Consider the following 44013-nt stretch of genomic DNA (forward strand, 5'->3'; position numbering starts at 1 on the left):
GGCCCCGCCCCTGAGCACTGGCCGACCCCGCCGAGCAGGGCACCTCACCCAGACCTCATCGCGAATCGGGCATCACGGCGCGAACCGCACTCTCAGAGCCCGTACGGTGAGTGCCGGTCCATCGCCACCACCTTCCCCTCCCGTGCGTGCAGCACCAGGAACTCGCCGGGCAGCAGCAGTTCGTCCGCCGTACGGTCCGGAACCGCGAAGCCGGGGAACAGGTCCGGCAGCACCGGGCGGTGCGTGCACAGCAGTGACGGGCTGGTCCGGGACAGTGCGCTGCGGAGCACCCGGGCCGGGTCCTGGCTGCCGACGGCAGTCTGGGACAGGCTCGGGTCCATGTGCACCGGCAGTCCGTGTGCCTGGGCGAACGGAATCACACTGTCCACACAGCGTCGCGACGGCGAGGACAGAACCCGCAACTGGCCGTAGCAGTCGAGGAGTTCGGCCACCAGGCCGGCATGGATGTGACCCGCGTCCGACAGTGTGCGCTCGTCCTCAGGTCCGTGGTGCGCATCGCGCGGGGCGGCGGCGCAGTGCCGCAGGATGATCACGGGAACGGTGTCCACCTGTCCGGCGGTCATCCCGTCGAGCAGGTGGACATCCCGTTCGTACGAAAGGAGCGCGACGGCCTCGGCGGGCGGCGCCCACCACAACTCGTCGACCTCGCGGCCGGGAGTGAACCGGCCGTCGCCCAGTTGCGCCGCCCAGTAGCGGACGATCTTCAACCGGTGGCCCTTCGGGTAGGACTGCACGCCCACACTCGGCCCGAAGCGCAGGTCGAAACCGGTCTCTTCGCGCACTTCGCGCCGCGCGCCGAGCAGCGCGTGTTCGCCGATGTTCAGCTTGCCCTTGGGGAAACTCCAGTCGTCGTACCGGGGCCGGTGCACTATGCACACCTCAAGTTTCCCCGTAGGTCCGTAACGCCACGGCACCGCGCCCGCCGCCCGGATCGGCTCCTCGACCGGGGGCAGGACCTTGTCTAGTTTGGTCGGCACGGGCGTCACCTCGTTCGGATCAAGGGGACAACCAGCCCCGGACTTTGCGCTTGCCCAGTCCCGGCCACAAGCCGGCGAAGTGCTGACGCTGTGCGATTACGGAATACCGTTGCTGCGCGTGCAGTTCGGCCAGGACGAACGCGGCCGGGCCACCGATCCGCGGGGTGCCGCCGACCTCCCGTGCCACTTCGGCGGCGATCGCCGCGTCCTGGTGCAGGCCCAGGACCTGGGTGGCTTTCTTCATCCGCTCGGCCAGCCGCCGGGCGTCCTTCGAATGCGGTGCGTAAAGCTCGGCGGCATACCTGACCCGTTTGGCGTGGATCCGGGCCCGGTGCCACGTCCGGTCGTCGGTTCCGTCGTACGGAATCGCCTGCGCGAACGGCTCGGTGGCTTCTTGCAACGGCAACCGCCCCACGGCTTTGTCGAATCTGCGAACCGTACGGCCGATCATTCTCGGCACCACGACAGACGCGGGGCCGGTGGCCTCCGGGGTCAGGACCAGACCCAGTCGGGGCCTCAGCAGCCACACCTTCAATTCGGCGAACTCCGCAGAATCCAAAGCAGCCAGGGCGTTGCTGTGTCCTTCGCGCAGGTTCATCCGCAGCTGCCGTTCGACGGCCGTACGGGCCCGCGCCGTCCCCGGGCCGCGGTCCGGCAGCTCGGCAAGACCGGAAATCAGGCGTTCCAACAGGACTTCGCTGTCCCGCTCCCCGGCGAGCGCTCCGGCGAGCCACTTGAGCCGGGCCGGGAGGTCGTCCGCCGGTCCCGGTGCGAGCAGCGGCCCACAGGCGCGCAGTGTGCTGCGGATCCGGCGCGCGGCCACCCGCATCTGGTGCACTGCGTCCGGCTCACCGCTCCGCACCAGGGGCTCCAGGTCGAGCAGGGTGGCCGCCTGCGCGGTGACGTGACGAAGGAGCAGATCGGCGGCGCTGTCCACAGCCTGTGGACGGACACTGCCGTTCTCCGCCCTGCCCTTCTTGCGGGGCTTCGTCTTCGCGGTGCCGGCGGATCGTGCGGAACGTATGGATGTGGTCGACTGCTCAGTCCGGCCCACGCCTCCGCCTCCGGATGTCGATGAGGTGCTCCTGGACATCGCACAGGGGTGTGCCCTCGGGCGTCGTGGCGTGCCGGGTCCAGACGCCGTCCGGCCCCAGGCGCCAGGAGGCCGTCTCATCGTCCATCCCCAGGTCCATGAACTGGGAGAGCTGTTCTCGGTGTTGCAGGCTGCGCAGCCGCACGGTCGCCTCCACGCGCCGATCCAGGTTTCGGTGCATCAGATCCGCGCTGCCGATCCAGGCCTCCGGTGATTGATCAGACGCAGCACCGCCGTTCGCGAACACCCACACCCGTGAGTGTTCCAGGAAGCGGCCCAGGATGCTGCGGACTCTGATGTTTTCCGACAGGCCCTTGACCCCGGGGCGGAGAGCGCAGATGCCGCGCACCCACAGGTCCACCGGCACCCCCGCCCGGGACGCCAGGTAGAGCGCGTCGATCACCCGCTCGTCGACGAGCGAGTTGGTCTTCAGCCTGATGAACGCGGGCAGTCCGCGTTCGAAGTTCGCGACCTCCCGCTCGATCCGCTCGATCAGGCCGCCGCGCAGTGAGTGCGGCGCGACGAGCAGTCGCCGGAAGGACTGCGCCCGGGAGTAGCCGGACAGCCGGTTGAAGAGGTTCGACAGGTCCTCGCCGACCTGGGGGTCGGCCGTCAGCAGGCCGAAGTCCTCGTACAGGCGCGCCGTCTTCGGGTTGTAGTTGCCGGTGCCGATATGGCAGTAGCGCCGCAGGGTGTCACCCTCCCGGCGGACGACCAGTGACAGTTTGCAGTGCGTTTTCAGACCCACGACACCGTGCACCACGTGGCACCCGGCGTGCTCCAGCTTGCGCGCCCACTCGATGTTTGCGTGCTCGTCGAAACGCGCCTTCAGTTCGACGAGGACCAGGACCTGCTTGCCGGACTCGGCCGCGTCGATCAGCGCGTCCACGATCGGTGAGTCACCCGAAGTCCGGTACAGCGTCTGCTTGATGGCCAGAACGTCCGGATCGGCGGCGGCCTGTTCGAGCATGGCCTGTACGGAAGTCGCGAAGGAGTCGTACGGGTGGTGGACCAGGATGTCCCGCTTGCTCATTGCCGCGAACACGTCGGCCGCCAGGGCTGATTCGACCTCGGCCAGGTCGCGGTGCGTTCCGGCGATGAACTTCCGGAACTTCAGCTCGGGCCGGTCGAGGTCGGCGATCGCGTGCAGGCCGGTCAGGTCCAGCGGTCCGGGCAGCGGATAGACCTCCTTCTCGCTGACGCCCAGCTCACGGACCAGCAGGTCGAGGACGTGCGGATCGATGGTCTCTTCGACCTCAAGGCGTACAGGCGGCCCGAAGCGACGGCGCATCAGCTCCCGCTCCAGCGCCTGCAACAGGTTCTCCGCGTCGTCCTCCTCGACCTCCAGGTCTTCGTTCCGGGTCACCCGGAAGGTGTGGTGGCCGAGGACCTCCATGCCCGGAAAGAGGTCGCTGAGGTGTTCCGCTATGACGTCCTCAAGGGGGACGAAGCGTTCCGGGGAGGCCTCCAGGAAACGCGGCAGCAGCGGCGGGACCTTCACCCGGGCGAAGTGCTCGTTGCCGCTGCGCGGGTTGCGCACGATGACGGCGAGGTTCAGGGAAAGACCCGAGATGTACGGGAACGGATGCGCGGGGTCGACGGCCAGCGGAGTCAGTACGGGGAAGATCCGTTCCCGGAAGAGCGTGTAGAGGGACTGGTGCTCGCCCTCGGTCAGTTCGTCCCAGCGCAGCAGGAAGATCTCTTCCGCGGCGAGTCCGGGCAGCACGTCCTCGTGGAAGCAGGCCGACTGGCGGGCCATGAGCGCGCGGCTACGCGACCAGATGCCGTCCAGGACCTCCCGCGGCTGGAGGCCGCTGACCGCCCGGACCGCGATCCCGGTGGCGATGCGGCGCTTGAGGCCGGCCACCCGGACCATGAAGAACTCGTCGAGGTTCGACGCGAAGATGGCCAGAAAACGCGCCCGCTCCAGGAGCGGCGTGGCCGGATCCTCCGCGAGAGTGAGCACCCGCTCGTTGAAGGCCAGCCAACTTGCCTCGCGGTCGAGGAAGCGGTCCGGTGGCAGGCCGGAGTCGTCGTAGCCGGGAAAAGCGGGATCGTCCGCGGCCACCAGGGTCCCGGCCCCGCCTTCGGAGCCGATCGGTCCTGCGGCGGTGACTACAGGAGCCACGGTCAGATGGCGGCGTGCCCTGGCGGCGAAGGCGTCGGCGGTCATGGTCGGCCATCCTTTCGCAGTCCGGTGTCCAGTCTGCAACGGGCAACTGAACGGTAGGCGACGGCCGCCGCAAAGGGCCGCCACTGGGCTGCTACTACCCGGGCGGCGGCCCGTCGAGGCGTCCCGCACTGGTCAGTCGCGCTTGTACATCACGTCCACCGTATGCACCCGGAAGCCCAAACGCTCGTACACCCGCACCGCCGCCGAGTTGTCGGCGTCCACGTACAGCAGAACCTCAGCCGGGGACTGCCCGTCCAGATGCAGGTCGGCCAGGTGCCGCAGACCCACTGCGGTCAGGATCCGGCCCAGACCGTAACCCTGCTCGTCCGGGTCGACACCCACCACGTAGACCTCACCGAGCAGGCCGGCCCGCTCGGTGGGCGGGTGGGTCTTGGTCCAGTGGAAGCCGACGAGCTTCCTGCCGCCGTCGGCTCCTGTCTTCTCCGCGAGGAAGAAGCCGTCCGGGTCGAACCACGGCTCGGCCATCCGCCGCTTGAGGTCGTCCAGCGCCCAGCCGCCCTGCTCCGGGTGGTGCGCGAAGGACTTGGCGTTCAACGCCAGCCAGGCGCTCTCATCCAGCCCCGGGGTGAAGGTCCGCAGCGTGACGCCCGCCGGCGGCACGATCTCCGGTACGGGCGCGGAGGTGGAACGGCGCATCTGCCACAACTCGCGGAACGCGGTGAAATCGAGTGTCCGGGCCAGCTTTGTGGCCGGGGGGAGCTTCCCGTGCGCCCACACCCGCAGGCGGCCCTGCGGATCCCCGTGCCCGGCTTCTTCCAGGAGGGTGTCGACCAGCCTGCGCCCGTATCCGCGCCCCCGTACATGCGGTGCGACCACAAGCTCCCCGGACGGTCCGTCCACCGGATCGGACAGGTCGATGTGGCCGTAGCCGACCAGTTCCCCGTCGGCGCGCAACAGCACCTCGCGTACGGCCGAAGCGCCGTGCCGCAGCTCAAGGCGGGTCTGTTCGGACAAGGGAGCGACATTGTCCGTCCGGGTCGCAGTCTGGGCCAGTTCAAGGACGGCGACGACGTCCTCCGCTGTGGCGCGTACCGTCGTCTCAATCTGCACATCTACATGCTGCATGCCCATACCGTACGGCGCACGGCCCGGCAGGGGTGATGCGAGGTCGCGGGTAATTGGCGCACGGGGGTGGCGCGGGAGTGCACGGGGCGGTGACCGGGACCTGGCGTCGCTGGATCGACCATCGACATATGTGTGCTATAGCATATGTTGATGGCTCTCAAACGGACGATGGTGTACGCCGATGCTGATGACCTGGCAACCATCAAGGAGGCGGCAAGACGCGCGGGTGTGTCCGAAGCGGAAATAATCCGTGAGGCTATCCACCTGGCAGCACTGGCCAAGCGACGCTGGAACGAGCCCCTCGCTTGGGTCCAGCAGTTTGACAGCGCAGAGAGTTCCCCTGAAGCGCTTTCCGCAGCCGCCGATGACATGCGGGCTGATCGGGTCCGTGCGTACGAGGAGACCAAGCGGCGGGGAGATGCAGAAAGTTGATCGTCGTCGTGGCGGACACTTGCGCCATCCTCGCTGCTGCGGACCGCTCACACCCTGACGGTCGTGCTGCGGCTGCGGCCCTGGAGCAGGCCGGCACCATCATCATTTCGCCGCTCGTCCTCGGCGAAGTCGACTATCTCGCGCGGAGGACCGACGTTCGTGCCCGTGGTCGGATCATCGATGGGATTATCGCGGACGCGCAACGTTCCCGTGTGATCATTCCCGAGATCACTCCTGAGGTCCTTGTCGATGCGCGTTCGGTGATCCGCCGCTATGCGGGACTCGACCTAAATCTCTCCGACGCGGTGAGTATCGCGCTGGCTGCGCAATACCGTACTGATGCCGTACTGACACTTGATTACCGAGACTTCCGGACGATTCAGCCGTTGACCTCGCACAAGGCGTTCCGCCTTCTGCCTGCTGATCTGTGACCGCCGCACTGTCGAGCAGGACGTCCTCCATGCCTCAGTCGACGGTCAGCGCGGCCAGGGCGCGGATGTGCCGGGGCGGCTATCTCAGGTAGCCCTTGATGAACGCGGTGTCGACTCCCACCAGACACTCTCCGGGAAGTCCGGGGACTCCCGCAGCAGTCGTGACGCGACCTCCTGCGCTTTCAACAGCGACTCGGAGAACTCCTCGCTCATCTGCCGATCTCCTTCGTTGCATTCGCGCGGCCCAGTACCTGTGTACACCTTCTTGAAGGTCACAACCGGGTAAGCCCCGCGCCCGGAGTGCGTTGCTGGCGGTAGCTTCGGGCCCACGACCGGGCCGTTCCCTTTGGTGGATGCTCGCAGAGCGGCAGCCTGGGGTACAAAGCCGTGACGCGGCCGCCGCAGTGGGGACCGTCCGAGCCGGAGCCGGACGACCAGCAGAACCCACAGAACCAGCAGCCGTACGTGCCGCCGCAGCAGCCGTTCCCGCAGCAGGCCCCGGCGTACATCCCGCCGCAGCAACCCGCGCCCCCCGTGCCGGTCCAGGCCCCCGTGCCGTCGCCAGGCTTCGGCCCCAACCGGCAGTTCGGCCCGCCGCGTGAGCGGACGGAGCGGGTGCGGCGGCAGCGCGGCCGGCTCGCCCTCGTCGCGGTGGTCTCGTCGATCGTGCTGCTCGGCGGTTCGCTCGGGCTGGCCTACGAGTTGAGCGTGAACGTCACCGACGCCCAACTCGGCAAGGCCAAGGAGCAGGGTCAGGCACTGTGGTCGCTCAAGGAGGGCCGCGACCTGCCCAAGGGTGTGCCGGCCAAGGACGTCGTGTCGTCGTTGTACGACTACGCGCCCACCGCGGCGTGGTTCGACGGGAACACCATCGTCCACCCGGAGGCCGGGCGGATCGCCGCGTACGACCTGGACACCGGACGCACGGTCTGGGAGTTCAAGCTTCCGGCAGGGATGCGGATGTGCGCTGCGGCCAGAGGCCAGGAGGGTTCAGTCGGCGTCTTCGCGTACGGTCCGGAGAAGAAGTGCTCGTCCCTGTCGGCGATCGACATGGCCGCCCGCAAGCAGCTGTGGACGGTCGACAAGCCGCAGGACGCGCGGGGCCAGGACAGCACAGGAAAGTCGGGGGAGGCCCCGCCCGCACTTGCGGTCAGCGGCGGCACGCTCCTCCCCGACTGGGCCGACGGTCAGGCGTACGGGGTGACAAGCGGTCAGAAGCTCTGGAACGCCAGGGACACCGGGTCTGACGACTGCTCAGGAATGACGTACGTCGGCGGTGTGAACCTTGTCGGCCACGGCGAATGCGGTGGCTCCCGGGACAGCAAGGACACCGGCGAACTCGCCGCGCTGAAGGAGTATCCGGCGGCGGTCGGCGCCCACGCCCTCGGAACACGGATCTATCTCCACAACGACCGACTGTTCCTGGTGGGCGGGGTCAACGCGGCGGGCATCAAGGGCGCCACGAGTTACCAGATCATCGCGCTGAAAGGACGCCCCGCCCGAAGTGGTCGAAGCCCACATGACCGCCCGTCGGCACCAGTCCTCCCAGCGCATCCCCGTCGAACACGCCATCGCCGCGCCGAAACACTGGCGGCAGCTCAAACGGTGGCACGGACGCCGCGAGACCCTCCCCGAGACCATCGACGCGATCTGCTCCCTGGTCTCCGACCGCGCCGCCGTGCGGTGATCACTCACCAGCCGACCCGCCATGCCAGGATGCCCCGACCCTAATTACGACCCAGGTCGTTAAGCGTTCTGCTTCTCCTCGACGGGCACTGAGCGGTCCGGCGCCACAAAGCGGTAGCCGACGTTGCGGACCGTGCCGATCAGCGAGTCGTGCTCGATGCCGAGCTTCGCGCGCAGGCGCCGGACGTGGACGTCGACCGTACGGGTGCCCCCGAAGTAGTCGTAGCCCCACACCTCCTGGAGCAGCTGGGCACGGGTGAAGACCCGGCCCGGGTGCTGCGCGAGGTACTTGATCAGCTCGAACTCCTTGAAGGTCAGGTCGAGGACCCGGCCCCTGAGCTTGGCGCTGTACGTGGCCTCGTCGATGCTCAGATCGCCGTTGCGGATCTCCGTCGGCTCGTCGGCGGTGCCGTGCGACGCCGCGAGGCGGCCGATCGACAGCCGGATCCGCGCTTCGACCTCGGCCGGGCCCGCGCTGTCGAGCAGGACGTCGTCCATGCCCCAGTCGGCGGTCAGCGCCGCCAGGCCGCCTTCGGTCGTCACGAGGATCAGCGGTGAGCTGAGGCCGGTCGTCCGCAGGACCCTGCACAGGCTGCGGACCTGAGGCAGGTCGCGTCGTCCGTCCACCAGGATCACATCCGCCGGCGCGGCGTCGATGAGCGCGGCGGCCTCCGCGGGGGCGACCCGGACCTGGTGCAGCAGCAGGCCGAGCGCCGGCAGGACTTCGGCGGATGGTTGGAGTGCGTTGGTGAGAAGCAACAGCGTGCTCAACAGGGCTCCCCTCGCCCGACACGGTCGTTGGTCGCCGTGTCATTGCGGTGGTCTGCGTGCGTGCGGCAGCCAGGTCTGGTGGACCCGCCGGCCGAGAGCATCGCAGCCTCCTTGCTGTCTTTCAGATCGTGCGGTGTTCCTCATGTGCCGGGTTTCGGCGATGCCACTCCGTCGTGACACACCTCCACAAAGCACGAAAGGACCCGGGGGCACCGTCGCCCGGATCCTTCATCGCAGTCAGGATAGCTGACATGCCTTTGCAATCCGACGGCTCGGCCGAGCGTCCCGCATCCCGGACACCGTTTTCCACCGGTACACCCGAACCGTCCCGGCCTGCCCCGGGCGTGCTGTTCAGCACAGACGGCGTACGGCTCAGCGCGGTTCACTACCCGGACAACGAGGAACGCGACCTCGCGTACGTCATCGCCCACGGATTCACCGGTTCGTGGCGGCGACCGGCGGTGCAGGCCGTGATGGTCACCCTTTCGGCCTACGGCGGAGTGGTCGGGTTCGACTTCCGCGGCCACGGTGCCTCCGGCGGGATGAGTACGGTCGGCGACCGCGAGGTCCACGACGTGGACGCGGCGGTGCGGTGGGCCAGGTCACTCGGCTACCGCCGGGTCGTCACCGTCGGCTTCTCGATGGGCGGGTCCGTGGTGCTACGGCACGCCGGACTTTATCCACAGGCTGTGGACGCGGTCGTCGCCGTCAGCTCGCCGGGTCGCTGGCACTACCGCGGCACCCCGCCGATGCGGCGGGTGCACTACGCGATCGGCACCCACGTGGGCCGGGCCGTGGCCCGCTACGCGCTGGGCACGAGGATCGCATCCGGCAGCTGGGACCCGATCCCGGCCTCGCCGTCCGAACTGGCCGCGGACATCTCCCCGACGCCACTCCTCGTCGTCCACGGCGACCGCGACCCCTACTTCCCGCTCGACCATCCACAGCAGATCTTCGACGCAGCCAAGGAACCGAAGGAGCTGTGGATCGAACCGGGGATAGGACACGCGGAGACCGCAGTGGGCCCTGAGCTCCTGGCCCGCATCGCAAAGTGGGCGCAGGCTGCCGCGGCCGGGGCGTAGAACCGGCGATGACCTGGCGATTACGGTTCGGTCCCAAGCAGAGGCCATCATTGACAACGTTCGTTGAACAGCTGTCTCCCCGGGGAGAAGGAGGTCGGCCATGGCGGTCGGAACACTGCGGTACTGGGCCGCGGCCAAAGAGGCCGCAGGCGTCGCAGAGGAGCCGTACGACGCGGTGACCCTCGCCGAGGCCCTGCGGACGGCAAGCACAACGCGCCAGGGGGGGATGTTCGACCTGGTGCTGAAGCGCTCCTCGTTCCTGGTCGACAGCAACCCGGTGGGCCTGCGCGACCACGCGGACATCGTCCTCACCGAAGGCGGGACGGTCGAGGTCCTTCCGCCCTTCGCCGGCGGATGAGCGGGCGCCGCCGGCGGACGGGGCCGCCCAGCGACTCCGGTCAGCAGTACGGAAACCAGTACGGAAACCAGTACGGAAACCAGTACGGAAACCAGTACGCCCAGGACTACACCCAGGCGTACACCGAACCGGATGCGGACCCGTACGCCCACGCCGTTCCCCGGGGCCGCGCCCGGGAGCCGCTGATGCCCGGGGAGCCGGTCGAGGGCGAGGACTTCACCGGCCCCGACGGGGCACCGCTGCGCATCGTCAACGGCCGTGCGGTGCCGGCCTTCGCACCGCCGGGCCTCAAGCCCGCACTGCTCACCACCGCGCTCGCCGTGGTCATCGCGGCGACCGCGCTGACCGGCGTGCCGGCCGTGGCCGCCCTCGGAGTGGCAGTGCTCCAGGTCGCGACCGGCACCGGGTTCTTCCGGCTCAACGGCATGTGGCCGGCCCGGCAGGGCATCGCGCTGGCGGTCCTCGCCGGTATTGCCGCGGACGTGGCCCTGCTGTTCTCCGGCGGCGGCTCCCTGCGGGTGCTGCCCGGCGTGCTCGCCGGGGTGTTCGCACTGTGCGTGGTCCAGCAACTGGTCCGCCGGGACGGCCGGCCCGAACTGACGGCCGGGCTCACGGTGACCGTGTCGGCGTCCCTGCTGACCGTGCTGGTCGGGATGTACGTGCCGACTGCCGCGCTGGGTGACACCGACGCCCGGGAGGGATCGGTGGTCGCGGTGGCCGTCGTCGCCGTCGCCCTGGCCGTCCTGGCCGTCAACGTCCCGGCCCCGCCGGTCATGGCTGCCGTGCTCGCGCTGGTCCTGGCGGCCGGTGCCGGAGCGGGACTCGGCTCGGCTCTTGGGCTGGGCACTTCTGCCGCGCTCATCGGTTTCGGCGCGGGCGCGCTGGGTCTGCTCGGCCGCCGGGCCGCGGGGTACGACCACCCGTCGCGCTTTGTGCACCTGTCCGCGGGTGTCGCGCTGCCGCTCGCGTTCGTCGCGCCGGTGGCGTATCTGCTCGGCCGGGTCGTCCTGGGCTGAGCTGAACTGTTTTCCGACAAACCGGGGCGATGACCCGCATAACACCCTCGAAAGCTGCCCGCATCTCACAATGTGGGCATTTTCGTCTCGCCAGGCAATACGGGCATGACAGACGCGGTGTTACTTGCTTACAGTCGACCCCGTGAAGCGACAGGGTGAACTTACGAAGCGGCGCACAGTTGATCTGTGTCGTACCGCCGCCTGCCTCTGTCGCCTGCGCTGACGTAGCGCCGAAGCCCGGTTTGAGCCCTGGGCCACGCTGGCGCGCGTATTCAGCGCCGACCCCCGACTTCTCGGTTTTCTGAGACCGCCGTCCCATCAACCGGACGCTGCCGGTCGCGCTCGGCCCTGCCTTGCCATAAACACCACGAACACTCCCGGAGGTACTCCCATGAGCCGCACCGACGTACTCGTCGACGCCGACTGGGTCCAGGCCCACCTCGACGACCCGAAGGTCGTCCTGGTCGAGGTCGACGAGGACACCGCTGCCTACGAGAAGAACCACATCCGCGGCGCCGTCCGCATCGACTGGCGCTCGGACCTGCAGGACCCGGTCAAGCGCGACTTCGTCGACCAGGCCGGCTTCGACGCGCTGCTGTCCGCCAAGGGCATCGGGAACGACGACACCGTCGTCCTGTACGGCGGCAACAACAACTGGTTCGCGTCCTACGCGTACTGGTACTTCAAGCTCTACGGCCACCAGGACGTCAAGCTGCTCGACGGTGGCCGCAAGAAGTGGGAGCTCGACTCCCGCGAGCTGGTCGTCGAGGTGCCGGAGCGCGCCGCGGCCCAGTACAAGGCGCAGCCGCAGGACACCTCGATCCGCGCCTGGCGCGACGACGTCCTCGCCGCGATCGGCACCGTGAACCTGGTCGACGTACGGTCGCCCGACGAGTTCTCCGGCAAGCTGCTCGCCCCCGCGCACCTGCCGCAGGAGCAGTCGCAGAAGGCGGGCCACGTGCCCACCGCGAAGAACATCCCGTGGTCCAAGGCAGCCAACGACGACGGCACCTTCAAGTCCGACGACGAACTGACTGCGCTGTACGAGGGTGAGGGCGTGGACCTCGCCAAGGACACCATCGCGTACTGCAGGATCGGTGAGCGCTCCGCGCACACCTGGTTCGTACTGCACGAGCTGCTCGGCCAGGCCAACGTCCGCAACTACGACGGTTCCTGGACCGAATACGGCGCGCTGGTGGGTGTGCCGATCGAGATCGGCTCCGGCAAGTAAACACGTACAGATTCATCTGAAGGAGCAACGAATATGTGCGGTGCCAAGGCCGGCGGGCCCGATCTTGCGGGAGTTGACGTGGCGAACGAAACGATCATCCAGGGCTTTGTGACCAAGGACGGGCAGCCGATCAACGGCTACGTCCGACTGCTCGACGCGGGCGGCGACTTCACCGCCGAGGTCCCGACCTCGGCGACCGGCCAGTTCCGGTTCTTCGCCGCCCCCGGCACGTGGACGCTCCGCGCGCTCGTGCCCGGTGCGACGGTGGACCGGTCCGTCGTCGCCCAGTTGGGTGACGCGGTCGAGGTGAAGATCGCCGTCTGACCTCAAAGTCTGTCAGCGGGTCTCCTTCGGACGTACACCCACCGGGACCGCTGATCGGGGGACACAGGGGCGGGGGGGGGGGGGGGGGGGGGGGGCGGCCGCCCCCCCCCCCCCCCCCGGGGGGGGGGGGGGCGCGGGGGGGGGGGGGGGCGCCCCCCCCCCCCCCCCCCCCCCCCCGCCCCTGTCGGTATGTTCGGCCGTACGCCGGGGCAAGTGTGCCGGTACGACTCACCGACGATCAGGAGAATCGATTCCTCCTGCAGAAACGGTGTCGCCGCAGACTGCTCGCACGACGCCTCCTCCGAGGCTTCTTACGACGACCCCCTGGAGACGGAACATGGCCTGGCTGATCGTGATCTTCGCCGGAGTCCTGGAGATCGGCTTCGCGATCCTGCTGAAGCAATCCGACGGCTTCAGCAAACTGTGGCCGACCATCGGGTTCGCGGTGTGCGCGCTGGGCAGCTTCGGCCTGCTGACGTACGCCCTGAAGTCACTGGAGGTCGGCCCCGCCTACGCGGTGTGGACCGGCATCGGCGCGGCGGGCACGGCGCTCGTCGGGATATGGATCCTGGACGAGTCGTCATCAGTGCTGAAACTGGTGTCGATCGCGCTGATCCTGGCGGGCGTCGTCGGGCTGAACCTGTCGGGGATCAGCCACTGAGGCCGACGAGGCCACTGCATCAGTCGCCTCAGTAAGACGAGTGCTTGCGCGTCCGCCGCCATGATTTCCTGCACGCTGTGTCTGCCCGGGGGCGACCCCCGGACCCCCGGCAGGGCGCCTGGCTTGTTCAGTAGACGAGTGCTTGCGCGTCCCCCACCATGATTTCCTGCACGCTGTGTCTGCCCGGGGGCGACCCCCGGACCCCCGGCAGGGTGCCTGGCTTGTTCAGTAGACGAGTGCTTGCGCGTCCCCCGCCATGATTTCCTGCACGAATACTGGAGCGCCGGCGATCCGTACGCCCTCAAGGGTGTCTTCTCCACTGATGCCGCGGCGGGTCGCACACTGCGTGCACAGCGTCACCCGACCGCCGGCGAGCAACGCGTCGATGAGGTCGGGCAGCGGAGCGGCGTGCGGGAGCTCGAACTCGGCCGCCCGGCCCGGCAAGGCGAACCAGGAAGCTTCCCCGGTCAGCCACAGCGAGACGTCAAAGCCCGAGGCCAGTGCGGTCGAGGCGACGGTGAACGCCTGCGAGCAGCGCTCCGGAGCGTCGGCCCCGGCGGTCACCTTCACGATGAGGGAACGCTTGGTGGTCATAGGTAGACAGTACTGGCGAAGGCCACGCCGGTTCCGGGGGCTGAGCGGGACTGACGGCCGCGGGCTGAATAGACTGATCGCCGAACAGGTCCCTGCACTTCCCGAACTTCCGGCCCGCACACGGGACGGGGCACGAAGGAGCACCACGGCATGCATTACTTCTTCATGGCGCTGATGGGTGTCATCGGTGTGGCCACCGCGTGGTTCGCCTTCATCGTGGTGTCGCGGCTGTACAAGAACCAGTACTGAAACAAGCCCGACGGGCGGCCCGCCGTTACGCTTGGCTACGGCAACATTCCTCTCGCGCAGGCCGGATGACATGATCGAAATCCCGGACGACCTCGACCTCGACCTCGTCCCGCTCGCTTTCCTCCTCGGCACGTGGGAGGGCGTCGGTGTCGGCGACTACCCCGGCATGGAGTCCTTCCAGTTCGGCCAGCAGGTCACCTTCAGCCAGGACGGCCGCCGCTTCCTGTCCTACACCTCGCGCGCCTGGCTGCTCGACGCCGACGGCAACCGGGTCAAGAAGCTGGCCTCCGAGACGGGCTTCTGGCGCTCCCGCCTGGACCGCTCCCTCGACGTCACACTGACCCACCCGACCGGGATCGTCGAGATCTACGTCGGTGAGATCACCGACGGCCGCCCGATCGTGGAGATGCGCACCGACGTCGTAGCGCGCACCGAGGACGCCAAGGACTACGCCGCAGGACACCGGCTCTACGGCCTGGTCAAGGGCGAGCTGCTGTACTCCTTCGACATGGCCGCCATGGGACACCCCATGCAGCCGCACATGTCCGCGACGCTGAAGCGCGTCACCCCCGAAGACGCGGCGGAGTAGAACGCAGACGTACGCAGGAACGGGCCGGCCCCACGGGGTCGGCCCTTTTTTGCGCGCGGCCGGACTCCGCGCTGCCCTACCGCCTAAACTCATCGTGTGGACACCGACTGGAAGCATCAGCTGCGCGAGAAGGGCTACCGGCTCACGCCGCAGCGGGAGCTCGTCCTGGGCGCGGTGTCCACGCTCGGGCACGCGACGCCCGAAGAGATCCTCACCGAGATCCGCAAGACGGCCTCGGGGATCAACGTGTCCACCGTCTACCGAACCCTGGAGCTCCTCGAAGAGCTCGCACTGGTGACCCACACCCACCTCGGGCACGGTGCGCCGACGTACCACCCGGCCGGGCACAGCAACCACCTCCACCTGGTCTGCCGCGACTGCGACAAGGTCACCGAGGTGCCCATCGAGGCGGCCGAGCGGTTCGCCGCGAAGCTCGCCGACGGCTACGGCTTCGACCTGGACATCAAGCACTTTGCGATCTTCGGCCGCTGCGCGGACTGCACCGCGTCCGGAGGTCGCAGTTTTTCCGGCGACGCGCGGGCGCCGACCGGAGACTGAGCGGAGACTGAGCGAAGCGAAGATGTAGCGAGGACGGCGCCCGCGCTTGGAGCCGGTATCAACCAGGCCCGCAACGCCGGCGAGTAACACCGCAGTCGTACGCTGGACGACATGGAACCCACGCCCTCCGGTCGACGCAGTCCCCTGCTCTCCCTGCACGGCGCGGTCACCGCCGAAGCACCCGACTCCGGTGTCGCCGCGCACTACGGTGACCCGATGCGCGAGCAGCGCAGGCTGGACTCCGGGCAGGGGTTCACGGACCTGTCCCACCGCGAGGTCATCCGGGTCTCCGGGCCCGACCGGCTCCCATGGCTGCACGTCCTCACCACCCAGCACCTCGAACACCTGGCCCCGCACGAGGCCACCGAGGCGCTGATCCTCAGCCCCAACGGGCACATCGAATACGCGATGTACCTCGTGGACGACGGCGAGGCCGTGTGGATGCACGTCGAACCGGGCACGGCCGCGCCCATCGTCGAGTACCTCGAGAAGATGAAGTTCTGGAAGGACGTCGACGTCCAGGACGTCACCGACCAGTTCGCCGTGGTGTTCGAGCCGGTGAGCGCACCGCACGCCGAACACCTCGCACGGGTCCTCCCGTACGGCCGCGACGTCTTCCTGCCCCGCGAACTGCTGGCTTCGTACGGCACCGACCCGTCCGGAATCAGTGCTGCTTGTGGAGTCTGGGCTTATGAAGCGCTGCGCATCGCCGCGCACCGCCCCCGGCTCGGCCGGGAGACCGACCACCGCACGATCGTGCAGGAGGTCGACTGGATCCGCAGCGCCGTGCACCTGCAGAAGGGCTGCTACCGCGGCCAGGAGACGGTCGCCCGGGTGCACAACCTCGGCAAGCCGCCGCGCCGGATGGTCTTCCTGCACCTGGACGGCATGGAGGACAAGCTCCCGGCGCACGGCTCGGACGTGGTCCTGGGCGACCGCACGATCGGCTTTGTGACCTCCAGCGCCCGGCACTTCGAACTGGGCCCGATCGCGCTGGCGCTGGTGAAGCGGAACACCGCCGCCGACGCGGTGCTGACGGCTGACGGCGTCTCGGCTACGCAGGACATCATCGTGCCGCTCTGATACCGGGCTCCAAGCACAGCGTTCTCTTCTGATACCGGGCTCCAAGCACAGCGTTCTCTTCTGATACCGGGCTCCAAGCACAGCGTTCTCCTCCCGCTGCCTTCGCTTCGCTCAGGCATCGCTCGGCGCTGTGCGTCGCCCGGACTAGCCGCGGCCTCCGGCCGCGCTCCCTCGCTTCGCTCAGTCGCCTCGTGGTGGTGGCCGGTTGCTCCCTCGCTTTGGTGGCTGGATGTTTCTTTGCTTTGTGCAGTCGCTCCGTTCGGGGTTTCACATTTCCAGGATCAAAGTGTTCGGGCCGTCGTTCACCAGGGCAACGCTCATGTCCGCGCCGAAGACCCCCGTCTCCACCTTGGCGCCCAACGCCCGGAGCTCCGCGACGACCGCGTCGACCAGCGGCTCGGCGACGGGGCCCGGCGCGGCGGCGTTCCAGGTGGGGCGGCGGCCCTTGCGGGCGTCCCCATAAAGAGTGAACTGGCTGATGACCAGGAGTGGCGCCCCGATATCGGAGCAGGACTCCTCATCGGGGAGGATCCGCAGCGTCCACAACTTCGCGGCGAGCCGCTTCGCCTGTTCGGGGGTGTCGTCGTGGGTCACCCCGACCAGGACGCACAGGCCCGGACCGGTGATCGAGCCCACCACCTGCCCGGCGACGGTGACGGAAGCTTCAGTGACACGTTGGACGACGGCTCTCATGGTTCCCATTGTGGCGGACGCCAGAGTGCTGTTCCCATCTTGTATTAACGGACTCCGGTGACCCGTACGGGTGATCACCCAGCTGGCCGCGGGGTCCTCGGGATGTCCTGCCGGTGTCCACAAGGCGGGTGAATTAGCGGGTTCGAGTGAACCCGTCCGTGGAGATTCACCCGTAACCGGCACGTGACCCTGTGTTCAACGTGACACCATTCCGGTCATGGACGGCGTCGACGGCACGCACCGATACAACCACCCCGGTTCCCCCAGAGGTGACGATCACGACGGCCCCGAGAACATCAGGGCCCTGGACCTGGCGGGGATCCGCACGCTGCGGCGTGAGTCCCAGCGTGAGGAGAGCGACCTTTCTTACCTGCGAAGACTCCTACAGGGCCGGATCGACATCCTGCGCGCGGAGCTGGCCCGCCGCACCGGCGGGCTGCCCGGCCTGAGTGGCAGCGGGACCGGCCTGGTCGACCGGCTGCCGGAGATCCTCGCCGAGCACACCCGGAGTTCGACCCGCGGGGCCCGCTACGTCACGATGAACCCGCCCCGGACCGGCATGTACGCCCAACACATCGAACAACTGCTCGGTGACGTGGAGCTGTCCGACCCGGCCGCGCGCAGCGAAACCGAGCTGGTGGCTTCCCTGGACCGGCTCACCACCTATGAGCAAGAAGTCTCCGACCGGCGCCGCCGGCTGCAGCGCACGGCGGACGATTGCGCCACGGAGATCGCCCGCAGGTACCGTGAAGGTGAGGCAAAGGTGGACGATCTGCTCTCCGGCCGCTGATCCGGCGGGGGAGACGGGGCTGCCGGCCGCTTCCCCGTCCGTACCCCGGTCCGGCCCCTCCCCGCGGGGCCGTAGAGCAGAAGGCACCCGCCCGCCATGCCGTCCAGCACCGCGCCCGCTTCTCCTATCTCCGGCATACCCGACCTGCCGGTGCTCGCCGAGGTGGTCCGCTCCGGCTTCACCGAGAGTCGCCACCGCGGCAGTGTGGTCGTCCTCGACTCCGACGGCTCAGTCGCGTACAGCACGGGTGAGACCACCCGGCCGATTTACCCGCGCTCCGCCACCAAACCGGTCCAGGCGGTCGCCGCTGTGCGCGCCGGGGTCGAGCTGGACGGTGAACTCCTGGCCCTGGCCGCGGCCAGCCACTCCGGCGAACCCTTCCACCTCGACGGCGTCCGCAAGATCCTCGCCGCGTACGGCCTGGACGAATCGATGCTGCAGACACCCCCGCAGCTGCCGTACGACGAGACCGCGCGTGAGGCCTACCTGCGCTCCGGCGGACTACCGGACAAAGTCGTCATGAACTGCTCCGGCAAGCACGCCACGATGCTCGCCGCGTGCGCGGTCCGCGGCTGGTCGTCGGCGAACTACCTCGACCCGGTGCACCCGCTCCAGCAACTGGCGCTGCGCACGTTCGAAGAACTCGCCGCCGAACGTGTCGCGCACATCGGCGTCGACGGGTGCGGGGCGCCCATATTCGCGCTGAGCCTCACCGGCCTGGCGCGTTCGTTCCGGGCGATCACCGTCGCCCCGCTCGGCACCCCCGAACACCGCGTCGCCGCCGCGATGGCCGCGAACCCGGAGTTCGTCGCGGGCACGGGGCGGGTGGACACCCTGGCGATGCGCGCCGTCCCCGGCATGATCTCCAAGATGGGCGCCGAAGGCATCCAGGTCGCCGCGCTGCCCGACGGGCGCGCGCTGGCCGTGAAGGTCGAAAGCGGTGACGTCCGCACACTCGGCCCGGTGCTGGCCGCGACGCTGCGCCGGATGGGCCTGGACGCTCCCGGCTTCGCGGAGTTCGCCGAGGTGCCGCTGCTCGGCGGGGCGGTGCGGGTGGGGGAACTGCGCGCGGCGCGCCACAGCTGAGACCGAAGTTGGACGACCACTGGCTGAGCAATCGCTGACTGAGCAACCGCCGAAGGACGCCTTCCGTACGGGAAGGCGTCCTTCAGCGTTTTCATGACTGTCCGTCAATTACCTATGCATGACTGATTCCTCGTAATTCGAAGCTCCGTAACGTCTTGACCTGCAGGAACGAACGCCACTCCAGCGCAGGGAGACAGACACCATGACCGACATCAACGCCACCGAGACCGTCGAGCGCTACCTCGCAGCCTGGAACGAAACCGACGCCACCGCCCGCCGCGCACTGATCGAGAAGCTCTTCGCCGCAGACGTCGATTACACCGACCCGCTGGCGTCGGTCCAGGGCCACGACGGGCTCGACGCAGTCATCGCCGCGGTCCAGGGACAGTTCGCCGGCCTGGTACTGAGCTCCGGCGGACCGGTCGACGGGCATCACGACATCGCACGTTTCACGTGGAACCTCGGTCCGGCCGGCGGCGAGGAGATCGTGGTCGGCTTCGACGTCATCGTGATCGACGCCGACGGGAAGATCCGCCAGGTCCACGGCTTCCTCGACAAGGTGCCGGCCGGGGCCTGATCCAGGTGGCCGGGGAGGCCGGGGCAATTGTGCGGCCCGGCCTCCCCGGCCTCCCCGGCCCCGCCTGGCCTCCGCGGCTCTCCGCACCGTCGACACCGGTTTTTGAAACCCCGTACGACGCCCCTCGTAGTTCCCGCAGTGCCGAAGGGATCTGATCTTGTCCAGCACCGTGACCACGACCGCCGCTTCACCAGTCGCCTCACCGCTTGGTATACGTACTGAGGAACGGCCCTCCTGGGGTGCCCTGCTGGTGTTGCTCGCGGGGACCTTCATCTCCACCCTCGACTTCTTCATCGTCAATGTCGCGATCCCCGCCACCCAGGCCGACCTGCACGCCAGCACCGCCGCGATCCAGTGGGTCGTCGCCGGGTTCGGCCTCGCGGTCGCCGCCGGACTCATCACCGGCGGACGCCTCGGCGACATGTACGGACGCCGCAAGATGTACTCCACAGGCCTGGGGATGTTCACCGCGGCCTCGGCCGCCTGCGCCCTGGCGTACAACCCGGAATCGCTGATCATCGCCCGGATCTTCCAGGGCATCGCCGCGGCGGTGCTGATGCCGCAGGTCCTCGGGATCATCAGCGTCGTCTACACCGGGGCGCAGCGGGCCCGCGCCTTCACCGCCTACGGCCTGGCCATGGGCCTGGCCGGGGTCTTCGGCCAGCTCATCGGCGGCGCGCTCATCGAGATCAACCTGTTCGGCTCGGACTGGCGCAGCATCTACTGGATCAACGTGCCGATCGGCCTGATCGCCCTCGCCTTCACCAACCGCACCGTGCCCGAGTCCCGGGGCACCGGCGGCACCAGGCTCGATCTGGTCGGCACCGTCCTGGTGACCCTCGGCCTGGTGGCCGTCACCCTCCCGCTCGTCCAGGGCCGCGAGCAGGGCTGGCCGCTGTGGACCTGGCTGTCGCTGGCCGCCTCCGTGGTGCTGCTCGCCGTCTTCGCCGCCTACCAGCGCAGCCTCGGCCGGACCGGCGGTTCTCCGCTGATCGACATGACGATGTTCAAGGAACGCTCCTTCTCCGCCGGTAGCGCCATCTCGCTCGTCTACTCCCTCTCCGCCGCCTCGTTCTTCCTGATCCTGGCGCTCTACCTCCAGCAGGGCCACGGGATGTCGGCGCTGAACTCGGGCCTGCTGTTCATCTCGCTCGGCGCCCCCTACCTGCTGGCCGCCGGCGCCGCGGAGAAGCTCGCGGTCAAGCTCGGCCGCCAGGTCCTCGCCCTGGGAGCGCTGGTCCAGGCCGTCGGCTGCCTGGCGCTGGCCGAGGCCACGTACGACATCGGCGGGACCGGCTCGGTCGGCCTGCTCATCCCGGGCCTGGCGCTGGTCGGCATCGGAATGGGATTCGCGATGCCGCCGATGGCCGCCATCGTCCTCGCCGGTGTGACGCCCCGTCACGCCGGTGCCGCATCCGGGGTGTTGTCCACCGCGCAGCAGGTCGGTGGAGCCCTCGGGGTCGCCCTGGTCGGGATCGTCTTCTACAACGCACTCGGTGACGCCCCGGTGGCCAACGATGTGGCACACGCCTTCACTTGGGGTCTGGTTCCGGCGGCGGTCTTCTGCGCCGCGACGGCGGTCCTGGTGCAGCTGCTGCCGAAGACGAAGACCGACAGCTGAACCGGTCGAGCTCTGACTGACACACCGGCTGCGGGCCTCGGAGGGGACGATTCCCTCCGGGGCCCGCCGCATGTCCTTAGCTGCCCCATGTCCTCCTACGGCGTACGGATTTCCCGTACGCCCAGGTCAGACGTCGTAGTTGAAGCCGAAGATCCGCGCTCCGGTCTCGGTCCGCGGCCGGTGGCTGGAACCCGGTTCGAGCGAGACATACGTACCAGGGCCTTGTCGGACGTCCCCTTCGATGACTTCGCCCTCGGCGACGAAGTAGGCCTCACCCAGGCCGACGTGGGTGTCGACCGCCGGCCACTGGCTGCCCGGCGCCATGTCGACGACCCAGGGCCGTATCGAGTCGGTGCCCGGAAGCATCCGCACGACAACTCCCGGGCCGATGTCTGCGGGCTCGACCTCCCTGGTGTCCACCTGGATGATCTGGCCGGTTTCGGAAAGCGTCTGTTCGGTTGTGGTCATCTGCTCATACTTGCCAAAATCCTTCGCTGCGCAAGGAGATTCGGGTTACAGGGAGTCCATGATTGCGACAAGTTCCCCGCGGGATGTGACGTCCAGTTTCGGATAGGCCTTGTAGAGGTGGTGGCCCACGGTCCGCGGGCTGAGGAAGAGCTGCGCTGCGATGTCCTTGTTGGACAGGCCCTTTGCCGCGAGCCGGACGATCTGGAGCTCCTGTGAGGTGAGAGTGGCCAGCGCGCCGGTCTCCTGGCTCTGGCGGCTCTGGCGGCTCCGTGCGGCGACGGAACCGCCGGTAGCGGCGAGTTCAGTGCGGGCACGGTCCGCCCAGGAGGTGGTGCCGAGGAGTTCGAAGGCCTCCAATGCGCTGCTCAGGTGACCGCGCGCCTCGGCCTTGCGGCGGGCCCGGCGCAGCCACTCCCCGAAGAGCAGTGCCGTACGGGCCTGTTCCAGCGGCCGGCGGTCCTGTTCGTGCAGTTTCAGCGCGTGCCTGAAGTGCGCTTCGGCTTCCTCGTCCGGGCCGAGCAGAGCCTGACAGCGCAGGACAAGCGCGTCCGCCCACGGCTGGCGGACACGGGTGGCCCAGACTTCGAAGCGCGCGAAGTGCCGTGCCGAACGGTCGGGTTCGTTGATCCGTACGGCCGACTCGACCAGGTCGGGCGTGCTGCGGACCGCACACAGGTGGTGGTTGAGCGGGTTCCGGGTCAGCGGTTCGAGCCGGGTCAGCGCCGACTCCGCGCGGCCCAGGCCGAGGTCGAGCAGCCCGAGCGCCCAGTAGGCCCATGGTGTGCCCGGGGCCATCGCCGCGCCGGTGCCGCCCGTCAGCGCCGCTTCGGCGCGCCGGTGGCACTCCTGTTCATCGCCGTTGACCCCGGCGAGATAGGCCAGCACGCTGGAGAACTGGCTGATCCACTGCTGCTGCCCGGTGTCCTGGGATATCCGCAGGGCCTCCGTCGCGCTGGCGAGCGCGTCGCGGTGCCGGCCTTCGAAGACCTCCGCCTCGGCCATGAAGAACAGGATCGTGGGCAGCCTGGCCAGCCCGCCGCTGGTGCGGTTCTCCTCGGCGAGCGAACTGGCGAGCGTGTGCGCCGCACTGTCCTGCCCGATGGACAGGCCCGCCCCGCAGGCCATCATCAGGTCGCCGGTGTCGGTGTCCGGATGGCGGCGGAACTCCTGAGCGGCGGAGCTGAGTTGTGGCGTTTTGTCGGTGCCGAAGGCGCCGGCCAGGAAGTGGGCGACCGGGGTGACCGCGGCTTCGGCGGGCAACGCCGGAAGGAGTTCCGCGATCCGGTCCACGGTGTCGGTGACCGATCGCTCGCCGAGATACCAGGCGGTGTGCACGGCCTGGATCAACAGTCGCGCGGCGTCCTGCGGTTCGGCCTTCGAGGCGCCGTCGAGCAGTTGCCGGTGCGCGGCGGGGAAGGAACCCTGCCGGAAATCAGCCAGGGCGAGGACGCCGTTGAGCGCGGCGTGTATCCGTACGTCGGCGGTCTGCTGTTTTGCCCGTTCGGCAAACTCCCTTGCCTTGTCGAGCTGTCCGGCCTCGGAACACGCCTGGGCGGCGGCGACCAGGCGGCGGACCAACGCGCCGGGGTCGGAAGTCAGCCGTACGGAACGCTCGAAGGCCAGCGCCGCAGCGGCGTGCCCGCTGCGTTCGCGGGCGCGACCAGCGGTGTCTTCCAGGGCGGTGGCCGCCGCTTCGTCGGTGCCGGTGGTTGCGGCGGCCAGGTGCCAGGCCCGCTGGTCGGCGTGGTCGGGGGAGTCCAGCGCGTCGGCGAGCGCCCGGTGCACGGCAAGCCGCCGGCCGGTCGGCGCCCGCTGGTAGACCGCTGCCCGGATCAGCGGGTGACGGAAGGTCAGCTGGCCGTCGGCGACCCGTACGAGATCTGCTTCTTCGGCGGGGGAGAGCGTCGCGATGGCGGCTCCGGCCGCCCGCAGGATGGTCCCCAGGTCGCCGCTCACCTCGGCTGCGGCAGTCAGCAGCAGATCCTGGGTGCTCGGCGGGAGTCGGCTCACCTGCCCGTGGAACGCGATCTGGAGCCGGCTGGTCAACGGCATCGAGCCCGGACTGCCGTGGCCGTCCGGGGAGCGGCCCGCGTACCCCTGGTCGAAGATTTTGGTCAGTTCGAGCAGCGCGAGGGGGTTGCCGCCGGCCTCGACAAGGACGCGGTAGCGCTGTGTCGGAGTCAGCGCCCCGGTCTGTGCGTCGAGCAGTCCTGCGGAGTCCCGCGGGCCCAGTCCGGTCAACCGCAGCTCGGGCAATCCCCGTGCGGGGAACGTGCCTTCGCCGTCACGGGCCGCGAAAAGCAGGGCTATGCCCTCGGAGTGCAGCCGTCGCGCGGCGAAGACCAGAGCGTCGGCGGAGGCGCGGTCCAGCCACTGGGCGTCGTCCACGGCACACAGGAGTGGACCGTCCCCCGCGTACTCCGCGAGCAGGGACAGTACGGCCAGGCCGATGAACATCGGATCCGGCGCGGCGGACGCGGCACTGAGCCCGAACGCGGACTCCAGCGCCCGGCGTTGGGGTTGGGGCAGTTCGGCGATGCCACCGAGGGCCGGGAGCAGGAGAAGGTTCAGTCCGGCGTACGGAAGTTCTGCTTCGTACTCGATTCCGACGGCACGGATCACCTTCATGCCGTCGGCCGCTGTCAGCGCGTGTCCGAGCAGCTCTGATTTCCCGATGCCCGCTTCGCCGCGCAGGACCAGCACCCCGCTGGTCCCCACGCGGGCGCCGGCGAGCAGGTTTTCCACGGCGGTGAGTTCGGCTTGTCGCCCGTACAGGCCCTTGGTGGTCACAACGGGCATGCTAACGACCAGTTGTGCCGTGGGGTCAGGGATTACGGGTCCGGGGTGGTGGCCCCGGACCCGGTGTTCAGCCCTTGGCTCAGCGCTGCGCGACAGCCGGCTCCGGCAGCATTCCGGGCACGATCGACGCGGGGGCCGGTCAGCCGGCTGTGTGGAGGCGCAATCCCGCCACCTCGGCCAAGCGGCCGCTCAACGCGGCAGGACCACGTCCTTCGTCGGCAGCGCGCCGTCCAGCAGGTAGTCGTTGACCGCCTTCTTCGCGCCGGGGCTGTACGTGGAGAGGAACACGCCGTGGGTCCGGACGGGCACGGTCACCAGGCGGGAGCCGCGCATCCGGCGGTGCATGCCCAGACCCTCCTCGTAGGTGGTGCGGGTATCGCCGGTGGCCTGGAGCTGGAGTGCGGGGAGCTTGTTGTTGATCTTCGTCAGCCGCTCCCGGGGCTGCTCCTTCCAGAAGGCGCAGGGGACCGGGGCGTTGTGCACCGGTCCGAAGACCGGCTGCGCGGGCCGCGCCCGCTCGATCGCCTTCCGGTACCACCCGGGGTCCCGGGGCATGGTGACGTCGGCGCAGACCACGCCCAGCGTGGACGCCAGATCAGCGTCGGCACCGACGCTCCGGGGCTGGAACATGACGGTCAGCAGCCCGCGGAGTCGTGGTGTCACCTCGACCGTTTTGCCGTCGGCCGCGTCCAGCAACTGCCGTAGCGCGCCGGCGTAGTCCGCGTTCTCAGCCTCGTCCGATCCGTAGACGTACAGGACGAACGGCAGCATGTGGTCGTCCAGTTGGAAGCCCGCGATCGAAATCGGCTTCGCCTCCGCACGACGGACCAGTCCCTCAACGGTGGCCCGGACGGCCGCGGGGGTGGTACCCAGGCGGTACTCGGCGTCGCGCGGCGCGGCCCACGCGGCGAGGTCGTCAATCGCCTTCTCATTGGCCGGACCCATGTCCTGGAACATCTGAATCCCGTACTTGGCGGGGTCGGCCGCGCTGTCCAGCACCAGTCTGTCGACCCGGCTGGGGAACATCTGCGCGTACGTGGCACCCAGGACCGTCCCGTACGACTGCCCGAACCAGGACGTCTTCCGCTCCCCCAGCACGCTGCGGACGAGGTCCACATCCCGGGCGATATTGCGGGTCGACAAGTGCGGGAGTACGTCGGGGTACTTCTTCCAGCAGGCGTCGGCGTCGCTCTTCGCCAGCCGCCAGCTCTCGTCGAAGCCCGCCCGGTCCGTGCCCACCGAGCGCATCCAGCTCATCCGCGTCAGCCCGCAGTCCAGCGGGCTGCTTTCGCCGAGCCCGCGGGTGTCCATGCCGATGATGTCGTAGGCCGCCGCGACCTCGGGCGTCATCTGCGCCCGGAGGTCGGCGGGCATCCCGAGGCCGCGTCCACCGGGGCCGCCGGGGTTGGTCTGGAGGATGCCGCGCCGTTTCGCCGGGTCGGCGGACTTGATCCGCGAGATCGTGACGTCGAGGGTGCGTCCCCGCGGTTTCCGGTAGTCGAGCGGTGCCTTGAGTGTGGCGCACTCGGTGCCACTGTCGGCGAGCTTCGGTTCCTTGCAGGTGGTCCAGGTGAGCGGTTGCTGACGGAACTGGTCAAGGCCGTCAGCGGTGGCTGCTGAAACTTTTGTGGCCGTACCCGGTGCGAAACCGGTCGCGGTGGTGACCGCGGTCAGGGACAGGCCGAGCGCGGCGATAGTCGTGGTGCGTTTCATGCCTGTGACGCTAGAGCGGAAATGATCTTCGCTCCATGGGGCGGGCTCCCCGGTCCGGGATGCGGACAGCACCAGGCCGGACGGAGGTTAACCCCCGGTCGTACGAGGGGACTCAGCGGAGTGGACTCAACCCGGAGCCCCGTGTCGATCATGCTCGGAATGCTGTGCCGGACCCGGCTTCAACAGTATTCCGACCATGATCGACACGGGTCGGCGTGGCCGCAACTCCGGTTACTTGTCGCGCGGTTGGTTGAATCGCAGCAGGTTCCCTGCCGGGTCACGGAAGGCGCAGTCGCGTACGCCGTAGGCCTGGTCCATCGGTTCCTGCAGCACCTCGGCGCCCGCGGCGCTGATCCGCTCGAACGTGGCGTCGCAGTCGCTGGTCCGGAAGATGACGGCGCGCAGCAGGCCCTTGGCCATCAGCTCGGCCATCGCCAGCCGGTCGGCGTCGGTGGCGTTCGGGTCCGCGAGTGGCGGCTCGAGGACGATCTCCACGCCGGGCTGCGACGGCGAGCCGACGGTCACCCAGCGCATCCCCTCGAAACTGACGTCATTGAGCACTTCGAGACCGAGCACATCACGGTAGAAGGCGAGTGCCCTGTCATGGTCGTCGACGGCGATGAAGCACTGTGCGAGCTTGAGTTCCATGCCCGTCACGCTACGGGCCGGAGTCGGTTTTTGCTTCTCCGTTCCTGACTGGCCGGGTGTGGATTTTGGCGACGCAGGCCGGGATGGCGGCGCCGTGGTCGTGGTCGCGGGCCCGGTACGCGCTCGGGCTCTCACCGACCAGCTCGGTGAACCGCGAACTGAACGAGCCTAGTGAGGTGCAGCCGACCGACATGCAGACATCCGTCACCGTCAGGTCGCCACGCCGCAGCAGCGCCTTGGCCCGCTCGATCCGGCGGGTCATGAGATAGCTGTACGGCGTCTCGTCGAAGGCGGCGCGGAAGCTGCGCGAGAAGTGGCCCGGCGACATGAGGGCGACCCGCGCCAGCGCCGGGACGTCCAGGGGCTGCGCGTAGTCGCGGTCCATCCGGTCACGGGCCTGGCGTAGCCGGACGAGGTCGGCGATTGGAACCCGAGGCATCCGGGACACGTTACAGACCGCTCGGGAAACTGTACGAACCCGGCCCATGGGCCTGGGTGTTCTCGCTCGTGGTGCCGTCCGGGGAAGTCATGGGTTGAACGCTAGGCCATCACCGCACCCGTCGTCAGCAGGGTCCGTCCGGGGGCTGGGCCGTAGTTCGCACGACGGTTGTCCGGCGGGTACGACACCTGCCGTTCTCAGTCGCAGAGCGGTACCTGCAAGTTAATAAACTTTCGCAAGCAGTCTGCTTGCAATAGTTAGCAGTCGGGTGCAGTATCGGAGACATGGCAAGCCTGAACGTCGGATCCCTCGGCGAGTACATCCGGGAGCAGCGACGCAGCGCGCAGTACTCACTGCGCCAGCTCGCCGACGCAGCCGGAGTGTCCAACCCGTACCTCAGTCAGATCGAGCGCGGCCTTCGCAAGCCGAGCGCGGAGATCCTCCAGCAGATCGCCAAGGCGCTGCGGATCTCAGCGGAGACGCTCTACGTGCAGGCCGGGATCCTCGAAGCCCGGCCGCGGACCTCGCTTGAGACCGAGTCGGCGATCCTCGCCGACGACGGCCTGAGTGAGCGTCACAAGCGGATGCTCCTGGAGATCTACCAGTCCTTCCGCCGGGAGTACGCGGCTGCGGCGGTGGTAGCGGACGACGTGGAAGCCCCGCATGAGGGCGCGCCGGACGGGCAGAGCTCCGGCCGGGATCCGCAGCACAAGAGCGAGCACACGGGCGCGGACAGAGGCTCGGCCAAGGACAAGGCCAAGGACAAGGCCAAGGACAAGGCCAAGGACACGGTCCCGCTCCTGTCCGAGTCGGCCTGACCCAGGCAGCCAGCCAGGCAACCACACAGCGTACGAAGCACGACAACTTCGAACTTGGGGGAACACCCGCCATGGCCACGACCACGGAGAACCGCAAGACCCTTATCGACCGGAAGCCGCTGTACTTCGTCGCCGGTGTCGGCGACCTCGCGGTGGAGCAGATCCGCGAACTGCCCGACAAGATCTCCGGCATCAAGCTGGAGCCGAAGGCCGTCACCGACCGCGTGCAGAGCGCCTACAGCACCGTTCAGGTGAAGGTCTCGAAGGCGTTCGACGAGGCCGTCGAGGTGTACGAGGACCTGGCCGCGCGCGGCCACATCCTGGTGGACCGGATCAGCAAGCAGTCCTCGACCCAGCGCACCAAGGCCGAGGCCCACACCACGCAGTCCAAGGTCAAGGCGACCACCACGACCGCCAAGCGCGGCGCGGCGGCCACCAAGGCGCAGGCCAAGGGCGCGACGACGGCGGCCACCAAGGCGGCCGAGTCCGCCGCCGACGCGGTGTCCGACGGGGCGAAGAAGGTCGGCGACGACACGCAGAAGAAGGCCGGCGACAACACCCAGTAGAAGACCGGCTGGACGGTCGGCCGGAAGGTCGGCAGCTGAGCTGAGGGCGTTCCGTACGGGACACCGGCGGCCGTGGCGCGCTTGAGGCGTGCCGCGGCCGTTCGCCGTATGTGAGACTGGGGAACCGCCGCTGACCCCGCATGTCCCGAAGGAGTAGCCATGACCGACCTGGCCATGCCGGCCGGTGTGCTGACCACCAACTTCAGCAACCTGCTCTCCTATGTCTACCTCGCGATCCTCGTCTTCAAGATCTTCGTATTCGTCGACGCGGCCATCCGCCGCGAGGACGCCTACCGGGCAGCCGACAAGCAGAAGAAGTCGTTCTGGCTGATCATTCTGGGCCTTGTGGTGGTGGTGGACCTGATCTTCGGGGCCGGCATCGGCTTCCTGTCGCTGATCGGGCTTATCGCGTCGATCGTCTACATGGTCGACGTCCGGCCCGCGCTCAAGCGGGTCAGCGGGCGGCGCGGCGGCGGCAACGGGACCCACATGGGGCCGTACGGCCCCTGGTAGTCGGGGCACCCCGCACGAACAGAGCGAGAGCCCCACCGACAGTCCGTCGGTGGGGCTCTCGCCGTGTTGCGGTACTGCTCAGGTGTCGCTCAGCTCTTCTTCGGCGTTCCGCTGCCGGTCGACGTGGCGCTCTTCTTCGGCGTCCCGCTGGAGTCCGGGGTCCCGCTGTTCGACGGGGTGTTCGTCGGCGGTTTCGGGGTGGTGCTCCCCGGAGCGCTGGAGGCCGGGTTCGGAGTCGTCGGCGGTGCGCTCGTCGTCGGCGGGTTGCTGGTGACGGGCGGTGCGGTCGTCGGCGGCTGCGTCGTCGCCGGGGGCGGCGGCGGGCTGGTGGTCGTCGGGGGTGGCGTGGTCGGCGTGGTCGGCGGCTTGGTCTGGCCGCCGCTCGTCGAACCGTTCGGGACGCTGGTGCCCGGCGGGATCGGCGGAGCCTTCGTCGTCCCCTCGCCGCCGTCAGGCCGGACGACGCCCAGGATCGGCATCGAGCCCGCCGGGGAGATCTTGATGTTCAGACCGGTCCGCGGTGCCTGCACCATCAGGCCGTTGCCGATGTACATGCCGACGTGGTGTGCGTCCGAGTAGAAGATGATGAGGTCGCCGGGGCGCATGTCCTTCACCGCGACCCGCGGCAGCCCGGCCCACTGGGCCTCCGACGTCCGCGGGATCGGGCGGCCCGCGGCGGCCCACGCCTGCGACGTCAGGCCCGAGCAGTCGTAGCCCGCAGGTCCTGTCCCGCCCCAGATGTACGGCAGCCCGATCTTGCTCAGCGCGAATGTGATCGCCTTCGCAGCCATCGGCGTCGTCAGCTGGTCCGGCGACTTGAGCACGTCACCCAGCTGGACCTGGCCGTTGAGCTCGGCCTGCTCCTGGATGGCGGTCAGCCGCGTGACATCTTCCGGAGTCAGGTCCCCGAGCAGCTTCTGCGACTGCTCGATCTTCGTCTGGATCTCGATACGGGCGGTCGCGGCCTCGGCTTCGAGCCGCTTGTTCTCCGCGAGTTGCACCCCGACGGTCTTCTGCAGGCTCTGCAGCATCTGCTGGGCCTGCTTCGCCCCGTTGATGAGGTCCTGCTGGCTCTGCCCGATGTACGCGTACGTCGGCGCCTCACGCAGGAACGCGGAGGGGTCGTTCTTCATCAGCAGTGTCATCATCGGGTCGACGCTGCGGGTGGTGTACTGCTGCCGGGCCAGCTGGCCCAGCTGATCGCGCAGCTCCACCACCCGGTCCTGGGCGGCGGTGGTCGCGCTGTTGGTCTCGACGACCTTGCCCTGTGCCTGGGCCAGCCGCTCGACCGCCCCGTTGTAGCGCTCGGTGGCCTGCCCGGCCTGCTGCTGCATGACCTGGATCCGGTTGTTGAGGTCCAGGAGTTCGGCGACCGTGCGCGGCGGCTTCGCGTCACCTGCGGGCTGCGCCGCGCCAGGTGGCGGAGTGGTGGGGTCCCCAGGTGCGGCGGACGCGTTCGCGCTGCACAGTGCGGCGCACAACAGTGCCACTCCGCCGGCGGTCACCACCCGCGTCCACCGACCGGACTTGCCGGTCAAAAGCTTCGCCATACCGCTGCCCCTCGCCCATCCGCACTGCTCGCAACGTGACCGGAAAGAAGACCCGGAGAAGTCCTGAAGGATCGTCACGGGCCGTCACCTGAACGGAACCGGCACCTGTTTGGACGCCAATCGCTGCCGTCCGGACGGGAACCGGTTCCAACCGCGGATACTGCCACGTATCAGATGGTTGCGGCAGGGGGTGTGGGCGATACCTCAACACCCTTATGGGGTCAAAAAGGAAAGATCCGGACCAGCTGTACGGAGATCGTCACGTGTCGTATGCGAAAGACCAGGTGACTGTCCATGTGCCGGTCATGCTGAGAGCCTCCGCGCAGGCCTCGGTACAGGCGTCAACGCGGAGCCACAGCCGCCCAGTCGACGGTCACTTCGCCGAGCCGCCAGCGGGCCGGATTGTCGACTACCGGCCAGGTGGCGGCAAGGGCGCGGACCGCGGCGATCCAGCGCTGCCGGGCCCCGAACGAGGCCAGCGGGCTGCACGTGGCCCACGCCCGGTCGAAGTCCCGCAGGAAGGCGTGCACAGGCTCGCCCGGCACATTGCGGTGGATGAGCGCCTTCGGCAGCCGCTCGGCGACATCAGACGGACAGTCAAAACCTTTCAGCCGTACGGAAATACTCAACGTCAACGGCCTTGCGGCCGCGTCGAGCGCCACCCAGGAGGCCCGGCGGCCGAGTTCGTCGCAGGTGCCCTCGACCAGGAGACCACCCGGGGCCAGTCGTGAGCACATCGCGGACCACGCCGCGCCGACAGCCTCCTCCTCGTACTGCCGAAGGACGTTGAACGCCCGGATGACCACCGGTCGCCGGCCGCCAGGAAGGGGGGTCTCGAAGCCGCCGCGGACGAAGGTCAGCCCCGGCTCGGCGTAGGGGAGCGCGGCGGCGACCCGTTGCGGGTCGATCTCCACACCGGTCACTTCGGCGTCGCCGCGCACCGTGCGCACCCGGCGGAACAACTCGACCGGGGTCGTCGCCGAAGCCCCGTAGCCGAGGTCCACGACCAACGGGTCGGCGGCGGTACGCAGCAGCCGGCCGTGGAAACCGGTGATCCACCGGTCCACCCGGCGCAGCCGGTTCTGGTGGGTGGTGCCCCGGGTGATCACTCCGACGGGGCGCAGCGCTCTGGTGGCGGTCCCGGCGGCCCGGCGAACGGGGAAAGCGGTCGCCACATCGGATGCAGTGCCGCGGATCGCCATGTCTCACAGGGTAAACGCGGCGGGGAGCGAGCCCGTACGCGTGCGTACAGTAACGGGTCGGCCTCTGGTGCGGACCCGCCGGCGGACCGATTGTGTGGGACCTGCGTCACGGAGCTACGGACCCCGGGAATCAGAACCGATCTCCGATCGGTTAACACTTGACGGGGGAGTGCTGCTCCGACCGGGACGCAGCGGTTGAACCGCTGCGGCACGGCTTCCGTACGAAGAAAGACGAAACCGATCGTCGGCCCCGGCACGTCGACACATCAGGAGGACTGTCCGCATGAGGAGCAGTGACGGCACGGTCGCGCAGCTCGCGCCCCGCCGAGGGGCGCCGCGCCGGATCGCCACACTCAGTGTGCACACCTCCCCGCTGCACCAGCCGGGCACCGGCGACGCCGGTGGCATGAACGTGTACATCGTCGAGATGTCCAAGCGGCTGGCCGCGCTCGGCATCGAGGTGGAGATATTCACCCGGGCCACCAGCTCCGACCTGCCCCCGGTCGTCGAGATGGCCCCCGGAGTGCTTGTCCGCCACGTCAACGCCGGACCGTACGAAGGCCTGGTCAAGGAAGACCTCCCGGCCCAGCTGTGCGCCTTCACCTCGGGCGTGCTGCGCACCGAGGCGATGCGCGAACCCGGCTACTACGACCTGGTCCACTCGCACTACTGGCTGTCCGGGCAGGTCGGCTGGCTCGCCAAAGAGCGCTGGGGTGTGCCACTCGTGCACACCATGCACACCATGGCCAAGGTGAAGAACAAGGCGATCGCGCTGGGTGACGCACCTGAGCCGTCGGCCCGGGTGATCGGCGAGGAGCAGGTGGTGGCCGCGGCCGACCGCCTGGTCGCCAACACCCCGGAGGAGGCCGACCAGCTGATCGACCTCTACGGCGCGTCCCCCGACCAGGTCGCTGTCGTCAACCCGGGCGTCGACCTGGGCACCTTCCACCCGGAGGGCGACAACGGGCCCGCCAGTATGGCCGCCGCCCGCCGCCGGCTCGGCCTCCCGCTGGATGCCCACGTCATGTTGTTCGCCGGCCGCATACAGCCGCTCAAGGCACCCGACATAGTTCTGTACGCAGCGGCCGAGCTGCTGCGCACGAGCCCCGCGCTGCGCGCCAAGCTGGTCGTGGCCATCGTCGGCGGTCCGAGCGGCAACGGCCTGGCCGAACCCGAACACCTGTACAAGATCGCCGCCTCGCTCGGCCTCCAGGACGTGGTGCGCTTCTGCAAGCCCGTCCCGCAGCACACCCTCGCCGACTGGTACCGCGCCGCCACCGTGGCCGTCGTCCCCTCGTACAACGAATCCTTCGGCCTCGTCGCGATCGAAGCGCAGGCCAGCGGCACCCCCGTGGTGGCCGCAGCGGTCGGCGGACTGTCCACCGCCGTCCGGGACGGCATCTCCGGCACCCTCGTCGACGGGCACGACCCGGTCGACTACGCGGCGGCCCTCCGCCCCTTCCTCGAAGCCCCCAGGCTTCGCGACCTCTACTCCCGGGGAGCCGTGCGGCACGCGGCGGCCTTCGGCTGGCCAGTCGCCGCCGCGTCCATGGCCGATGTGTACGCCCACGTTCTTGCCCGTCCGGCATTTTCCGAGGAACGGTTGGTTGCGGGGCGCTAACGTCGGAGCACGACGTCCGAGGAGGTAAACAGCGTGGAACTGCGCGATCAGGTCGAGAAGACCGTACGGACCGCTCTCACCGAGGCCGGCATCGAGTGGGAGACCACCGGCGACGGCACGTACATCGCCACCCTGCCGGGCGTCCGAAAACTCAAGACGAACTGCGCACTGCGCATCGGTGAACACGCGCTGTCGGTCAACGCCTTCGTCATCCGCAAACCGGACGAGAACCACGCCGCGTTCTACCGCTGGATGCTGGAACGCAACGTCAAGCTGTACGGCGTCTCCTTTGCCCTCGACCGGCTCGGCGACGTCTTCCTCACCGGCAAGGTCTCCCTGCACGCCGTGACCGCGGACGAGATCGACCGGCTGCTCGGCGTTGTCCTGCAGACCTCGGACGACAGTTTCAACACGCTGCTCGAACTGGGCTTCGCCACGTCGATCAAACGGGAGTGGGACTGGCGGGTGGAGAAGGGGGAGTCGCTGAAGAACTTGCAGGCCTTCATCAAGTTCGCCGCCCCCGAGAACCGCTGACGACTCTCATCTACCCTCGTGACCATGGCTGATTCTTCTTTCAAGTTGATCCTGCTCCGCCACGGTGAGAGCAAATGGAACGAGGCAGGGCTCTTCACCGGCTGGGTCGACGTCGACCTGACCGCCAAGGGCGAGAAGGAAGCAACCCGCGGCGGACAACTCCTCACCGACGCCGGGCTGCTCCCCGACGTGCTGCACACGTCGCTGCAGCGCCGGGCGATCCGCACCGCGAACCTCGCGCTCGACGCGGCCGACCGCAACTGGATCCCCGTGCGCCGCTCCTGGCGGCTGAACGAGCGGCACTACGGCGCACTCCAGGGCAAGGACAAGAAGCAGACGCTCGCCGAGTTCGGCGAGGAGCAGTTCATGCTCTGGCGGCGGTCCTACGACACCCCGCCGCCGCCGCTGCCGGAGGACGACGACTACTCCCAGTTCCACGACCCGGCGTACGCGACCCTGCCGGCTGAGCTGCGTCCGCGCACCGAGTGCCTCAAGGACGTCGTGGACCGCATGCTCCCGTACTGGTACGACGCGATTGTGCCGGACCTGCGCACCGGCCGCACCGTGCTCGTGGCGGCCCACGGCAACTCGCTGCGCGGGCTCGTCAAGCACCTGGACGGGGTCTCCGACGAGGCGATCGCCGGGCTGAACATCCCCACCGGCATCCCGCTGCTGTACGAGCTGGACGCGGACCTGAAGCCGGTCACGGCCGGTGGCGCCTACCTCGACCCGCAGGCCGCCGCCGCGGCGATCGAGGCGGTCAAGAACCAGGGCAAGAAGTAAACCCCCAGCGGATCACGCCCCGCACCAGCGGTTCAGCCGTCGGTGCGGGGCTTTTCCGCATGCTGGGCCGTCTGTGGGCCTTCTGTGGGCCGTCTGTCGCGCGGCGGGTCCTGCACCGTCAGGTCGGCGGATTCGACGAGCCCCGGGGGAGCCCCGGGCCGCCGTGGCGATTCGGCGGCGGCGGGGGGCGAGCGGTAGGCCGGAGAAACCACGGGCCGCCCGGTCTCACGGAAGGGGCCGGGTGGCCCGTGGAGCCTTCGGAATCAGCGGGTGGCCGGACTACTTCTTGCCGCAGCTCCCCCCGCAGTTGCAGTTCTGGCCTGACTTGCAGCCGCAGCCGCAACTCGTCGGGCAGCTGCAGCCCGGCTTGGGACTCTCATTGGTCGGCATCGTCGAGCGACCTCCGTTGCATGCGCAGGTGACGTTCGTACGCGGACGGTGTCGCGTCCACCGGCGAGTCAATCCGCTGCCCGGAACTGAAAGAAGAACCGCCGCGGGTTTCACTCGAACGGAGGTACCGCCCGCCTCCGAGTCAACCCGGTCGGCAACGCCGCGTCAACGGGCGGATACCCGCAAAACCCCGCGCACCGGGGCTTTCAGGGTGCCGGTCGCACCACCGCGCGCCGGTAGTCCGGGCCGGTTCGCGGCGGACGGGCGGGCAACCTGAACCAGCCCCGTGCACCGGATGAACGACCGGTGAAGATCTCCCGACGCACTGGACACGCACCCTGTCCAGGGGTTTCACCCGTCCGGGTGAGCCTTACCCTGGCGAGTGTGGATGTGAACGTGGCCGTGGCCACCCTCACCGCCCTGGCCGGACTGTCCGTGGGTGTCATCGGCACCCTGGCCTTCCGGTGGAGCGAGCGGGATCAGGCAGGACGGCAGTCGGACAGGACGGCGCAGGAGCCCGCCCTGCCCCCCGGCGTGGCCACGGTGCTGTCCGTACTGCGGTCCTCAGCCGTCGTCCTGGACGAGCGCGACGTGGTCCTCAAAGCCAGCTCGGCGGCCTACCGGCAAGGGCTGGTCCGGGGCGACCAACTGGTTCCGGAAGACCTCCTGCGCTTCGCCCACGACACCCGGCGCGACGGCGAGATACGCCAGCACGATCTGACCCTGCCGCGCCGTGACGGCGGCGAGATGGAAGTGTCGGCCCGGGTCGCGCCGCTCGGTTCCAAACTGGTCCTGCTGCTGGTCGAGGACCGGACTGAGGCCCGCCGGGTCGACGCGGTCCGCCGCGACTTCGTGGTCAACGTCAGCCATGAGCTCAAAACGCCCGTGGGTGCCCTGTCACTGCTCGCCGAAGCCGTCATGGACGCCAGTGACGACCCGGAGGCGATCATCCGCTTCGCCGGGCGCATGCAGATCGAATCGGCCCGCCTGACCAGCCTCGTCCAGGAGCTCATCGACCTGTCCCGGGTGCAGAACGACGGACCGCTCAAAGCCATCACCGCGGTTCCGGTGGACGATCTGACCGTCGAGGCGGTCGACCGCTGCCGCCAGCTGGCCATGGCCAAGCAGATCCGGCTGACCGTCGGCGGTGACGGCGACCTGTACGTCGCGGGTGACCACAACCAACTGGTCACCGCGGTGGGCAACCTCGTCGAAAACGCGGTCAACTACAGCCAGGAGCGCACCCGCGTCGACATCGACGTACGGACGAAGGGTGGTACCGCCGTCATCACGGTCTCCGACCAGGGCATCGGCATCCCGCAACGCGACCTCGACCGCATCTTCGAACGCTTCTACCGGGTCGACCCGGCCCGTTCCCGGGCCACCGGCGGCACCGGTCTGGGCCTGTCCATCGTCAAACACATCGTGGCCGGTCACGGCGGTGAAGTCGCCGTCCGTAGCCTGGAGGGGGTGGGCACGACGTTCGTCGTACAACTGCCGCTGACGTCGCCGCCGGTAAACCGGTCCGTCGGTTCGGCACCCAAGTCGGAACCCAAGCCTGAAACACAATCCGTGGAGGCCACAGGATGACCCGGTTGCTCGTCGTAGAGGACGAGGAGTCCTTCAGCGACGCGCTGTCGTACATGCTCCGCAAGGAAGGCTTTGAGGTCAGCGTCGCGGCCACCGGGCCGGAAGCGCTGGAGCAGTTCGATCAGGGCGGCGCGGACCTGGTCCTGCTCGACCTCATGCTGCCGGGCTTGCCCGGGACCGAGGTCTGCCGTCGACTGCGCGCGAAGTCCAACGTCCCAGTCATCATGGTGACCGCCAAGGACAGCGAGGTGGACAAGGTCGTCGGCCTGGAGATCGGCGCGGACGACTACGTCACCAAGCCCTACTCGTCCCGCGAGCTCGTCGCCCGTATCCACGCCGTGCTGCGCAGGCACGGCGGGGATGCCCCGGAGTCCGAATCGCACATCCTGGAGGCCGGTCCGGTCCGCATGGACGTGGACCGGCACCGGGTGACCGTGGACGGCGTCAAGGTGGACCTGCCGCTCAAGGAGTTCGACCTGCTCGAACTCCTGCTCCGCAACTCGGGGCGGGTGCTCACCCGGATGCAGCTGATCGACCGTGTCTGGGGCGCTGGCTACGTCGGCGACACGAAGACGCTGGACGTGCACGTCAAGCGCCTGCGGGCGAAGGTCGAGCCGGACCCGGGCGCCCCGCAGCACCTGGTCACCGTGCGCGGCCTGGGCTACAAGTTCGAAGCCTAGGAACAGCAGGGTCTGGGAACAGCAGGGTCTGGGAACAGCAGGATAGGAACAGCAAAAAAGAGGGGCTGTACGCGCCAGCCGGCGCGTACAGCCCCTCTTTCCTGGGAGCAGACGTCCTCAGCGGTTCGCGGCGCTGCTCTCAGAGCCGCGCGGCGTACCGGACACGGGGGAGCCCGGCGTTCCGGAGGCGTTCGGCGTGCCGGTGGCCGCAGGGGTCGCGGAAGCAGCCGGGGCGACCGACGGGGCCCCCACGGGGGCGGCCGGGGCCGACGGCATCAGCGCCTGGAGGTAGGAGTCCGGGAGGTGCACCGCGACGTCCACCGTGACCTCACCGGACTTCTCGAAGAAGAAGGTGACCTTGCGGTAGTCGCCTGCGGTTACGCCCTTGGTGCCGGAGAACAGCGCCGTACCGAGGTACTTGGCCGCCTGCGGACTGGTGGACGGCAGTTCCTCCTGCGCGGGCTTGGGCACCAGGAGCGCCGCACCGTGCGCCGGAATCCGGACAGGGCCACCGGGCAGGGTGGCCGGTCCGGCGCCGCCGTCCAGGGTGATCCGGGTGACCGTGTCGTCCTGGGCCCCGTTGTTGATCAGGGACGCGCCCAGGGCGATGTCCCGGGGGTTCACCTTGGGGTCGCCAGTGACGAGCTGCAGGTTCTGGATCTTGATGTCCCCCGCGGCGGTGTGCGCGGTCTTGGGCTTCATCTCATGCGTAGCCGCGTCACCGCCGCTCGCGCAGGCTGCGAGAGGGGAAAGTGCGAGGGCGAGTACGGCGGCGACGGCGCCGCGTCGAAGGCTGCGGCTCACGTCGGCGCATCTCCTTGGCGATCGGAACTCGGATCAACAGGGCCGGCCCGGCGTCATCCGAAGGAAAAGGAGTGCTCCCATGATCGGGAAGCGGACCGGAGCCGGGCTCAGCGTACTCAGTCGTCGGCGGACAGGCGCACTCGGCTCACCGCCTGCGGCTTTCTGACGTCACCCGGACAATCCGCCGACCCGCGACTCAACCGATCTTGTGTTCGATGTAAAACCCCAGGAAAAAGGGGTTGTGCGACGTGTTTAAGGATCGCATGAACCGACTCCAAAAGCAGGTCGAAGCACGCCGGAAGGGGTGTTGTCAAGCCCTGTGGACCGCTCTGACCTGCGGAAACGCCATTCGTTAGGGGCGTAAGCCGTGTTACTCTAGATAGCCACGGAAGGGGTACCTGTCAAATGACGTTCAAGGTTGGCGACACCGTGGTCTACCCCCATCACGGCGCCGCGCTGATCGAGGCGATCGAGCAGCGTGCGATCAAGGGTGTGGACAAGACCTACTTGGTGTTGAAGGTCGCCCAGGGTGATTTGACGGTTCGCGTACCGGCGGAGAACGCAGAGTTCGTCGGTGTGCGCGATGTGGTCGGCCAGGAAGGGCTCGAGCGCGTCTTCGAGGTGCTGCGTGCGCCGCACACCGAGGAGCCGACCAACTGGTCGCGCCGCTACAAGGCAAACCTCGAGAAGCTCGCCTCCGGCGACGTTATCAAGGTTGCCGAAGTGGTGCGCGACTTGTGGCGCCGCGAGCGTGACCGAGGGCTGTCCGCAGGTGAGAAGCGCATGCTCGCCAAGGCACGGCAGATCCTGGTCAGCGAGCTGGCGCTCGCGGAGAACACCAACGAGGACAAGGCCGAGGCGATCCTCGACGAGGTTCTCGCCTCCTGACGCACGACCCGGTGTTCTGGACCCCAGGGGGTCCGGACGCACAGCTTCCCGCAAGGCGGAGCTACGGGACAACGGTTTTTGAGCAAAGGGCTGACCGTGCAGGTGGAGACTCCTCAGACGGTCGGTCCCGGTGTGGCCGCCGCAACCAGCGCCGACCCTGATCCGATTCTTTCCGTCGGGTCAGGTGTCAGGGCGGGACGTGCGGCGGTCCTGGTCCCCGCTGCCGGCCAGGGACTGCGGCTGGGTGGTGGCACACCCAAGGCGCTGCGGGAGCTGGGCGATGTACCGATGCTGGTGCACGCCGTCCACTCGCTGGCGCAGGCAAGCGGAGTAGGCGCGATCATCGTGGCCGCGCCCCCGGACGAAGTGTCCGGGGTGCGTGGCCTTTTGACGTCGTACGGGATTTCAGGTGCTGAAGTCCCGCAGCTCATCGTGGTGGCCGGTGGAGACACCCGGCAGCAGTCGGTGGCCAACGCGCTCGACGCGGCCCCGGTGCACTTCGACATCATCCTGGTCCATGACGCCGCACGGCCCTTTGTCCCGGTTTCGGTCGTGGACGCGGTGGTCGACGCGGTGGCCGCCGGAGCCGACGCGGTGATCCCCGCGATCCCGGTGGTCGACACGATCAAGCAGGTCGAAGCCGTCGACGCAGTCGAGCAGGTCCTCCGTACGGTCGACCGCTCTGTCCTGCGCGCTGTCCAGACGCCGCAGGGCTTCCGGCGAGAGGCGCTGGCCGCCGCGCACAAGGCCGCGGCCGACGGGGTCTTCGGCAAGGACGGCGCGACCGACGACGCCGGCATGGTCGAGGCCCTGGGCCGTACGGTGACCGTGGTGCCCGGTTCGGAGGAGGCCTTCAAGGTCACCCGGCCGTTCGACCTCCTGATCGCCGAGGCACTGTTGCTGTCCCGGCGGAACCCGGCCCGGCAGTAGAACCCGGCCCGGCAGTAGAACCCGGCCCGGCAGTAGAACCCGGCCCGGCAGTAGAACCCGGCGTTAGAGAACCCGGCCCGGAAAACACCGGCCCGGAGAAACGGGCCGGTAAGACCCGGCCCGGACGCACGGGCTTTCCCGTACGAACTGATTCTCCTGGAGCGACGTGTCCGTGCAGCCCGAATCCGTGGTCTTCCCGCCGGTGTTGCTGCCGCGCGTCGGCATCGGGGTGGACGTGCACCCGTTCGAAGAGGGGCGTGAGCTGTGGGTGGCCGGGCTGCACTGGCCCGGTGAGACCGGGCTGTCCGGGCACTCCGACGGTGACGTCGCCGCGCACGCGGCCTGCGACGCGCTGTTCTCCGCCGCCGGGATCGGCGACCTGGGCGCGCACTTCGGCACGTCCCGCCCCGAGTTCAAGGGTGCTTCGGGCCACACGCTGCTGACCGAGGCCGCACGCCTGGTCCGGGAAGCCGGCTGGGAGATCGGCAACATCGCGGTGCAGGTCATCGGGGTACGGCCGAAGATCGGCCCACGTCGCGCGGAGGCGCAGGCCATGCTGTCCGCGGCGGCCGGGGCACCGGTGTCGGTGTCCGCGACCACAACCGACGGCCTGGGGCTGACCGGCCGTGCCGAGGGGCTGGCCGCGCTGGCCACGGCGATGGTGTTCCCCCGGGCCTGAAGTGGTTTTGTGGACTCGCGCGGGTCGGCAGTGTCGCAGGGAGACCCTGTACGACTTCTTCTTTCGGTTTTTGATCTGGAGGGACCCCCATGTCTGCCACGCTGCCCGCCGAAGCCCGTGAACTCATCGACGGCAAGCACTTCGCCACCATCGCCACCGTCGAGCCGGACGGCCGCCCCCAGCTTTCGGTGGTCTGGGCGAAGACGGACGGCGACGACGTGCTGGTGTCGACGCTCAAGGGCCGCCGCAAACACCGCAACATCGAGCGGGAGCCCAAGGTGACCGTGCTGGTCAGCCCGGCGGAGAACCCCTATTCGTACGTCGAGGTGCGGGGCACGGCGACGTTGGAGGGGAAGGGCGCGCCGGAGCTGATCCAGGAGCTCTCGCAGATCTACACCGGCGGTCCGTACACCAACGACGGCCCCGACGACGAGCGGGTCGTCGTCCGCATCCGGCCCGACAAGGTGGTTGTCGCGGGGTGACCCCGGGGCGGTCACGGAACTACGTCGTGGGACGGCGTCCGTCTCCCCTAAACTTGAGCCTGTGAATATGCGCCTGTACGACACCGGTAGCCGTACCGTCAGGGAGTTCGTGCCGCTCGAAGCGGGTAAGGCCACGATCTACCTGTGTGGGGCAACCGTGCAGGCGCCGCCACATATCGGGCACATCCGGTCCGGGCTGAACTTCGACATACTGCGTCGCTGGCTGACGTACCGCGGTCTTGAAGTCGCCTTCTGCCGCAACGTCACCGACATCGACGACAAGATCATCGCGAAGTCGGCGGAAGCCGGGGTCGCCTGGTGGGAGACCGCGCACCGCAACGAGCGCGCCTTCAACGCCGCCTACGACGCGCTCGGCTGCCTGGCACCCACGGTCGAGCCGCGGGCGACGGGGCACGTCCCGGACATGGTCGAGATGATGCAGCGGCTGATCGACAACGGCCACGCTTACCCGACCGAGTGCGGCGACGTTTACTTCAGCGTCGCTTCGTACCCCGGGTACGGCGCGCTGTCCGGGCAGAAGGTCGCCGACATGCGCGACCCCGGTGACGGCGGGCGCGGGGACAAGCGCGACCCGCGCGACTTCGCCCTGTGGAAGGCCGCGAAGCCCGGTGAGCCGTCCTGGGCCACCCCGTGGGGCCGGGGCAGGCCCGGCTGGCACCTGGAGTGCTCCGCGATGGCACACGCCTACTTCGGCAAGGCGTTCGACATCCACGGCGGCGGGCTCGACCTGATCTTCCCGCACCACGAGAACGAGATCGCCCAGTCCAAGGCGGCCGGTGACGAATTCGCCGGCTACTGGATGCACAACGCCTGGGTGACGCTCAGCGGCGAGAAGATGAGCAAGTCGCTCGGCAACTCGGTGCTGGTCTCCGACATGGTCAAGAAGTGGCCGCCGATCGTGCTGCGCTACTACCTGGCCGCACCGCACTACCGTTCGATGATCGAGTACAGCGTGCCGGCGCTCCAGGAGGCCGCGACGTCCTTCGCCCGGATCGAGAACTTCCTCGACCGTGCCGCGGAGACCCTCGGCCCGCTCGCCCCGGCGTCCGAAGTCCCGGCGGAGTTCGCCGCGGCGATGGACGACGATCTGGCGACGCCGCAGGCCATGGCCGTACTGCACAACGCAGTCCGGGACGGCAACACCGCACTCGCCGCCGGGGACAAGGACGCCGCGACCGCGCACCTGACGGCGGTCCGGGCGATGCTGGGGCTGCTCGGGCTCGACCCGCACACCGAGCCGTGGGCGTCCCGCGCGTCCGGCGGCGACGAGCTCAAAAACGTCGTAGACCACCTCGTCGGCCTCGCCCTCGAACAGCGCCAGGCGGCGCGGGCCCGCAAGGACTACGCCGCCGCGGACGCGGTCCGGGACCGTCTCACCGCCGCCGGGATCGTGGTGGAGGACACCGCGGGCGGTGCGCGATGGTCCATCGCATAAGTACTATTGAGGTTTTGGCTGTGACAGCCGGGTTCTCAAGCCCGGCCGTGCCTGTGGAACGGGCGTCCTGACCGGGCCCGCTCCGCACGGCTGAGCGACAGCACTTTTTTCCTGGCTGCACCACCTCGGTGCGACGCAAGAACCACCGAAGGAGATGTACGTCATGGCTGGAAACTCCGAACGCCGAGGTCGCCGCACCTCGAACAAGAAGGTCGCGACAGCCGGTTCCGGCGGCAAGCCGCGCCGTTCCCTGGAGGGCCGCGGCCCGACGCCGCCCGGTGAAGCACGCAAGGGCCACCCCAAGCAGCGCGCCGCCAACGCCGCCGCGAGGCGTGCCGTCCAAGGCGGCCCCCGGACCGCCCGCCGCCCGTCGCGCGGCAACAGCAAGGGTCCGTCCGAGCTGATCGCCGGCCGTAACTCGGTGCTTGAGGCGCTGCAGGCGGAGATCCCGGCGATCTCGCTGTACATCGCGCAGTTCATCGACGCGGACGACCGCGTCCGTGAGGCGATGAAGATCGCCAACGACCGGAAGATCCCGATCCTCGAGGCCCCGCGCCCCGAGCTGGACCGGCTGACCGACGGCGCGATCCACCAGGGCATCGCCCTGCAGATCCCGCCGTACTCCTACGTGCACCCCGACGACCTGCTCCAGGCCGCGTTCGGCAGCCCCGGCAAGCCGATGATCGTCGCGCTCGACGGTGTCACGGACCCGCGCAACCTCGGTGCGGTCATCCGCTCGGTGGCGGCCTTCGGCGGCGACGGTGTGGTCATCCCCGAGCGCCGCGCGGCCTCGATGACGGCCGGCGCGTGGAAGACCTCGGCCGGTGCGGCCACCCGCATCCCGATCTCCCAGGTCGCCAACCTGACCCAGTCGCTGAAGAACTTCAAGAAGCAGGGTCTGCTGGTCGTCGGCCTGGCGGCCGACGGTGAGGTCGAACTGTCCGAACTGGCGGCGGCGACCGAGCCGGTCGTGGTCGTCGTGGGTTCCGAGGGCAAGGGCCTGTCCCGCCTGGTCTCCGAGACCTGCGACATCCGGGTGCGGATTCCGATGGCGTCGGGCAACGAATCGCTGAACGCGGGCGTCGCGGCCGGTGTGGTCCTGTACGAAATCGCGCGTAAGCGAGCTCTTTAAATACCGGGCTCCAAGCGCGGGCTGTGCTGATTCCGGGCTCCAAGCGCAGGTTGTGCTGATTCCGGGCTCCAAGCGCAGGCGTTTTCCTCCCGCCGTCTTCGCTTCGCTCAGTCGTCGCTCGGCGCCTGCGCGTCGCCCGGGAAAGC

47 protein-coding genes are annotated in these 44013 nt (G+C 68.9%); 31 read left to right on the plus strand and 16 right to left on the minus strand.

The window, feature by feature from the left end:
• Positions 1-92: 92 nt before the first annotated feature.
• The 4 genes from AC0Z36_RS23060 to mshD form a co-directional block, all read right to left on the minus strand.
• On the minus strand, positions 93-998 hold the full coding sequence (locus AC0Z36_RS23060) for an NUDIX hydrolase (protein ID WP_485464922.1): 906 nt from the start codon (positions 996-998) through the stop codon (positions 93-95).
• Positions 999-1017: 19 nt separating this feature from the next.
• Complete coding sequence (locus tag AC0Z36_RS23065) at positions 1018-2052, minus strand: CHAD domain-containing protein (protein ID WP_485464923.1); 1035 nt, start codon at positions 2050-2052, stop codon at positions 1018-1020.
• Positions 2039-4264, minus strand: coding sequence for an RNA degradosome polyphosphate kinase (locus AC0Z36_RS23070; RefSeq protein WP_485464924.1), 2226 nt, complete (start codon positions 4262-4264; stop codon positions 2039-2041). The genes AC0Z36_RS23065 and AC0Z36_RS23070 overlap by 14 nt, the downstream gene beginning before the upstream one ends.
• Before the next feature lie 132 nt (positions 4265-4396).
• Positions 4397-5404, minus strand: coding sequence for a mycothiol synthase (gene mshD / locus AC0Z36_RS23075; RefSeq protein ID WP_485464965.1), 1008 nt, complete (start codon positions 5402-5404; stop codon positions 4397-4399).
• A 96-nt stretch (positions 5405-5500) separates the two neighbouring features.
• Here mshD and AC0Z36_RS23080 point away from each other — a divergent pair, with 96 nt between their 5' ends.
• Both AC0Z36_RS23080 and AC0Z36_RS23085 read left to right on the plus strand, forming a co-directional pair.
• A complete protein-coding gene (locus AC0Z36_RS23080) occupies positions 5501-5782 on the plus strand; it encodes a ribbon-helix-helix domain-containing protein (protein WP_485464925.1) in 282 nt (93 codons plus the stop codon).
• Complete coding sequence (locus AC0Z36_RS23085) at positions 5779-6213, plus strand: type II toxin-antitoxin system VapC family toxin (RefSeq protein ID WP_485464926.1); 435 nt, start codon at positions 5779-5781, stop codon at positions 6211-6213. The genes AC0Z36_RS23080 and AC0Z36_RS23085 overlap by 4 nt, the downstream gene beginning before the upstream one ends.
• Positions 6214-6297: 84 nt before the next feature.
• On the opposite strand, the gene AC0Z36_RS23090 is transcribed toward AC0Z36_RS23085, so the two are convergent.
• Positions 6298-6426, minus strand: coding sequence for a hypothetical protein (locus AC0Z36_RS23090; protein WP_485464927.1), 129 nt, complete (start codon positions 6424-6426; stop codon positions 6298-6300).
• Positions 6427-6600: 174 nt separating this feature from the next.
• Here AC0Z36_RS23090 and AC0Z36_RS23095 point away from each other — a divergent pair, with 174 nt between their 5' ends.
• On the plus strand, positions 6601-7944 hold the full coding sequence (locus AC0Z36_RS23095; RefSeq protein WP_485464928.1) for a PQQ-binding-like beta-propeller repeat protein: 1344 nt from the start codon (positions 6601-6603) through the stop codon (positions 7942-7944).
• Between the two features lie 15 nt (positions 7945-7959).
• On the opposite strand, the gene AC0Z36_RS23100 is transcribed toward AC0Z36_RS23095, so the two are convergent.
• Positions 7960-8670, minus strand: coding sequence for a winged helix-turn-helix domain-containing protein (locus tag AC0Z36_RS23100; RefSeq protein ID WP_485464929.1), 711 nt, complete (start codon positions 8668-8670; stop codon positions 7960-7962).
• Positions 8671-9014: 344 nt separating this feature from the next.
• On the opposite strand from AC0Z36_RS23100, the gene AC0Z36_RS23105 reads away from it, so the two are divergent.
• From AC0Z36_RS23105 to AC0Z36_RS23135, 7 genes are all read left to right on the plus strand, one after another.
• A complete protein-coding gene (locus tag AC0Z36_RS23105; protein WP_485464930.1) occupies positions 9015-9752 on the plus strand; it encodes an alpha/beta hydrolase in 738 nt (245 codons plus the stop codon).
• Positions 9753-9852: 100 nt separating this feature from the next.
• Entirely contained in the window at positions 9853-10110 is a 258-nt protein-coding gene (locus tag AC0Z36_RS23110; RefSeq protein ID WP_485464931.1) for a MoaD/ThiS family protein, read from the plus strand.
• Complete coding sequence (locus AC0Z36_RS23115) at positions 10107-11126, plus strand: hypothetical protein (protein ID WP_485464932.1); 1020 nt, start codon at positions 10107-10109, stop codon at positions 11124-11126. The genes AC0Z36_RS23110 and AC0Z36_RS23115 overlap by 4 nt, the downstream gene beginning before the upstream one ends.
• Before the next feature lie 142 nt (positions 11127-11268).
• On the plus strand, positions 11269-11349 hold the full coding sequence (locus AC0Z36_RS23120) for a putative leader peptide (RefSeq protein ID WP_485464966.1): 81 nt from the start codon (positions 11269-11271) through the stop codon (positions 11347-11349).
• 168 nt (positions 11350-11517) lie between these two features.
• A complete protein-coding gene (locus AC0Z36_RS23125; protein ID WP_485464933.1) occupies positions 11518-12357 on the plus strand; it encodes a sulfurtransferase in 840 nt (279 codons plus the stop codon).
• A gap of 33 nt (positions 12358-12390) precedes the next feature.
• On the plus strand, positions 12391-12681 hold the full coding sequence (locus tag AC0Z36_RS23130) for a DUF1416 domain-containing protein (protein ID WP_485464934.1): 291 nt from the start codon (positions 12391-12393) through the stop codon (positions 12679-12681).
• Positions 12682-13018: 337 nt separating this feature from the next.
• Positions 13019-13342, plus strand: coding sequence for a DMT family transporter (locus AC0Z36_RS23135; protein ID WP_485464935.1), 324 nt, complete (start codon positions 13019-13021; stop codon positions 13340-13342).
• Positions 13343-13567: 225 nt separating this feature from the next.
• On the opposite strand, the gene AC0Z36_RS23140 is transcribed toward AC0Z36_RS23135, so the two are convergent.
• Positions 13568-13936 carry a DsrE family protein gene (locus tag AC0Z36_RS23140; RefSeq protein WP_485464936.1) on the minus strand — a complete coding sequence of 123 codons (369 nt, stop codon included), beginning with the start codon at positions 13934-13936 and terminating at the stop codon, positions 13568-13570.
• A gap of 319 nt (positions 13937-14255) precedes the next feature.
• Between AC0Z36_RS23140 and AC0Z36_RS23145 the strand changes: the two genes are divergently transcribed.
• From AC0Z36_RS23145 to ygfZ, 3 genes are all read left to right on the plus strand, one after another.
• A complete protein-coding gene (locus AC0Z36_RS23145) occupies positions 14256-14774 on the plus strand; it encodes a heme-binding beta-barrel domain-containing protein (RefSeq protein WP_485464937.1) in 519 nt (172 codons plus the stop codon).
• A 96-nt stretch (positions 14775-14870) separates the two neighbouring features.
• Positions 14871-15332, plus strand: a complete 462-nt coding sequence (locus AC0Z36_RS23150; protein WP_485464938.1) for a Fur family transcriptional regulator — start codon at positions 14871-14873, stop codon at positions 15330-15332.
• A 111-nt stretch (positions 15333-15443) separates the two neighbouring features.
• Positions 15444-16415: a CAF17-like 4Fe-4S cluster assembly/insertion protein YgfZ gene (gene ygfZ, locus AC0Z36_RS23155; RefSeq protein ID WP_485464939.1), complete on the plus strand. Its 972-nt coding sequence runs from the start codon at positions 15444-15446 to the stop codon at positions 16413-16415.
• 267 nt (positions 16416-16682) lie between these two features.
• Here the strand turns inward: ygfZ and dtd are convergent, their stop codons facing one another.
• Positions 16683-17108 (minus strand): D-aminoacyl-tRNA deacylase, encoded by a 426-nt coding sequence (gene dtd / locus AC0Z36_RS23160; RefSeq protein ID WP_485464940.1) that lies wholly within the window; start codon positions 17106-17108, stop codon positions 16683-16685.
• A 217-nt stretch (positions 17109-17325) separates the two neighbouring features.
• Here dtd and AC0Z36_RS23165 point away from each other — a divergent pair, with 217 nt between their 5' ends.
• The 4 genes from AC0Z36_RS23165 to AC0Z36_RS23180 all read left to right on the plus strand — a co-directional run bounded on the left by AC0Z36_RS23165 (position 17326) and on the right by AC0Z36_RS23180 (position 21182).
• Positions 17326-17898, plus strand: coding sequence for an RsiG family protein (locus tag AC0Z36_RS23165; RefSeq protein WP_485464941.1), 573 nt, complete (start codon positions 17326-17328; stop codon positions 17896-17898).
• A gap of 96 nt (positions 17899-17994) precedes the next feature.
• Positions 17995-18984, plus strand: coding sequence for an asparaginase (locus AC0Z36_RS23170; protein ID WP_485464942.1), 990 nt, complete (start codon positions 17995-17997; stop codon positions 18982-18984).
• A 202-nt stretch (positions 18985-19186) separates the two neighbouring features.
• The gene (locus AC0Z36_RS23175; RefSeq protein ID WP_485464943.1) at positions 19187-19561 is read left to right on the plus strand and encodes a nuclear transport factor 2 family protein; all 375 of its coding nucleotides are present in this window, start codon (positions 19187-19189) and stop codon (positions 19559-19561) included.
• Positions 19562-19718: 157 nt separating this feature from the next.
• A complete protein-coding gene (locus AC0Z36_RS23180; protein WP_485464944.1) occupies positions 19719-21182 on the plus strand; it encodes an MFS transporter in 1464 nt (487 codons plus the stop codon).
• 126 nt (positions 21183-21308) lie between these two features.
• On the opposite strand, the gene AC0Z36_RS23185 is transcribed toward AC0Z36_RS23180, so the two are convergent.
• The 5 genes from AC0Z36_RS23185 to AC0Z36_RS23205 all read right to left on the minus strand — a co-directional run bounded on the left by AC0Z36_RS23185 (position 21309) and on the right by AC0Z36_RS23205 (position 27249).
• Positions 21309-21650 (minus strand): cupin domain-containing protein, encoded by a 342-nt coding sequence (locus AC0Z36_RS23185; protein WP_485464945.1) that lies wholly within the window; start codon positions 21648-21650, stop codon positions 21309-21311.
• Between the two features lie 45 nt (positions 21651-21695).
• Complete coding sequence (locus AC0Z36_RS23190) at positions 21696-24440, minus strand: helix-turn-helix transcriptional regulator (protein WP_485464946.1); 2745 nt, start codon at positions 24438-24440, stop codon at positions 21696-21698.
• 198 nt (positions 24441-24638) lie between these two features.
• On the minus strand, positions 24639-26162 hold the full coding sequence (locus tag AC0Z36_RS23195; RefSeq protein ID WP_485464947.1) for an alpha/beta fold hydrolase: 1524 nt from the start codon (positions 26160-26162) through the stop codon (positions 24639-24641).
• Positions 26163-26393: 231 nt separating this feature from the next.
• Positions 26394-26810: a VOC family protein gene (locus tag AC0Z36_RS23200; RefSeq protein WP_485464948.1), complete on the minus strand. Its 417-nt coding sequence runs from the start codon at positions 26808-26810 to the stop codon at positions 26394-26396.
• Positions 26811-26820: 10 nt separating this feature from the next.
• Entirely contained in the window at positions 26821-27249 is a 429-nt protein-coding gene (locus AC0Z36_RS23205; RefSeq protein ID WP_485464949.1) for a helix-turn-helix transcriptional regulator, read from the minus strand.
• 284 nt (positions 27250-27533) lie between these two features.
• Between AC0Z36_RS23205 and AC0Z36_RS23210 the strand changes: the two genes are divergently transcribed.
• The 3 genes from AC0Z36_RS23210 (at position 27534) to AC0Z36_RS23220 (ending at position 29146) form a co-directional block, all read left to right on the plus strand.
• Complete coding sequence (locus tag AC0Z36_RS23210) at positions 27534-28067, plus strand: helix-turn-helix domain-containing protein (RefSeq protein WP_485464950.1); 534 nt, start codon at positions 27534-27536, stop codon at positions 28065-28067.
• Positions 28068-28138: 71 nt separating this feature from the next.
• Positions 28139-28633 (plus strand): hypothetical protein, encoded by a 495-nt coding sequence (locus tag AC0Z36_RS23215; RefSeq protein ID WP_485464951.1) that lies wholly within the window; start codon positions 28139-28141, stop codon positions 28631-28633.
• 186 nt (positions 28634-28819) lie between these two features.
• Positions 28820-29146, plus strand: a complete 327-nt coding sequence (locus tag AC0Z36_RS23220; protein ID WP_485464967.1) for a DUF2516 family protein — start codon at positions 28820-28822, stop codon at positions 29144-29146.
• An 89-nt stretch (positions 29147-29235) separates the two neighbouring features.
• Here AC0Z36_RS23220 and AC0Z36_RS23225 read toward each other — a convergent pair whose 3' ends face one another.
• Positions 29236-30696 carry a C40 family peptidase gene (locus AC0Z36_RS23225; RefSeq protein WP_485464952.1) on the minus strand — a complete coding sequence of 487 codons (1461 nt, stop codon included), beginning with the start codon at positions 30694-30696 and terminating at the stop codon, positions 29236-29238.
• 341 nt (positions 30697-31037) lie between these two features.
• The gene (locus AC0Z36_RS23230) at positions 31038-31898 is read right to left on the minus strand and encodes a class I SAM-dependent methyltransferase (protein ID WP_485464953.1); all 861 of its coding nucleotides are present in this window, start codon (positions 31896-31898) and stop codon (positions 31038-31040) included.
• A 283-nt stretch (positions 31899-32181) separates the two neighbouring features.
• On the opposite strand from AC0Z36_RS23230, the gene mshA reads away from it, so the two are divergent.
• From mshA to AC0Z36_RS23255, 5 genes are all read left to right on the plus strand, one after another.
• Positions 32182-33519: a D-inositol-3-phosphate glycosyltransferase gene (mshA, locus tag AC0Z36_RS23235; protein WP_485464954.1), complete on the plus strand. Its 1338-nt coding sequence runs from the start codon at positions 32182-32184 to the stop codon at positions 33517-33519.
• 33 nt (positions 33520-33552) lie between these two features.
• Positions 33553-34053, plus strand: a complete 501-nt coding sequence (locus AC0Z36_RS23240; RefSeq protein WP_485464955.1) for a type III secretion system chaperone family protein — start codon at positions 33553-33555, stop codon at positions 34051-34053.
• Positions 34054-34077: 24 nt separating this feature from the next.
• Positions 34078-34836, plus strand: coding sequence for a phosphoglyceromutase (locus AC0Z36_RS23245; RefSeq protein WP_485464956.1), 759 nt, complete (start codon positions 34078-34080; stop codon positions 34834-34836).
• A gap of 774 nt (positions 34837-35610) precedes the next feature.
• A complete protein-coding gene (locus AC0Z36_RS23250; RefSeq protein WP_485464957.1) occupies positions 35611-36816 on the plus strand; it encodes a sensor histidine kinase in 1206 nt (401 codons plus the stop codon).
• Positions 36813-37496, plus strand: coding sequence for a response regulator (locus tag AC0Z36_RS23255; protein ID WP_485464958.1), 684 nt, complete (start codon positions 36813-36815; stop codon positions 37494-37496). The genes AC0Z36_RS23250 and AC0Z36_RS23255 overlap by 4 nt, the downstream gene beginning before the upstream one ends.
• A gap of 117 nt (positions 37497-37613) precedes the next feature.
• On the opposite strand, the gene AC0Z36_RS23260 is transcribed toward AC0Z36_RS23255, so the two are convergent.
• A complete protein-coding gene (locus AC0Z36_RS23260; protein WP_485464959.1) occupies positions 37614-38300 on the minus strand; it encodes a copper chaperone PCu(A)C domain-containing protein in 687 nt (228 codons plus the stop codon).
• 405 nt (positions 38301-38705) lie between these two features.
• Between AC0Z36_RS23260 and AC0Z36_RS23265 the strand changes: the two genes are divergently transcribed.
• From AC0Z36_RS23265 to rlmB, 6 genes are all read left to right on the plus strand, one after another.
• A complete protein-coding gene (locus AC0Z36_RS23265; protein WP_485464960.1) occupies positions 38706-39188 on the plus strand; it encodes a CarD family transcriptional regulator in 483 nt (160 codons plus the stop codon).
• Between the two features lie 165 nt (positions 39189-39353).
• Positions 39354-40118: a 2-C-methyl-D-erythritol 4-phosphate cytidylyltransferase gene (gene ispD / locus AC0Z36_RS23270; RefSeq protein ID WP_485464968.1), complete on the plus strand. Its 765-nt coding sequence runs from the start codon at positions 39354-39356 to the stop codon at positions 40116-40118.
• A 172-nt stretch (positions 40119-40290) separates the two neighbouring features.
• Positions 40291-40797: a 2-C-methyl-D-erythritol 2,4-cyclodiphosphate synthase gene (gene ispF / locus AC0Z36_RS23275; protein WP_485464961.1), complete on the plus strand. Its 507-nt coding sequence runs from the start codon at positions 40291-40293 to the stop codon at positions 40795-40797.
• A gap of 89 nt (positions 40798-40886) precedes the next feature.
• Entirely contained in the window at positions 40887-41279 is a 393-nt protein-coding gene (locus AC0Z36_RS23280) for a PPOX class F420-dependent oxidoreductase (protein ID WP_485464962.1), read from the plus strand.
• A gap of 61 nt (positions 41280-41340) precedes the next feature.
• Positions 41341-42735 carry a cysteine--tRNA ligase gene (cysS, locus tag AC0Z36_RS23285; protein ID WP_485464963.1) on the plus strand — a complete coding sequence of 465 codons (1395 nt, stop codon included), beginning with the start codon at positions 41341-41343 and terminating at the stop codon, positions 42733-42735.
• A gap of 163 nt (positions 42736-42898) precedes the next feature.
• Positions 42899-43867 carry a 23S rRNA (guanosine(2251)-2'-O)-methyltransferase RlmB gene (rlmB, locus tag AC0Z36_RS23290; RefSeq protein WP_485464964.1) on the plus strand — a complete coding sequence of 323 codons (969 nt, stop codon included), beginning with the start codon at positions 42899-42901 and terminating at the stop codon, positions 43865-43867.
• Positions 43868-44013 lie beyond the last annotated feature (146 nt).

The organism is Kitasatospora sp. UYEF31 (assembly GCF_057291755.1).

Bases quoted from the DNA above. Each gene is read 5' to 3' on its own strand.
- AC0Z36_RS23110 (WP_485464931.1), top strand. From the start codon at position 9,853: ATGGCGGTCGGAACACTGCGGTACTGGGCCGCGGCCAAAGAGGCCGCA.
- AC0Z36_RS23225 (WP_485464952.1), bottom strand. From the start codon at position 30,696: ATGGCGAAGCTTTTGACCGGCAAGTCCGGTCGGTGGACGCGGGTGGTG.
- AC0Z36_RS23230 (WP_485464953.1), bottom strand. From the start codon at position 31,898: ATGGCGATCCGCGGCACTGCATCCGATGTGGCGACCGCTTTCCCCGTT.
- AC0Z36_RS23125 (WP_485464933.1), top strand. From the start codon at position 11,518: ATGAGCCGCACCGACGTACTCGTCGACGCCGACTGGGTCCAGGCCCAC.
- AC0Z36_RS23200 (WP_485464948.1), bottom strand. From the start codon at position 26,810: ATGGAACTCAAGCTCGCACAGTGCTTCATCGCCGTCGACGACCATGAC.
- AC0Z36_RS23185 (WP_485464945.1), bottom strand. From the start codon at position 21,650: ATGACCACAACCGAACAGACGCTTTCCGAAACCGGCCAGATCATCCAG.
- AC0Z36_RS23170 (WP_485464942.1), top strand. From the start codon at position 17,995: ATGCCGTCCAGCACCGCGCCCGCTTCTCCTATCTCCGGCATACCCGAC.
- AC0Z36_RS23210 (WP_485464950.1), top strand. From the start codon at position 27,534: ATGGCAAGCCTGAACGTCGGATCCCTCGGCGAGTACATCCGGGAGCAG.
- AC0Z36_RS23130 (WP_485464934.1), top strand. From the start codon at position 12,391: ATGTGCGGTGCCAAGGCCGGCGGGCCCGATCTTGCGGGAGTTGACGTG.
- AC0Z36_RS23245 (WP_485464956.1), top strand. From the start codon at position 34,078: ATGGCTGATTCTTCTTTCAAGTTGATCCTGCTCCGCCACGGTGAGAGC.
- AC0Z36_RS23135 (WP_485464935.1), top strand. From the start codon at position 13,019: ATGGCCTGGCTGATCGTGATCTTCGCCGGAGTCCTGGAGATCGGCTTC.
- AC0Z36_RS23165 (WP_485464941.1), top strand. From the start codon at position 17,326: ATGGACGGCGTCGACGGCACGCACCGATACAACCACCCCGGTTCCCCC.
- AC0Z36_RS23195 (WP_485464947.1), bottom strand. From the start codon at position 26,162: ATGAAACGCACCACGACTATCGCCGCGCTCGGCCTGTCCCTGACCGCG.
- AC0Z36_RS23070 (WP_485464924.1), bottom strand. From the start codon at position 4,264: ATGACCGCCGACGCCTTCGCCGCCAGGGCACGCCGCCATCTGACCGTG.
- AC0Z36_RS23115 (WP_485464932.1), top strand. From the start codon at position 10,107: ATGAGCGGGCGCCGCCGGCGGACGGGGCCGCCCAGCGACTCCGGTCAG.
- AC0Z36_RS23175 (WP_485464943.1), top strand. From the start codon at position 19,187: ATGACCGACATCAACGCCACCGAGACCGTCGAGCGCTACCTCGCAGCC.
- AC0Z36_RS23205 (WP_485464949.1), bottom strand. From the start codon at position 27,249: ATGCCTCGGGTTCCAATCGCCGACCTCGTCCGGCTACGCCAGGCCCGT.
- mshA (WP_485464954.1), top strand. From the start codon at position 32,182: ATGAGGAGCAGTGACGGCACGGTCGCGCAGCTCGCGCCCCGCCGAGGG.
- AC0Z36_RS23255 (WP_485464958.1), top strand. From the start codon at position 36,813: ATGACCCGGTTGCTCGTCGTAGAGGACGAGGAGTCCTTCAGCGACGCG.
- AC0Z36_RS23280 (WP_485464962.1), top strand. From the start codon at position 40,887: ATGTCTGCCACGCTGCCCGCCGAAGCCCGTGAACTCATCGACGGCAAG.
- AC0Z36_RS23140 (WP_485464936.1), bottom strand. From the start codon at position 13,936: ATGACCACCAAGCGTTCCCTCATCGTGAAGGTGACCGCCGGGGCCGAC.
- rlmB (WP_485464964.1), top strand. From the start codon at position 42,899: ATGGCTGGAAACTCCGAACGCCGAGGTCGCCGCACCTCGAACAAGAAG.
- AC0Z36_RS23265 (WP_485464960.1), top strand. From the start codon at position 38,706: ATGACGTTCAAGGTTGGCGACACCGTGGTCTACCCCCATCACGGCGCC.
- AC0Z36_RS23145 (WP_485464937.1), top strand. From the start codon at position 14,256: ATGATCGAAATCCCGGACGACCTCGACCTCGACCTCGTCCCGCTCGCT.
- AC0Z36_RS23080 (WP_485464925.1), top strand. From the start codon at position 5,501: ATGGCTCTCAAACGGACGATGGTGTACGCCGATGCTGATGACCTGGCA.
- AC0Z36_RS23215 (WP_485464951.1), top strand. From the start codon at position 28,139: ATGGCCACGACCACGGAGAACCGCAAGACCCTTATCGACCGGAAGCCG.
- ygfZ (WP_485464939.1), top strand. From the start codon at position 15,444: ATGGAACCCACGCCCTCCGGTCGACGCAGTCCCCTGCTCTCCCTGCAC.
- AC0Z36_RS23090 (WP_485464927.1), bottom strand. From the start codon at position 6,426: ATGAGCGAGGAGTTCTCCGAGTCGCTGTTGAAAGCGCAGGAGGTCGCG.
- dtd (WP_485464940.1), bottom strand. From the start codon at position 17,108: ATGAGAGCCGTCGTCCAACGTGTCACTGAAGCTTCCGTCACCGTCGCC.